The organism is Proteus sp. fly-1067, assembly GCF_040139345.1.
Taxonomy (GTDB): Bacteria; Pseudomonadota; Gammaproteobacteria; order Enterobacterales; family Enterobacteriaceae; genus Proteus; species Proteus vulgaris_B.
In genome coordinates this window covers 270,894-327,033 of sequence record NZ_JBEEUL010000003.1, presented here as the reverse complement: position 1 = coordinate 327,033, position 56,140 = coordinate 270,894, and the positions used below count along the sequence as shown (strand labels likewise).

General features: G+C 36.2%; 41 protein-coding genes and 2 pseudogenes. 4 read left to right on the top strand and 39 right to left on the bottom strand.

What is annotated here, in order from left to right:
- On the top strand, window positions 1-869 hold an 869-nt coding region (locus tag ABN217_RS07615; RefSeq protein WP_349459282.1), incomplete at its 5' end, for a phage tail fiber protein.
- Between the two features lie 39 nt (window positions 870-908).
- On the opposite strand, the gene ABN217_RS07610 is transcribed toward ABN217_RS07615, so the two are convergent.
- The 26 genes and pseudogenes from ABN217_RS07610 to ABN217_RS07485 all read right to left on the bottom strand — a co-directional run bounded on the left by ABN217_RS07610 (window position 909) and on the right by ABN217_RS07485 (window position 34,697).
- Entirely contained in the window at window positions 909-1,139 is a 231-nt protein-coding gene (locus ABN217_RS07610) for a DNA polymerase III subunit theta (RefSeq protein ID WP_349459281.1), read from the bottom strand.
- A 234-nt stretch (window positions 1,140-1,373) separates the two neighbouring features.
- Window positions 1,374-1,514: pseudogene (locus tag ABN217_RS07605) on the bottom strand (integrase); the annotation flags it as partial.
- A gap of 578 nt (window positions 1,515-2,092) precedes the next feature.
- On the bottom strand, window positions 2,093-2,401 hold the full coding sequence (locus ABN217_RS07600; RefSeq protein WP_072070819.1) for a helix-turn-helix domain-containing protein: 309 nt from the start codon (window positions 2,399-2,401) through the stop codon (window positions 2,093-2,095).
- Window positions 2,402-2,971: 570 nt separating this feature from the next.
- Complete coding sequence (locus ABN217_RS07595) at window positions 2,972-4,708, bottom strand: type VI secretion system baseplate subunit TssF (RefSeq protein ID WP_349439352.1); 1,737 nt, start codon at window positions 4,706-4,708, stop codon at window positions 2,972-2,974.
- Window positions 4,709-4,767: 59 nt separating this feature from the next.
- Window positions 4,768-6,099, bottom strand: coding sequence for a VasL domain-containing protein (locus ABN217_RS07590; RefSeq protein ID WP_196553910.1), 1,332 nt, complete (start codon window positions 6,097-6,099; stop codon window positions 4,768-4,770).
- A 39-nt stretch (window positions 6,100-6,138) separates the two neighbouring features.
- Window positions 6,139-9,690, bottom strand: a complete 3,552-nt coding sequence (gene tssM, locus ABN217_RS07585; RefSeq protein ID WP_349459280.1) for a type VI secretion system membrane subunit TssM — start codon at window positions 9,688-9,690, stop codon at window positions 6,139-6,141.
- A 2-nt stretch (window positions 9,691-9,692) separates the two neighbouring features.
- Complete coding sequence (gene tssA, locus ABN217_RS07580; RefSeq protein ID WP_340893582.1) at window positions 9,693-11,147, bottom strand: type VI secretion system protein TssA; 1,455 nt, start codon at window positions 11,145-11,147, stop codon at window positions 9,693-9,695.
- Between the two features lie 5 nt (window positions 11,148-11,152).
- Window positions 11,153-11,803, bottom strand: coding sequence for a type VI secretion system-associated protein VasI (gene vasI, locus ABN217_RS07575; protein ID WP_197268916.1), 651 nt, complete (start codon window positions 11,801-11,803; stop codon window positions 11,153-11,155).
- Window positions 11,800-12,597, bottom strand: coding sequence for a Fis family transcriptional regulator (locus ABN217_RS07570; protein WP_196553914.1), 798 nt, complete (start codon window positions 12,595-12,597; stop codon window positions 11,800-11,802). Before ABN217_RS07570 ends, vasI begins: the two co-directional genes overlap by 4 nt.
- Window positions 12,594-15,230: a type VI secretion system ATPase TssH gene (gene tssH, locus ABN217_RS07565; protein WP_349459279.1), complete on the bottom strand. Its 2,637-nt coding sequence runs from the start codon at window positions 15,228-15,230 to the stop codon at window positions 12,594-12,596. The genes ABN217_RS07570 and tssH overlap by 4 nt, the downstream gene beginning before the upstream one ends.
- Window positions 15,231-15,239: 9 nt before the next feature.
- Window positions 15,240-15,995 (bottom strand): type IVB secretion system protein IcmH/DotU, encoded by a 756-nt coding sequence (icmH, locus tag ABN217_RS07560; RefSeq protein WP_196553916.1) that lies wholly within the window; start codon window positions 15,993-15,995, stop codon window positions 15,240-15,242.
- A complete protein-coding gene (gene tssK, locus ABN217_RS07555; protein WP_196553917.1) occupies window positions 15,988-17,346 on the bottom strand; it encodes a type VI secretion system baseplate subunit TssK in 1,359 nt (452 codons plus the stop codon). Before tssK ends, icmH begins: the two co-directional genes overlap by 8 nt.
- Window positions 17,347-17,348: 2 nt before the next feature.
- Entirely contained in the window at window positions 17,349-17,903 is a 555-nt protein-coding gene (gene tssJ, locus ABN217_RS07550; RefSeq protein ID WP_196553918.1) for a type VI secretion system lipoprotein TssJ, read from the bottom strand.
- Window position 17,904: 1 nt separating this feature from the next.
- Window positions 17,905-19,146 (bottom strand): type VI secretion system-associated FHA domain protein TagH, encoded by a 1,242-nt coding sequence (gene tagH, locus ABN217_RS07545; RefSeq protein ID WP_196553919.1) that lies wholly within the window; start codon window positions 19,144-19,146, stop codon window positions 17,905-17,907.
- 5 nt (window positions 19,147-19,151) lie between these two features.
- Window positions 19,152-20,201, bottom strand: coding sequence for a type VI secretion system baseplate subunit TssG (gene tssG / locus ABN217_RS07540; RefSeq protein ID WP_196553920.1), 1,050 nt, complete (start codon window positions 20,199-20,201; stop codon window positions 19,152-19,154).
- Window positions 20,165-21,949 carry a type VI secretion system baseplate subunit TssF gene (gene tssF, locus ABN217_RS07535; RefSeq protein WP_349459278.1) on the bottom strand — a complete coding sequence of 595 codons (1,785 nt, stop codon included), beginning with the start codon at window positions 21,947-21,949 and terminating at the stop codon, window positions 20,165-20,167. The genes tssG (ABN217_RS07540) and tssF (ABN217_RS07535) overlap by 37 nt, the downstream gene beginning before the upstream one ends.
- Before the next feature lies 1 nt (window position 21,950).
- Window positions 21,951-22,388, bottom strand: a complete 438-nt coding sequence (tssE, locus tag ABN217_RS07530) for a type VI secretion system baseplate subunit TssE (protein WP_196553922.1) — start codon at window positions 22,386-22,388, stop codon at window positions 21,951-21,953.
- A gap of 5 nt (window positions 22,389-22,393) precedes the next feature.
- Complete coding sequence (gene tssC / locus ABN217_RS07525; RefSeq protein ID WP_196553923.1) at window positions 22,394-23,872, bottom strand: type VI secretion system contractile sheath large subunit; 1,479 nt, start codon at window positions 23,870-23,872, stop codon at window positions 22,394-22,396.
- Between the two features lie 20 nt (window positions 23,873-23,892).
- Window positions 23,893-24,390 (bottom strand): type VI secretion system contractile sheath small subunit, encoded by a 498-nt coding sequence (gene tssB / locus ABN217_RS07520; protein ID WP_349459277.1) that lies wholly within the window; start codon window positions 24,388-24,390, stop codon window positions 23,893-23,895.
- A 742-nt stretch (window positions 24,391-25,132) separates the two neighbouring features.
- Window positions 25,133-25,294 (bottom strand): annotated as a pseudogene (locus ABN217_RS20650) (hypothetical protein); the annotation flags it as partial.
- Window positions 25,295-25,368: 74 nt separating this feature from the next.
- A complete protein-coding gene (locus ABN217_RS07515; RefSeq protein WP_349459276.1) occupies window positions 25,369-25,725 on the bottom strand; it encodes an RHS domain-containing protein in 357 nt (118 codons plus the stop codon).
- Between the two features lie 267 nt (window positions 25,726-25,992).
- Window positions 25,993-26,373, bottom strand: coding sequence for a hypothetical protein (locus tag ABN217_RS07505; RefSeq protein WP_196553925.1), 381 nt, complete (start codon window positions 26,371-26,373; stop codon window positions 25,993-25,995).
- 16 nt (window positions 26,374-26,389) lie between these two features.
- Window positions 26,390-30,928 carry a DUF6531 domain-containing protein gene (locus ABN217_RS07500; RefSeq protein ID WP_349459275.1) on the bottom strand — a complete coding sequence of 1,513 codons (4,539 nt, stop codon included), beginning with the start codon at window positions 30,926-30,928 and terminating at the stop codon, window positions 26,390-26,392.
- Window positions 30,929-30,942: 14 nt separating this feature from the next.
- Window positions 30,943-31,947, bottom strand: a complete 1,005-nt coding sequence (locus ABN217_RS07495; RefSeq protein ID WP_196553927.1) for a DUF2169 family type VI secretion system accessory protein — start codon at window positions 31,945-31,947, stop codon at window positions 30,943-30,945.
- Window positions 31,948-31,956: 9 nt separating this feature from the next.
- Window positions 31,957-34,077, bottom strand: coding sequence for a type VI secretion system Vgr family protein (locus ABN217_RS07490; protein WP_349459283.1), 2,121 nt, complete (start codon window positions 34,075-34,077; stop codon window positions 31,957-31,959).
- A gap of 101 nt (window positions 34,078-34,178) precedes the next feature.
- Window positions 34,179-34,697, bottom strand: a complete 519-nt coding sequence (locus ABN217_RS07485; protein WP_196553929.1) for an Hcp family type VI secretion system effector — start codon at window positions 34,695-34,697, stop codon at window positions 34,179-34,181.
- A gap of 975 nt (window positions 34,698-35,672) precedes the next feature.
- On the opposite strand from ABN217_RS07485, the gene ABN217_RS07480 reads away from it, so the two are divergent.
- Window positions 35,673-37,088, top strand: a complete 1,416-nt coding sequence (locus tag ABN217_RS07480) for an NAD(P)/FAD-dependent oxidoreductase (RefSeq protein ID WP_115350733.1) — start codon at window positions 35,673-35,675, stop codon at window positions 37,086-37,088.
- 43 nt (window positions 37,089-37,131) lie between these two features.
- Here ABN217_RS07480 and ABN217_RS07475 read toward each other — a convergent pair whose 3' ends face one another.
- Window positions 37,132-38,286 carry a type I restriction endonuclease gene (locus tag ABN217_RS07475; protein WP_197268921.1) on the bottom strand — a complete coding sequence of 385 codons (1,155 nt, stop codon included), beginning with the start codon at window positions 38,284-38,286 and terminating at the stop codon, window positions 37,132-37,134.
- 522 nt (window positions 38,287-38,808) lie between these two features.
- Here ABN217_RS07475 and ABN217_RS07470 point away from each other — a divergent pair.
- Window positions 38,809-39,336, top strand: a complete 528-nt coding sequence (locus ABN217_RS07470) for a hypothetical protein (RefSeq protein WP_196553931.1) — start codon at window positions 38,809-38,811, stop codon at window positions 39,334-39,336.
- A gap of 451 nt (window positions 39,337-39,787) precedes the next feature.
- Window positions 39,788-40,081: a helix-turn-helix domain-containing protein gene (locus tag ABN217_RS07465; RefSeq protein ID WP_196553932.1), complete on the top strand. Its 294-nt coding sequence runs from the start codon at window positions 39,788-39,790 to the stop codon at window positions 40,079-40,081.
- Window positions 40,082-40,229: 148 nt separating this feature from the next.
- Here ABN217_RS07465 and ABN217_RS07460 read toward each other — a convergent pair whose 3' ends face one another.
- From ABN217_RS07460 to ABN217_RS07405, 12 genes are all read right to left on the bottom strand, one after another.
- Entirely contained in the window at window positions 40,230-40,967 is a 738-nt protein-coding gene (locus ABN217_RS07460; RefSeq protein WP_196553933.1) for an ankyrin repeat domain-containing protein, read from the bottom strand.
- Window positions 40,968-41,368: 401 nt separating this feature from the next.
- Window positions 41,369-42,007 (bottom strand): hypothetical protein, encoded by a 639-nt coding sequence (locus ABN217_RS07455; RefSeq protein WP_349459274.1) that lies wholly within the window; start codon window positions 42,005-42,007, stop codon window positions 41,369-41,371.
- A gap of 9 nt (window positions 42,008-42,016) precedes the next feature.
- A complete protein-coding gene (locus ABN217_RS07450) occupies window positions 42,017-43,393 on the bottom strand; it encodes a VasL domain-containing protein (protein WP_349459273.1) in 1,377 nt (458 codons plus the stop codon).
- A 90-nt stretch (window positions 43,394-43,483) separates the two neighbouring features.
- A complete protein-coding gene (tssE, locus tag ABN217_RS07445; protein ID WP_072070789.1) occupies window positions 43,484-43,912 on the bottom strand; it encodes a type VI secretion system baseplate subunit TssE in 429 nt (142 codons plus the stop codon).
- Window positions 43,913-43,914: 2 nt separating this feature from the next.
- Entirely contained in the window at window positions 43,915-44,478 is a 564-nt protein-coding gene (gene tssJ, locus ABN217_RS07440; protein WP_196553936.1) for a type VI secretion system lipoprotein TssJ, read from the bottom strand.
- Window positions 44,453-45,550 carry a type VI secretion system baseplate subunit TssG gene (tssG, locus tag ABN217_RS07435; RefSeq protein ID WP_115350728.1) on the bottom strand — a complete coding sequence of 366 codons (1,098 nt, stop codon included), beginning with the start codon at window positions 45,548-45,550 and terminating at the stop codon, window positions 44,453-44,455. Before tssG (ABN217_RS07435) ends, tssJ (ABN217_RS07440) begins: the two co-directional genes overlap by 26 nt.
- The gene (tssF, locus tag ABN217_RS07430) at window positions 45,514-47,277 is read right to left on the bottom strand and encodes a type VI secretion system baseplate subunit TssF (protein ID WP_349459272.1); all 1,764 of its coding nucleotides are present in this window, start codon (window positions 47,275-47,277) and stop codon (window positions 45,514-45,516) included. The genes tssG (ABN217_RS07435) and tssF (ABN217_RS07430) overlap by 37 nt, the downstream gene beginning before the upstream one ends.
- 32 nt (window positions 47,278-47,309) lie before the next feature.
- Window positions 47,310-48,932, bottom strand: coding sequence for a type VI secretion system protein TssA (tssA, locus tag ABN217_RS07425; protein WP_196553938.1), 1,623 nt, complete (start codon window positions 48,930-48,932; stop codon window positions 47,310-47,312).
- 45 nt (window positions 48,933-48,977) lie between these two features.
- Window positions 48,978-52,334 (bottom strand): ImcF-related family protein, encoded by a 3,357-nt coding sequence (locus ABN217_RS07420; RefSeq protein ID WP_349459271.1) that lies wholly within the window; start codon window positions 52,332-52,334, stop codon window positions 48,978-48,980.
- Window positions 52,321-53,454 (bottom strand): KPHS_23130 family T6SS system protein, encoded by a 1,134-nt coding sequence (locus ABN217_RS07415; protein WP_349459270.1) that lies wholly within the window; start codon window positions 53,452-53,454, stop codon window positions 52,321-52,323. Before ABN217_RS07415 ends, ABN217_RS07420 begins: the two co-directional genes overlap by 14 nt.
- Before the next feature lie 59 nt (window positions 53,455-53,513).
- Window positions 53,514-55,868, bottom strand: a complete 2,355-nt coding sequence (locus tag ABN217_RS07410) for a T6SS phospholipase effector Tle1-like catalytic domain-containing protein (protein ID WP_349459269.1) — start codon at window positions 55,866-55,868, stop codon at window positions 53,514-53,516.
- A partial coding sequence (locus ABN217_RS07405) for a DUF3304 domain-containing protein (RefSeq protein WP_349459268.1) occupies window positions 55,853-56,140 on the bottom strand: 288 nt, incomplete at its 5' end. The genes ABN217_RS07410 and ABN217_RS07405, both read right to left, overlap by 16 nt.

The following is a 56,140-nucleotide window of genomic DNA, read 5'->3' as shown; positions in this document are numbered from 1 at the left end:
CAGGGCAGACAAAAATTGAGATGCCAAATGGTGAAGTTATCACACTCGATAGCATTAAGAAGATGCAGGGGGATATTGGTAAAAAGTTGTCTCCTGGTGATTTTGGATTAGGGGTGGTTAATCCCAAAAATGGGAATGATGCAAATCAATTAAAGGAAAATGGGTTTTACGCTGGAGGTGGTTCGGCATCTGAAAATTTTTACAATGGTTATTGTGCGCTATTATCCCTGAGCAGAAATGCTGATTATAATAGCCAGATGCAGGTTACTCCTGAAGGGGAGATAGTATCTAGGGGAGGTTACAAAGGAAATTATTCAGCATGGCTCCCTGCGTACTCCCCAGTTAACACAACCACTGACCCTCAAGGCTTCATCAAAAAAGCCTCTCCAATTATCGACATCAATCCCGACGGCACATTCACCACTAATGACGAATCTGAGGGCGCTACGGTTACTCGAGTAGCTCAGGGTGAATATCTTATCGAGGGTGTATTAGGTTTTAACTCAGATGCAGGCTGGGGCGGTGTCGATGGCGGTATTGAAATTCCACTCGATGTTAATAAACAGCCGTTGATATGGGTTAACTCTAAAATTAACAAAGACGGCTCTATTCTCGTCAAAACGTATCACCGTACTCATCCTAATGCGCCAGAGTTTGCCCGTAATGATATTGACGGTTATAGCGATGGCTACCCGATTGATATCCCTGCCGGCCGTTTTATTTCCGTGCGTGTACAGATGCCAGAAGGCTCAATCTATAACGTGAGAATGCGTGAGATGGAAGAAGCACAGAAAGCGGAAGAGGAACGCAGACAAAAGGAAGAGGAAGAAAATCAGGACACCAATAGCACACCAGAAATTGATAACTGATTGATTATATAAGTCAGGCGATCCCATCGAGCATCGGCACTACTCTGTTTTCAAATACTGCACAGAATTAGCATCTGGAAGTTTCTTGCTTCTCTCACGATAAAACACTAAACGTTCATTAAAGTACGCTCTCAAATGTGCTGGTTGTTGTCGTTCAACTTCGGACGCAACAACTGGCATGTTGAGTCGTTCTTTATATGCGACACCACTTGCGGCTAAATCGACATTCACTTTGTCTTTTTCTTCTTGAGTTAGGTTTGCGAGATTCATAACAGATCCGGTTAGTTTTTGGAGAGTATAGCAGGGTGGGAGAATTGATGGGACGAATTTGGGACAAGCAACATGAAGTAGCATAAGGCAACTTCAAGTAACTTTAGGTAAGGTGGGACGTGTGAACGCTTGTTGAGACTGTATTTAGTTGATATTAAAGCATAATTCTACGCTCTTCTAAGCCGTAGGTCACAGGTTCGAATCCTGTAGGGCGTACCATTTAAAATCAACACCTTACGCTAATTTCAATCCAACTTGGTTTTTGCTTTGTGTCGTATTTGTGTCGTTATCATTAAAAACGCCATCGATTTTACGTGCATGTTCTGTCAGATTTTGTGCTAAATGAGCATACCTTCTTACCATTTCTATGCTTTCCTAGCTTCGTATCTCTTGTATAGATTAAATTAACATCTATTTAAGTAGGTAATATAACTATTTATTTAAAAATGTGGTGCTAATGGCATCGTCTCAAAATACACTACTTCTTCTTTTTAATGTAATAAAATCAATAGAGTAAATTGTAAAAATTAATTAGATCTATATTGCGTAATTAATACATCTGTTTTTTTACTTTTATTTATTACTGTTTTTGATGATTAAGATAAAGGGGATGATGTAAAAAACTATTAATTGTTACTGTGCTATTTTTATTTCTAGTTGGCTGGATGAGTATTTTAATATTGAAGAATTTGATAATTTATCATCAAAAGAAATAGCGGCTTATTTGGTGGGAGATTCCAATAAAAAATTATCTTTTATACCAGAAATTTTATTAAAACATTTAACTCCTAAAAAATTAACAATTTATTTTTTATTTTAACAACAAATCAATCGATTGATTGTGTAAGTGGATAATATTTTATTTAATATAACGAAAGTAAAAATTAAGGCTTTTATTTGTTAAAATAGCTTAGATGTTAAATCAGCTAATATTAGACAAATTTCTTTATTTTTTATTTAAGACTACGACGCTTTCTATTTCTTGAGACAACAATATCACTTGATGATAAGGCTGTTTGAGCCCATGTATTTATCATGGGAGACATTACTTCAGAATGAAGCAATAAGCTTTGTGGAGAAACTCCTAATATTAGGGCTATGGTAATTAATTGATCTACCGTTATTTTTATGTGGCCATTTTCTAAACGTGAATAGTGTTGCTGGCTTATTCCAATTTTTCGGCCCATTTCAACACCACTTATTTTTAATTGTTTTCTTTTCTGCTTAATTCGTTGACCTACCACAATACTAATTGTGTTCATATTTATTTCTCCTTTTTAAAAGATAGTATCGTAAAAATACCTAAAGATCGATATTAGCGATCAAAAATCAGTTATTGATAGCTAATAACTATTAATATTTGCTTATTAAAAGATTTAAACCGTTTTACCTAAATCAACTATTTAGATAAATTATGTCAGCATTTAATGGTTTTTTTGTTTGTTAATGGCGAAATAAGAGTGTTAAATAAGAATAATATGATTTAAGAAAATTTGGTATGAGAAGTGAAACTACTCTTTTATAGAGTTGTGGTGATGAGGTGGATCAATAAATATACGTATTTTGTGCCTATGCCTAATAAACCAGTTTTCAATGATTCGGATTTTTATTATAAAATTATATTTTTGATGTTTTTTATGTCCAACTATAAACTCTGTTAATTGGTTTTTTAAAACTATATTTATATTAAAGTAATAAGTTTTTTATAACATCATTGTTGAAATAAAGAGATGTATTAGTTTCAATAAAAAATAGATCTGATAATTTATTATATTCTTTGTTTACTTGGAAAATAAGATTAAAAAAAGAGCCCTATTGAAGGCTCTTTTTTATCACAATAACGACTTATAACCCTTTAATGGGGATGGTGATAAAAACCATTTTATTTTATCATCATTTTTAAATTTAACCTTCATTTCTAATAACATATTCTCTGACAAACAAAATGGAAAAAAATGATAAAGATGCGAAACGAAAATAAATGCATCTCCTTCATTTTCAAAACAATCAATATCAATGGTTAAGGTTAAAGATAGGCAACGGTGTGGCTTACCTTTTAAAATGTAATCATAAGTATAACTATTTAAATCAATACATCCTTCTAATGATTTTTTTATTTTTCTTGTGATCTGTTTATCTAGTTCTGCATAAATTAAATAGTCACTAAGCATATTTTTTATTGTTGAAATAGACATTAGCATAAATGCATTAGCACTATAATGTGATAATAAATGCCAATAACATTTATCGTCAACAATAGGAGGGAAACATTCTGATAATGGTGTGATATTTTTAATTAATAAATTATCAGGCATATTTTCACTATGCGCATTTAATACACCAATACGGTTATCCTTATATTTTTCAAAGCCAATATAGGTACAAGAAAAATGTAAACTAGGTGGTGAGATAAGTGCTTCACCTTTGTTATCATAAAAATGAATAATGTAAAATGTGCGTCCAGTAATATCTTTATCTATAGTTAATGAGTAAAAAAGAGAATTTTGATATTGAGGTAGTAGACGAGATGCTGAGGTTAACTCTGTTATTGAATAAAAATGACAATAAATACCTCGTTCTTTTTCATGAGGTTCAAGTGATAGCATGATTTCAGATAAATTTGAAAGGTAGTGGTTATCAGGGATTGGCAATAAATAAGATGACTTATTCTCTTGGAAATCAAGAATAACGGTATGTTCTTTCTCTTTATCAACGGTAGGAACGCAATTAAGTAAAAAACAGTTTTGACACTGTTCTTTTGTTAATGAAATTTGCTTATTTAAATAGATATTAATCGTAAATATAGTGCTTTTTTTCCAATCTAATTCCTTGAGAATATTTAGAATATCTAAGCTAATAAAGTGATGAACATGAGGAAGATACAATCCTTCAAGTAATTGTTGTGGTGCTTTTGGGGTATTTTCTGATTGCGAAAAAATAGGATAGTTTTTACCTATTTGAGTATTAAAGCAAAATGTTGCGTTATCACCATGATAATTTTTATCTGCGTGTTTTAATTCAATATAGTCAAAATGTTGAGTTAGTCCAAGCAATAAAATATCAGCAATATTTTTGATAGGACTAAGAAATAAATTAAGTGAGCAAGATTGTGTATGCTCAATATTACCAAGATATTTAAAAGTCAAAGAGATACAGCTTTTATTGGGTTGATGTGTCACTTTCTTCTTAATAAGAGAATAAGGCTCAATATATAAATCACGACAAGTTGAAAAACATGCATTATTATCACCTAATACACTACTATTTTTAGGAATAAAATAACTGTAATTAATCTCTTTTTCACAACTAATTTGAATAATTGATGTTGATGGTACACCTTTAATTGCTTGAGAGCCTAATCGTTGTAATAAAGGAAGTGTAATTTCAGGAAATGCATCATCAATTTTTTCTTGTAAATGAGCAGAAAGAAAAGCAAATCCCTCCATTAAATAACCTGTTTGTGGATCGTCTGGTTCTAAGACTTCTGCTAAGTGTGGTTTTTTTTGTGCGTAGGATTTTGCCAGTTTTTGTAGGTATTGCCTTTCTTTTAAATATTTAATTTCACTCATGTTAATGTAATATCTGCCTTTTAATAATAAATAATATCTATTGTGATTTTTTGTTATTTTTAATAAGAGTAAGGTTTTAATCCTAATTCTTCCGCTTCTTTTTGAAGGAAATAATATCGTGCTAATAACCCATTAACGTCTGCATCAAGATTATTAATTAATGCGGGTGAAATAATCTGCTCTTTATTTATTGTCTGTGAAAATTCATACAGCTTATTTTCAATTGGAATAGCTTTGTTATGACTTTTTTGTATTTCATAAACAGCTGTTTTTAAATAAGAAAGAGTGAAACTGCCTCGATTACGTTCTTGTTGAACAATTCTGTCAGAAAGTTGTTGGATTAATTTATTGGTATCAGACCAACTGCTGTCAATAGGTGCATTTTCTAATCGTGTAGTGAGGGTATTTTGCCATTGTCGTGTTGCGTAAGATTGATCAGCATTATTAGGCCAAAGCTTTTTAGCCACATCCAACATATGCTCCGATTTTCTTAGTGCAAATAGAGGAGACTGTTTTTCCATTAAAATAAGATTATTTGCGTATGAACTGATATTAGGTTGATATAACCACTGTGTAATAGCACCTTCAGGTTGAGCAGTAATTGCGGAGAGTTCTTTTTGCATTGGTAGATAAATAGCCACACTAATAGCAACAAAAATAGCACTGCTGCTTAATAATCCAATAAAAAAGCCTTTTTTTGCACTCATGGTTTTTTTCTCAATAGGCGGATCGTCATATAAAACAACTTCGGCGATAGGATTAGGTTTAGAAACGTTATTTTCTTTCAGTTCATCAGATGGGCTGATATAGACAATAGGGGGGATCTTAACCGTGGCATTATTATTTTTTTGTGTTGTACTTTTTGTTGTTTGCTCTAAGGTTTTTGCTGCATTTTGGAAAAACCAGAGTAAATTTTCTAGCTTTGGTAATTTAGGCCAATCTGTATGAGTAATTTGATCAATAATTAATTGTAGCGCTCTTTCTGAACGATAAATTAAACGTAAATCAGAAGGGGAAAAGGTTAATTGACGTAATAAAGTACCCGCTTTGGTATTAAACCAATTTAATACATCACATCGATGATTTGATTGGAAAGGCCAAAGATTATCCCATTGACTCACCACAATATTGGCGAGCAATTCACATCCTTCTGTAAAACCATTTAGCCCATTAAGATGAAGGCGAGCAAGCGTATAATAAACACCACTTTGCAAGTCGATACCGTGAGTTTTAAATAACGTTAATGAAAGAGACTCAATAAGTGTCCAACTGATCTCAGGCTGAGAAGGATGATTGAGTTTATTAAATTCCGCTTTTAATGCGATAAATTCAGGGATATCTAAAGGAGACCCCGCAATTTTTATCACAAATTTTTCTTTTGGCGTATTCATGAAATATCCTATCCCCCCATAAATATGAGGGGAAATCAGTTAATAAAGGGTTTCTGGTAATTTGAAGCGCGTAAATAATCCACCAAAGAAAGGATTATTAGATTCATCGATTGTGATCCGATATGTCATATCACCACCATCAAGAGTGAATTTCACATCGAAAGAATGTGGTTTTATGTTGGTAAGTCTGCCACCATTAATCAGTCGCATTTGTGCCCAAGGACCGCTAAATAAAATAGCGCGCGGTGATTTATCGCCAGAAATGGGTACTAAGGTGAGTTTGCTTTCAACATTTGAACGCATTGAATTGGGCCAAACCATATGTACGGTATGGCTTCTGCCGTGTGAATAATCAAGTAATTGACCATCAAGATTTAAAATACTACGACGCTTATTGCCTGTTAGTGATAGTGCTTCAATGGCAAATTGTGCTTCTAAATTGCCTTGTGCATTGAAGAATGTATTTCTAATTCGATTTGCTATTTCAAGTTGTTCTAATACATCCGGACGAATAAGTGACTGACCATCGCTATTTTCAATTAAGTTATTTTCAACAAAAAGGCGTAGATTTTGCTGGTAGAAGCTATCTAATGTACCGTTAGGTTTAAAAAAGCGTTCAAACTCACTTAAAGGTACATCTTGTGTAGTAGCTGTGTTAAACGGATAACGACCTATAATGTAGGTATGATATTGCTTAACGACGGTTTCATTCCACTCAACTTCCATATAGCGAATTGCTTCTTTTTGCACAACATTCCAAGCTTGATCCGCTAATTGACCTACCCAACGATTCATTGGTTCAGGCAATGTTTTAGCCGATTGAGATAATTCAAAGATAATGTCACGATTATTATCGTCAAGACGGGATGTCACCGCTTTTAATGCGGCTTTACCTGGTACAGGTGAATTATAAATACCTAATAAATAACGATGCAGTTCATTTAATTTTTGATTGAGGTTCTGTAAATTCTCACCATTATTGCTGACAAGAATTTCAGTTTGAGGTGCAAATTCTTTATCTAACCGTATGAGTAATTTGTATTTTAATTCATCCATTAATGCTTTTTGGTCAGCAATAGGCAGTGAACTATCTATTTTTGGTAATGTTGTGTTATCTCTTAATACTTGTAATGCTCGCCGTATTGGTTGCTCACCACTAATAATTTGTTCTAATGCATTAATCTCATCTTGTAGTGATTCAAACTCTCTTATTTCAAGGTTACTGATAGCGGCACGCCATTGAGCTGTATAATCATTAAGATATTGTTCCGTGATTTGGCGTTGGATCTCTTTTCGATCATTTTCACTATATCGAGTATTTATACTTAAATTCAAGACCCATGCATCTAAAAAGGTCAGATCCACTAGCTCATCATTATGTTGAGTAAAGTAGTTTGTTAACCCATACAGAGTAAGAAGCTGAGGCATTTGAAGTTTATCTTCATTTATGGCAGCAAAAATATTGTCAAAACTAGGGCCAACTTGATGACGTATATTTAATGGCGATGAAAGCATTTGGTTCGCTTTAAGGCGTAATGTTTGGTAAACACGTTGATAAAGAGGTAGACGGCTCAACTCTTTTTGCGCTGTATTAATAGATTGAGTAAAGGGCGCAAAAGCATTAATTGCCGTTGTTTCTCCAGCTTTACGTTGAGCTTGCCAATCGGTATGTTTTAATGCGTATTGCAAATGTGACATTAATTGAAATTGGATATCACGCTGGCCCGTAAATAAGTGACTCCAATAATTAGCCATAAAGTTTTCAACAATCTCATTATTGCGTCCACTTTTGTCTTCAAGCATGCGCATAATGCGTAATATCTCTAGTTTTTCTTCGCTTCCAGCTTTTGCTTTATTTAACTCAATAAGTAAAGAATTCATTATTGAAGGCAAATAATGTTCTGTTATTAATTGAAGATAAACATTTTCGACGTAAGGGCCGACATTCTTTCCTTGATATAACCCAAGATCAGAAAATAGGTTATTTTTCTCACGATAATTACCGTAAGCTAATGTGGCATCTAATAATGGATTTAATACAGCAAGTTGCTCTTTTCCTGCGGTATTTGTTGTTATTGTGGTATCCGACGCGCGAAAGGCTTTAACTTCATTAAGTACATTTTCACCAGATTGATAGTTCTTGCTGTAATAGTGGCTCCAGCCATTCCACAAAGCGATAATACCAACAAAACTGATAGCAGAAGCTAATAGAACTCTTCTACGATGCTTTTTAAGCCAAAATTGACTTTCAGCAGCCAGATTGGGCTCTGATAGCAAAACATCTTGAAAAAGTGATTGTGTAAAATAGCTGTGAGTCTCAGCAATTGGCCAAGTCGCTAAAGGTGCTGTTGGTAAATGATATTGCACCGATGCTGTTTGGCTAAAGATATTATCAACTTGCCCGACTTGTGTTGCAGATGTGAGATACACACCACGTAATTGAATATCCTGTTGCTTATCACTAGATGTTAGCGCATCAATTAGATTGATTACGTTACTTTTCAATCCTTGAATTTGTCTAATAAAGCTAAATAATTTAGTGCGTTGGCTTTCATCTACACGATTAATCATCATCTCAGGAAGGGCGCTATTCATTTGGCTTACCCATTGGTCCCAAAATGTATTTAGCTCTTTTTCCCAGCTATTTTTGTTATTTAATTGAAATGTCACACCCAAAATTTCATCACGTTGTTTCGTTTCTAATGATTGGAACATCGCATCAAATCCCTGTAATAAATCGAGTTTTGTAAATACGATATAAATAGGTAATTGACTATTAAATGTGATGCGAATTTCTTGTAACCGCATATGCAATGAGGCAATAAATTGGCTATTTTTCTCTTTGTCGTTTGTCAGAAGTTGTAATAAATCGATAGTAAGAATAATGCCATTCATTGGTTGACGTGTACGATGTTCATTTAACCAACCTAGTAACTCATTCCATAGTCGGTGATAAAGTTTTGGTTTTTCTAAAATGAGATTAGGCTGTGTAATTAACTTCCCTTCAGGTATTAATAATATCGCTTGATCGGCGAGTTGCATGTTTATATGTAAAGACAGTTTTTGCTGTTCGTTAACAATATTTTCAATAGGCGCAATATCTAAGGTATTTAGGCTATTTTTTAATAAGGTATTTTTGCCACTTTCGTCAGTACCTAAAACAAAATACCAAGGCTTTTGATAAAGCGCATTAGTGTGTCCATTTTGATGTTTAATAAACTGCGATTTCCAGTAATTTAAATAACGAGTTTGGTGTTCAATATCATTACGGACAGGATCAACAATGGCTAATTCTACTTCTAATTTCAGTCCTTCAAGTTTTTTTACCCGAAGCCATGTTGCAATTCCAATCCAACTGACAACCACTAAAATAGTGATAACAGTAGCTAACCAACGTGCGCTAAGTGAGCGTAATGGATAGCCACCTTTAAATTCATAGTTTGCTCCCCACCACCAGATCCAAATAACAAACAACGCAGGAATTAAAGCAACTAAAAGTAAAAATAGGGATTTAATTTTTGATTTATCAGAAAAGAAAATTTTTTTTATAAAATCTGCTATTTTTTTTCCAGAAAGAAATGACCAATTCATTATTATTCCCTATGAGAAAACGAGTTCTGTTGATGTTCCATTTTTGATGCCAATTGATTTAATAAATTGGGTTCCCACTCTGATAATGAATACCGAAGCGCATCATGATAAAGCTGATTAAAATAAACATTTGCGATGGAACTCATTTTTGATGCTTCAAAAAGTTGTGCAGAAAGTAACTGTAGATAAAACCGTTGACGGGGTTCAGTCGTTACTGAAATAGCGTTATCAATCATTAATAACGCGGCATTAAGACCTTCTTGTTCAAAGCAATCCATAATTTCTTGTTGCTCATTGTGTAGTGATAATGAAGGGCTTGCTTTATTGTTAGCTTGATTTTCTAAACTCCCCAGCCATTGATGAGTTTCTTCTGAAATAAAAGGAGTCATATCAGCGAAATAGAGATGATTAAGCTGAGGTAATCTTATTAAAAACAGTGAAAGCTCTTGAGCAATTGCTGATGAAACATCAATTAGCCCTAATAATTGTGCGGTTTGAGCAGCCATAAAATGCCCATCTAACCAATAAGGCGCTAGCGTTAAGCTTTGCTCAATATCATTGAGTAGTGAGATAGACGGCTGTGAGAGTTGCGCTTTGTAATCGGTCACTCTATCAATTGCTACTGCGGCTAAGGGGGTTTTGCCTTGCTTATCATTTATCGGAAGTGTTTGAATGTTGTGCCAGATAGCATATCGGCGTAGACGATAACCAACCGCATCATTAGGGGCTTGTTCACAAAGAATGCCAGCGACTTTTAATAGTGTCTGCTTCCATTGGCGATCATCACTTTGATTAATTTCAACGTGAGGTTGCTCTGTCTGTGAAGTTGCGCTTACTGGTGTTTGAGGTGTTTTTTTTATTTCATTAACTGGTTCTGCTTTTACACTTTCTTCAACCGTAATAGTCGATTCTTGTATATTTTCTATATGTTGATACGCTCGGCTTAATTCATCCACTTGTGTAGATAAATTAGTCTGACTGGAATGCCAAAATTGTGCTAAATAAGCAAATTCACCTAAGATCTCATCGCGCTGTTCGGGCGTGGCTTGCTGGCAAAAATTATTTTTTACGGTTTCAAAACGTTTAAGAATTTGTTGTGCTAAACGAAGTTTTAACCGAGAGTGACTAGGATAACTGGTATCCCAATAATGTTGCATATAGGTACTTGCAATTGTTGATGCAATCACAAGCTCTTCGGGAATACCTGCGTGTTGTAGCGTCCTTAAAAAATGTACAAGCAAGCGAAAATCTTTAGTTTGTGTGGCAAAGAGTTGTAATGCTCGACGCTGAATATCATCAATATCTAAAGTGCTGTGGCTGAGTGAGCCAAATTTTATCATTTCACTTTCGATATATTCCCAATCAGGGCTATTTTCATCAAGTTGGCTACTCACTTTGGCTTCATCCAAAGGTGCTAAAAGTTGTTCTCTCCATGTACAGAGCGTTTTTGTTGTCATTATTATCACCAATGACAGGCTGAACGCAGAGGTTTTATCTCTTCGTTAATGCCTGAAATATTAAAGGTTAGTTGCTCATCATTTGCTAATTTGATAGTTAATTTTGTGCTAGAGAGCAGTTGCTTGATTTCATCTATACCAGAAAGCCCGCGACTCGCCTCAAGCAGATAACCATCTTCCCGTAGAAACCATTCACTACTTAATTGGGTCTTATCTGTTATTAGTAGGATATTTCCTGCTGTTTGTTTTTTTGCTAGAGCAATTTGCATACGGGTGATGTTATCGATACAACTCAACATAAGAATGGGGCGAGGAGGCAAATATCCCATTGCTGGAATAGTCATAATAACGGGATAAGTGCCTTTATTATGAACAGTGACCATAAACCCAGCGGTGTGATTTTCACGTTTCATTTCATGCTCTACCGCTAAACGCCAAATATTGCCCATCGCACTTACATCAACAATAGAAACTGGTTTGTTCCCAATGTTAATTTGGTCATAGCAAGATAAACGAATAAGTTGAGATGTCTCTTCACGACACTCAAAGAGAGCTAGTTCAGTATGGTTGGTTTTATTTTCTTGCTCTTGTGCAAAAACGTGACTTATTGAAAAGAGAGCGAGAAAAATGAAATAAACTGGTCGTGAATAAGTCATTTAAGACACCCATATTTTTTTAATTTATATAAAAGTGATCGCTTTGAAATATTTAAGTTTTCAGCGATTAAATTGAGATCGTCATTGTTGTTTTCTTGTTGGTAACGCAGAATTGAGGCTTCATAACGTTCTGTGGCTAAAGTAAGATCGTTCACCTCAGCAAAAGAATGAATTGGAATTTGTGTTGGAGTTAAATTTGATACGGATAATGAAAGTAAGGTTTTATTTATTTTCTCTTCTTTTTCTTGTTGTAATTTCAATAAATATTGCAGATCGGCAATTTTCTGTTGTGATTGAGAAAATGCTAAAATACTTTTTAATTGATGATGAAATACATTGCAGTAAATAGAAAAAATACCTTGCTCATAAACCGTTTCATCGAGATTTTCCCCTAACATAATAATTAGCCCATAAGGTTTATTATTAAGATCAACAAAGGGAATACTAAACAGTCCGCAATGCACAGGTTGTTTGGCGATAAATTGCTGTAAAGCATGATCGCTAATATAACTGCCTTGTTTTAAATCATTCCAGAGAATAGGTTGTGGTTGTGATAGAAGCTGGATCAACGGGTGATCTGCTTCTGTAATATCGACATCCAAATGTTTTTTCTCTACTTTTTCACTAAGATCAATACTCCAGCTCTCTAAGCGGTTCTCTGATTTATTAATCATTGAAACAATGAGTGCGCTGAATGGACTACGAGGCATACTCAGCTCAAGAAATTGGCTGGTCAGTGAGTCCACATCTAAACAAGTTAAGAGAGAGAGCGCATTTTTCAGTCTGTGCTTCATAGTTCTACATTGACCTCTGCAATGAATTGGTTATCTTGTGTTGATAACCGTACCGTCCTGATGTCTTCATTTTTCGCACTGTGTTGCAATAGAAGAAGTGAAAGAGGGGGTAATAACGCACCATCAATAATGGATTCTAAAATTCTTGCACCATTTTCTGCTCGTGAAGCACGTTGTAATATTTCATCGGAAACGGTCTCTTCCAGCTTGATCTCTGCGTGAAAACGTTGTGTAAGCAATTGGGTCAAACGAGTTAGTTTGTGAGTAATAATTTCTTTGAGAATAACCTGCGTTAACGGTAAGAATGGGATCACTTCCATCCGCGCTAAAAGTGCGGGTTTAAAGAAGGTAGTTAATTCGGGATAGAGTGCATCATGTAATTCATCTGGTTTGTCAGCATTAGCCATAATGACGTGATCACCTAAATTAGATGTCAGGAAAAATGCAACGTTTTTACAGTCAATAACACGACCTTCACCGTCGGCTAATTCTCCTTTATCAAAGGCTTGATAAAAAAGATTTAAAACATCGGGGTGTGCTTTTTCTACTTCGTCCAGCAGGACAACGGAATAAGGCTTTTTGCGAATAGCTTCGGTTAATACTCCGCCTTCACCATAACCCACATAACCTGGTGGTGAACCAATAAGGCGAGAAACAGTATGTTTTTCTTGAAACTCTGACATGTTGATCGTGGTGAGATATTGTGTTCCACCAAACATCAACTGAGCAATTTGAATGACGGTTTCTGTTTTACCAACGCCACTTGGTCCTGCTAATAAGAATGCCCCCAATGGCCGGCCTGAACGGCGTAAATCGGCACGAGCTGTTAATAAATGCTTATGAAGATGTTTGATTGCAAGTGATTGACCTTTAATGCTTTGCTCAAGGTAGGCTGGTAGCTCTGTCACTACTTGTAATGCATCTTGTGATAAGCGATTAAGAGGTACGCCTGTCCATTCCGCAATCACGGCAGCAATTTGTTTTTTATCTACATGAGGAGAGATTAATAGAGAGTGTTGATGTAATTCATTTAACTCTTCATTTAGCGCGTTTAATCGAGATTTCAGCTCATCATTATTATTTTCAGTGCTGTCACTGTTTGCTTCTTCTTCAAATGGTTCAGCTAATGTTGATAGTAATGTTGAACGTAATTCGATAATTTCACGAACAATATTTTTCTGTTTTTCCCACGCTTGTTGCAAAATATCTATTTGTGGATCTATATCAACAGATTGTGTTTCTAATATCACTAAACGTTCTGAGTGATCTTTTAAACCTAATTGCTGTTCACGCATTAATACGTCAAATTCCATCTTGGTTTGGTGACGTTGTGTTTTTAAGGCTGATAATTGTTTAGGGGGTGTCGAAAGATTGATCGCTGCGCGAGCACATGCAGTATCAAGTACATCAATGGCTTTATCAGGAAGTTGGCGTCCTGAAAGATAGCGTTCACTTAATTGTGCTGATGCACAAAGTGCTTCATCATCAATAAAAACGTGATGTGCTTTTTCATAAATAGAGCGCAATCCACGCATAATAATAATGGCTTCGTCTGCGGTGGGTTCTTTGACTTGAACAAGTTGGAAACGGCGCGCTAATGCCGCATCTTTTTCAAAGTATTTTTTATACTCACTCCATGTGGTTGCGGCAATGGTACTTAATTCACCACGGGCTAATGCAGGTTTTAGCAAATTGGAGATATCTAAGCCTCCTTGCTGATTTCCAGCACCAATCAAGGTATGGGCTTCATCAATAAATAAGATAATAGGAGTAGGTGATTGTGCCACTTCTTGCATAATGCCTTTAAAGCGTTTTTCAAATTCACCTTTAACGGCGGCACCAGCTTGAAGAGCGCCTAAATCCAACGTTAATAACTCACATTCTTTGAGTTTTTCAGGAATTTCACCCGCGATAATACGTAAGGCTAACCCTTCAATTAAGGCACTTTTACCGACACCCGCTTCACCGACAACCACGGGGTTGTTTTTACGACGACGGCAGAGAATATCAATCATTAAGTCAATTTCATGATCACGACATAAAACCGGATCTAGCTGGTTATCTCTTGCTTGTTGCGTCATATTTTGTGTAAAACGCGCAAGCATAGAGTCCGATTGAACATGACTATTGGATGATTTATTAGCTTCTGCTATTGGTGCTTCTGCTGATGTCAGCGTCCACTCATCAAAGTTGAGTTTGAGTTGTTCTCGATTAATTTGCGATAGTAATTCCGCCACCACTTTTGAGAGATAACGATGGGGCATTTGTAATAAAGTGAGTAATAACGCGCCTGAACGTAATTCGTTATGACTAAGCTCTGCTGAAGCCAATAACCAACTATCTTTAAGCCATTCCACTAATAGTGGGGAAAAGCTTGGATAACTTTGTGTCACGCTTTGGTGCTGTACAGAGTTAAGATCTAAAAGCGCTGTTAATTCAGTTGGATTGATATCAACTTTATTAAAAATAGTGCGGATATCCGTTAGTGGTGTTTCCAGCAGTTGTTGTAAAAATTGGTCTACTGTAATTTCAAGTTGCTGGTGACTTACACAAAACGCAGCCACATTTTCTAAAGCGTGTTTAGCAATAGGGTGAAGTCTATTAACTAATGTTGAGAGATCAATCTGGATCATAAGGGCGTCCTAGCTAAGAAGTGTATTAAGCTGTTCCAAAATATTGAGAGTTTGATGTCTCAATCTAGAAGCATAAATTGCATAAATAATCGTGGCGAAGATCAGTGAGCCAATGGCGATATAACGAACACCAAAGCGTTGTCCTAAACGATATTGATGTGATTTAGTGCCATTTTCTTTGTATAAAACAACGGGTTGAGACTCACCTTTAAGTTGTTGGATCTGTTTTTGAAGTTGGCGAAGTAATTTATTAAAGTCATCTCCATAGCCATTGCTGACTTTATAGCGACCGCGATAACCAAGGCATAAACAGAGATAAATAAACTCTAATAAATCAAGGTAACGTTTAGGCTCACCTAATAAGCGTTCTATTAATACGAAAACCTTTTCACCACCCCATGATTCATTATGAAAATGAACTAACAGGGATTGTTTTACCCAATCGTTATCTTGATCCCAGCCTAACTCTAATGCTGCTTCATCAATAAATGTGCATAACACATAGCGGAATGAAACAATGGCGCCCGGCTCATAACCGTGAGTTTGAAGTTGTTGTTCAATGGCTTGAATGTCAGTGACCACTTGTTGAAAAAGCTTTTCTGATAGCGGAGTTGCTGACATTGATTTCATTCTGATCACCATACCCAGCAATGGTGTCGCAGCATCAATCATTGGATTGATGTTGTTACCGCGTAATGGTAATTGATATGATTTATGGCTCACTTTTTTTTCAGTAAGTTCTTGTATTAATGATAAATCACTCATGTTGAGTTCCACTTCTTATTGCCCAAAGTTGAATATCAAGTTCAGGGAATTGTCCTGATACGTGGAATGCAATATTTCCGTGTTTCTGTATATCAGCCCATGATTCACCTTGAGGATCTAAGCGGAAATAGGTATAGCCTGAGTGATATGGCAATTGACGAGGTGCAGTTGATAAAGCAATAAAACCAACACCAGGCATTTGAACACTGACTAAATCACGAATTTGATTCACTGATGTGACTTTTGCCTGTTGCGCGAATTGGCGACGCAATTGCTCTTGAGGTAACTGAGCGCGTACCGCAATAATAAATTCAGCACTTTGCAGAAGTTGTCTGTCATGAATTGTTGCAACACGAATACCATGTTCTTGTTTTTGCAATGGAATTGGCACCGCTCTTGGTGTGAGAACCACACTTAGCGCTTGTCGAATAGATTTAATTAGAGGTAAAAAGCCCGATGCCAAGTCATAGTGTCGATAAATCGGTAATTTATCAGGTAAACGAGAGCCATTAGTAAATGTTTGAATTTCGCCACTAAATTGCAATAGTTCCCTGAAAAGCTGTTCTGGATGAACCACTGTCTGTTTAGATAAATGTGAAAATTGAGGATAAGCGCGATTAAGTAGCTGTAACATCATAAATTCAGCCACATCGGCAATTCCTTGCTGACCGGGGGAGCCTATTCGTTCGGCTATTTGACGGCCTCGTTCAAATAATGCACCTTCAACTTCAGCTAAAAATTCCGATAAAATAGGGCAAATTCTTGAATTTAAGCAGGTAGGAATGAAGTTTTTATCGAGAATTAAACTACCATCAGCACTGATTTCTCTTATTTTACAAATCGGAAGCATTACATAAGCGTCTAACTCTGTTTTTCCTAATTTCAAGATAGGATTGAGTTTCGCAATATTAAGTTGGCTAATGTCTCCATTCTCAGTATGCAAATCACGTACTTGTGTTAACACATCGCTATAACGGGCTAACAAATGATTGCCATTATGGGAATGAGAAATTTCACTAACTGTGCTGTTTTGTAATGGCAATGCTAAATAGACAACATTGTCACTGCCTTCATGAAGTTGTGAAATATCAATAGGTGAAGGAAGATTATCTTGTTGTGGAATAGAAAATAGCGTGCCATCAGGCATAATGCCGGCGGCTTCTTTCAGTCCAATACGACCAAGACTTAATAATTCAGTATTTAGCGTTAGTTGGCCTAGGCCATAGTAATGAGCGTGATAGGTTTTTATCAGCGTTTCAATAATATAATCTTGATAACGTTGCTGTTGCTGAAAATGTTGAGGTTTAATAAACAACCCTTCATGCCATATCACTTTATTTTTTGTTGACACTGTTATTGTTCCTCTTCTTTTCTAAATTCAATTTCATTTTCTTTGATATGGACTAGTAGATTGTAATGACGACCAATTCCATTGATTTTCAATACTTTTTTCCATTGAGTAATATTGACATCAGAGTAATAAGCAATGATCCCGATATATTTATTTTTTTTATCTAATTCAATGAGATCGAGAGGCTTATATTGATCAGGCAAAAGAGTGTAATCTTGATGATCGATATAATTTCTTTTTAATAGCTTTTTCAGATCACAATCTTCTTCAATAATTTGGTCTTGATCTAAAGAGGCAAAGATCGAATCTTCATTCATATAAACAATTTGTAATTGAACAGGGGTTGCCTCTCCTTGATCGTTAGGATTAATTTCAGGCTCTGCTAATAATGTGAATGCAACGACTGATGGTTGTTCTTTTTCGGCTCCTACAGGCGTTGAAGGGTCCCACATGACTTTGCCTATTTTTGATATTGCTTCAATCGGGCCACTACACCCACTAAGTTGAGTGCTTGCAAAAATAAGAAAGAGACAAGCCATGAGTGTTTTTATCGACATATCACACCTCATCAAGCCCTTTTCTTAAGGCTCGGTCATAAGCGTGGGTATAAACCTCGTAAAACAGCTTTTCAAAACCTTTTTGGCGGGATGATGCCAACTCATTGTAATAATTGGTATACATATCCCAAGCCCAAGCACTGTCATTTGGATTGTTATCGTAACTACGACGATAATGAGAAAAGCGTTTTAATAAATGCTCTGGAGAAAATGCATCTAAAAGGGTAGCTAATGCAGCTGAAATCGCCTCTTGATTGGCATGATAATGTAGTTGCACATTATGTAAGCTTTCTGCGACAGCCGAAGGCGCAGATAAATGCACTGGACTACGATCATCCGTAAACATTAAGCGCATTACATTGTCATATTGGTTATTTAAACGAAGAGGGTTATCTTCGATTGGCCGCAGTTGTTTATCTTGTAAATTACCTTGCTGCTGTAATGCCAATAAGCCTTTAATTGCTGATTGTGTTGTTTTTCCTAATTCAATGAGAAAATCATTCGCTTGCTGAGAGTTTTGCAAGTTAAGGTGTACACCTAGCCCCTTCATTAATGGATTAATCGCAACATAATCAACGTCTGCATTTATCTCATTATCCTGATATGTCATTTCGGGTAAATCCATAAATTCTTGAACCATAAAAGCTCCCTGATTATCTGAATGAGGCGAAGAAAGCGAGTGGTGGTGTGAGTTAGAATAAGATGACTGAATAAGCTCAAGGCTTTCTCTTTCAAGGACTTTTAATGGATCATGCGTCATTGCACCTGAAACTGTTGGGGCTAAAGGCATATAATTTTCTGCTTTATGAGCAGAGGACGTGTTTTTTTGTAGTAAGGGATCTAACGGATTATCATCAGTCACAATCAAAGATTGTGGTGTCATTGCCATAAGATCCGATTTATCGTTTTGCGTTAAATTAATATTAACAGACAAGACTAATTGACCAATCTTGACTTGATCGCTTTGAGATAAACAAACAGCGCCAATATCTATGGGGATCAGAGCATTATTAATATAAATAGGTTCTGAAAGCGTTTTTAAACAAAACTGCTTATCTTGCCAAACAATAGCGCATTGTGTGGCAGCAATAGAAGATTGAGTATCTTGTATTACCCAGTGAGATTGTTGACTACTACCAATTGTGCCACCAAGTTGAGTAAATTGACTATTCGGCACATAGCCACTTTCAAGCAGCTCACTATTGATTAAGCGAAAAGAGATTGTGGGTAAATAATTATCCATAAATATTATTCCAAAATAGTCATTGTCATACTGGGATTGGCTTCAGGTTTTCCTAGAAAGCTTTGCCAACCTAATTGGTTGTGTTGTGCTCTGCCTAGGCAAACTCCATTCGTTTGTTTGTCCGCAATACGTAGGCGTAAATCCCACGCAAGTTGCTCGTGCATGATGTAAGAAACAAAAGTAATGAGTGACAAAAAATCTTTGCCATTGGGAAGAAACGACATATAGCGTTCAATGGATAATTCACTGATTTCAATAGTGCATTTTCCATTGCAATCATAGATATGAGAGCCAATATTAAAATTCTCACCTAAAACCATTTTAGGTCGAGATTTCTGTCCTGAATGACGAGTAACAATGCCTAAACGATTTTGTTGATCTTCTGGAATAGGTACTTTGCGTATTTCCCATCCGATTAATTCAACTTTCTCTAAATCAAAACAGTGAGAAATTAAGCTACAAATAACATCAGGAGAACGACTTGGGCTAGCAAGTAATCCGGCATAAGCAAGCATTTTGCTGTGGTTGATATTCATCATGCCACGATTGGTTTCACTACCTAACCCCACAAGTGAAAACATATAACGAGAAAATGCATCATGGCCACCATCTTCAAAGCAAATGTAATAGCGATATTTACGCCATATACGATGAAGTAATGTGACTAAGCGATGATTAAATAAATTAAGATAATCCGTTAATTGATTTGCTTGCTGTGCTTCCTCCCATGCGAAATGATCAAGGTAATAACCTGGTAATGGTGATTGGCTACCATGTAATCCTAAAAAGGAAACTTCTAAATCAAACAGACCTTGTTCATCTTGGCGCAAGGAAACAACATCTCGAGTTGGAAATGCCGTATTAGCGCTTGATCTAAACTGAATAAAGCTTTCATTATTGAATGCTGTTTTTTGAGTATGAAATTTATTAAGCAACTCAACTAATTGATAAAAACTGTATTCAGTAACAGATTTGCCCGCTTTTTTATTTAGCCAGCTTTGTATTTTATCAATATCTGTTATTTGAGTATTTGCTGGTTTATTTTCGCTGGCCAAAGATAAACTTCCTTATTATCTAAATTAATCACTTCCAACTCATGAAACATATTAACGCTGGTATAAAGAGTAAAAAATTGTGCTAATACAGAACAAAATAGATACATGGCGCCTTCTGAAATAAACGCATTTTGGTGTATTGATAATGTTGTTTTTACGCCTCGGACAGGCAAACCTTTATATAAGTATTCGATAGATTCTGTTTTTAAATCAGTGATTGCATCAAGGTACTTTTGGGACTGACGTGCAGATTGTTGATAAAAAGTCGCTTTAAAATCATATAACTGTAAAATTTGTTTAAGTGCCGTCAAACTTAATAAAGATTGATAATTAATGGATAAATTAGTCAATTCAGACCAATACAGCGTATTTCCTAATAAAGGATAAAGCGCTTTTGTTGGTTTAATAATATTGCTAGTAGATGAAATGCCAGAAATAGCGGTATGCTCATCAAACCTTATTGAATGGGACGACAATGAAGAGGTTAAAGTGCGATTAGTGCAATTCATTGAGACAGAAATACTCTCTTCACAGTCGAGTAAATTTTCTTCATTATTTCGTACAAAAGATAAGGTATGTTGATAACCATAATTAGATTTATGTTGTGCGATTTTTAAGCGATAATAGCCCGTTCTTTCTGGGTTCTCTTGATTATTTTGATGATGAAAGCTTTCAAAAGCAGTGTAACGAGTAATATAGGACTTCTGATTAGGAATATAGCGCCAACCTTGAATGGTATTTATTGAAAAAATATCATAGCAATCTTGTTTTTTATGGCTTTTATTCAGAACATATTCCGTTTCTTTTCCCGTTAAATTAATCGCCTCACTCTCAGATTTAAATAGATTAACTGCAGGTACGCAATTAATTTTGATGTTTTCTTCAGTGATAAGCATTGCTTCTGGAATATCATATTCAAATTGAATTGATAATGTAAAAGCATCTGATTTTAGGGCTGGAGGGAGATTGTCTAATCCCTTTATGGCTAGAGACAAAAATGCTTCAGGAAAACAAAAATACTCTTGTAATAAGCGATATCCTTCATAGCTATTTTTAGGATAAGGCAAAAGGGAGTCTTCGGCATGAAAGCCAATAGGCTCAACAGAAAAATGTTCTAATGTAATTTGATGTTTAACTGTGGTTATTTTTGCTTTTTTGATTTTGCTATTTAATAAATAAAATAATTGGGTCGTTGTATAAGAGAACCCATTAAGGTAAATACACAGTTTCTCTAAGCCAACTGCTGCTAGCGACTGTAATTGGTTTAGAGAAAAATGAATATCCAGCGTATCTTTATTTTGGGTAATATGTGTTATTTGTATTGGTAGAACCCATAAATTGCGACATTGTGTAAATTGGCATTGATGCCAATTATCATCATCATTTTGAGCCAAGTCATTTTGAACATATAATGGGTGGCTTATAAACGGTTGCCCTTTGGTTATTTTAATAGCGTATTCTTGAGATGGCTCTGTGCGATATTCCATAACCGTCATACTAGGAAATGGACGAGCGTAAGCAGGCCATAACATATTCACTAAACTGTTTGTTAGTTCAGGAAATTGTCTATCTATTTGTTCTCGCAAATTGCCTGATAAATAAGCAATACCATCTAAAAGGCGTGCTGCATCAGGATCACGCACTTTTTCAGATATTTGATTAATAAGTTGCGGTTTTTCAGTTGCAACATATAGTTCAAGCTTATCGAGATAGCTTAATTCATTATCAAAATAGTGATTTGAAGACATATTAAAATTGCGTCAATTGGTATCTACGGTTACTGTCTAATTGCACGTTAAATTCAATAAGCTGCTTTTGATTTTCTAATAAAATAAAAGCAGTAATACTAAATTGCAGTGACAATGGTTCTGCTTCATTTTCTATAAAATGAACAGTGACATTAGTTATTCTTGGTTCATAAGTGGTAATGCAATTCGCAATAATATTGGATAAATGAACCTTGAAATCGACTCCTGTTAATGTCGCATCATTTAAATCAGGAACGCCTAAAGTGGGAGTACTTTGGCAACCCAAAGGTCTACTATTTAAAACCTGATTCAAATTTTGTTTAATTGACATGAGTAACGCTTGGATTTTTGCGCGTTGGGAAGAGCCTACGCTCTTCCCTTGTATGCGCTCAAATAAACTGGAAGTGGGATTATCTTCCAAGTTATACAGAGCTGTCATCGCACTTATTCCTTATCTAAGCGACCAACAAGAGATAATTCAAAGTTTGCACCCATATATTTAAAATGAGGGCGAACTTGAATAGCCACTTGATACCAACCCGGATCACCATCAACATCCAAAACTTGGATTTGTGCTGAGCGAAGAGGGCGTCTACTACGAACGTCTGCTGGTGGATTTTCCTGATCTGCAATATATTGTTTTAGCCAGATATTAAGCTCCCGCTCAAGATCTTGACGCTCTTTCCATGAGCCAATTTGTTCGCGTTGTAGCACTTTAATATAGTGAGCTAAACGATTGATAATAAACATGTAAGGAAGTTGTGTTCCTAACTTATAGTTAGTTTCTGCTAATTTTCCTTCACGCGTATTAGGGTAGTTTTTCGGTTTTTGTACTGAGTTTGCAGAGAAGAAAGCGGCATTATCGCTGCCTTTACGCATAGTTAAGGTGATAAAACCTTCTTCTGCTAACTCAAATTCACGTCTATCAGTAACTAAAACTTCTGTTGGGATCTTAGTTTGTAATTCACCCATCGCTTCAAAGTTATGAACAGGTAAATCGCCTACGGTTCCGCCACTTTGAGGGCCAATAATATTTGGGCACCAGCGATATTTTGCAAAGCTGTCATTAATACAACTTGCTAATAAGAAAGCGGTATTGCCCCATAAATAATGCTCATGATCTTGCTTCACATCTTCAGAGTAATTAAATAATTTAATGGGATTCTCTGTCGGCGAATAAGGTAAGCGCACTAAAAAACGAGGTGCTGTTAAACCTAAATAACGAGCATCTTCAGACTCGCGTAATGAACGCCATTTCGTATGAGCAGGGCCTTCAAAAACAGATTTAAGATCTTTAATAGCAGGCAGTTCAGCATAGCTATTAATACCTAAGAAATTAGGTGAAACGGATGAAATAAAGGGAGCATGAGCCATCGCACCCACAGCACTAACATATTGCATTAATTTTAAGTCAGGTGTGGTGTTATTAAATGCATAGTTACCAATGACTGTCGCGACAGGTTCACCACCAAATTGGCCATAGCCAGAAGAGTAAACATGTTGATAAAAACCGGATTGAACAATTTCTGGTGAGAATTCAAAATCTTCTAATAGTTCTTCTTTCGTTGCATGTAAAATATTGATTTTAATGTTTTCACGGAAGTCAGTACGATCAACGAGTAATTTTAATGAACGCCATGATGACTCAATTTCTTGAAATTTTGGTGCATGTAAAATTTGGTCAACTTGGGCACTTAATTGAGAGTCCAGCTCAACGAGCATTTTATCAATTAAAAGCTTATTAATAGACTCTTCTTCTGACGGATTAGCAAAAATATTACTAATAAAAGCAGCAACGCCTTGTTTAGCAATATCATAGGCTTCCGTTTCTGGCGACATTCTTGATTGCGCCATAATTTCGTCAAGTAAAGAACCGCCAGATATTGCCACTTGTTCTTGTTGAGCTTCATTAACTAAAGACATAGGGTTATCCTCTGTAAACATTATTTTTGGCTAGCAATATCAAGTTCTTTCAATAATTGTTCGCGCGTCGCTTCATTTTCCAGAAGTTCTTGCAGACGTTTTCTAAAAGCGGGGATATTGCCAAGAGGGCCTTTTAACGCAACGAGCGCTTCTCTTAGTTCTAATAGTTTTTTTAGCTCAGGAACTTGGCGTGCAATATTATCAGGAGAAAAATCTTGTAGTGATTTAATCTCTAAATTGACATTAAGATCAGATTCACTTTTTTCATCTAAGGTATTTGGAACCGCAATATTTAGGTTAATACCTGTGCTTTCCATAACTGAATTAAAGTTGTTCTGATTAATAGAAATAGTTTTACGATCTTCAATAGGTGTTTCTTCCGCCTTTCCTTTTATATCACCCACAATAAGCATATTTAAAGGCAATTCGACTTCAGATTGAACACCACCATCATTTGGGATGTATTTGATATTAATACGTTCTTTGGGGGCAACACTACCAAGAGTATTTTTACTCATTTAAACTAAGCTCCTTATTTAGCTTAAGTTCTTAATTAAATACTCAGCGTCTTGATGAATAATTTAAATTAAGAAATACCTATCCTAGGCAATAATATAATTACCTTATATGAGTTTAATTTTCCTGGTAGAAATAAAATAATAACTAAAAATAAAATAATAAGTAATTTTTTCTAATATATACATTTAGTTTTATATAAAACCGTCCTTGAGTCAATAAGAAATATTTAATGTTTTTTACTTTTCATTACATTTAATTAGTATCGTATTTAATTTAAATATAATGATTTAACTTTATAAGTAAGTTTTTTCATCTATTTTACTCATATTATGCAACTTGATAGGAATAAATTAATTTATATTTAATTTAAATTATAAATATGAAAAATAGAAATTTCATTATGAATTATTTATTTCAGCTCTACATATCTTACTGATATATAGCAGTAATTTGGTTTATAATGTGGTAATTTGATTTTTTTATTTTTTTAAATTAATATTTTTTTGATGAAAAATAGAACGGTACTATAAATAATAATAATGTTACATAGCGTTATTGTTATAACCTAAAATTAAAAATAATATAAAAAACAGCATTAAGTTAAATTATTTAATAAAAACAAGAAGGAAATCTTATGTCAATTTGAATATGATTGATAAAAATTAAAATAATATATTATTTATCTATAGCTTATAGAGGGAATGTTATTTTACTTAAGGTAAGATAATTTATTCGTTATTATTATTCTTTATTTCGTTTATGGAATGCTTTCCACTCGATTTCATTATTGAAATTTGAACGATAGTGGCAAACGATAGACCCTGAACAGTTCCACGGATCGTAAGAGACACTGATATGCATTTGTTGACTTGCAATCGGGCGTTTTATTCCAGTCTCTAAGTGAAACCATTTTTTAGATCCTCAGTGACTTTTCCTTTCGGATTATTTTGTATTCCATTCATTAATTTTTCAGGTACTCATTGCCAAAAGCTTAACGTGCTAGTGTCATTATGAGATTGCCAAAACGCCATTTTCCCCCACGTATTTAACCCTCCTGCCCAGCTGACAATGCCTTTTTCGCTAAAGATTTCGCGTGGCGTGCCTTGATGGTCCGTGACGACATAATGCAGTTTTCCGCTTTGATAACGGGCTGTGGGAATAATTTCATTGGGTTGATAGAGCCACTGAATTTGTGAATCATAAGCGGGGGTGCCATCGGCATAAATCGGGGTTTCTTGCACCATCTGGTTGCCCGACCACAGGTAATCCACACGCTGAACGCGTTTATCTTTAAAGGGCGAGTTTAAAGGTGGCGCAGGGCGATTATCGACCACTTTGTGCTTACTAAGTCGTCGCCCAAAAGCATCATAGGTATAACGCCAACATTCTCCCTCGGGATTAAAACAGGCGATAAGTTGGTTAAGGGTATTCCATTGGTAATACCATTTTTTACGGTGAAGAATCAGAGCTATGAAGCAACATCACTAACAATGGCAAGATACGAGACTGATGGCAGAATATGCCAGCAGTTAAAAGGGAAATTGATCCATTTTTAAAGACAGTTCAGTCAGAAGATTTTAAGATCTTCTGACTATTCTTAATTACTTAATGAATACACTATCTCTAATTTTTCTAATTTCTGGAGTTAATTCAAAACAGTCTTCTAATGGCTCATCATCTAAAGACCAGTGTTCTATTAGTTGTAAATGAATCCGATTATTATCAGATAATAAAGTTAAAACTTTTATTATCAAATCATCATTCTTATTATTTTGAATCAATAAATCATTTACAATGTCAAGCATCAATTCCATTAATTCATTCTTTTCAAATGTATTATATTTATCATTCGAGTATGCTTGAATATATTTTTTTAGCCATTCTTTTGTACGATATGATTCTGATAATTCATAGCTCCAATCTTGAGTGTATTCATCCCCTACTGGTAATTCCAAGTCTATAGCTAATTGATTTATATTCATAAATAAGGGTCTCCGTTTAATTGGGATGAGATGAGTTGTATGGAAATGATGTTCTAATCGAGCCATCAGGCTTTACGACTACCCTGGCCATATCTGGTTTTATTTCCACTCCATTAGGTAAATAACCGCGACCATTTATATTATTGGGCAAAGGAACATCATGAACACCAGGTCCTTTTTTAGCAACATCAGAAATAAAATTAGCAGCCGCGTTATCATCTAAATATTGTCCTATCTGATGATTTTTAGCTCTGGCTCTATCCATAAGTTGCAGAGGTTTTAATTTTTGGCCATGATCAATAAATGTATGTCCATAAGTTGGTTTGCTTTTAGGGTTTCCCCATTTCAACTTATCACAATTCTCACCCGCCAACCCAAACGGATCCACCCACCCAGTCGGACAATGCACATACCCATACGGATTAAAACCCCCTAATAATCCTATTGGGTCTGGTGAAATATATTGCCCTGTGTCCTTATCATAGTAGCGAAAGCGATTGTAATACAAACCACTTTCTTTATCTTCATATTGTCCCGCAAAACGAAAATGACATTCGGTATATTCGGGGTCGTTATCGGCATGATCTTCATGAGATTGCCAAAACGCCATTTGTCCCCAGGTATTTAACCGTCCAGCCCAGCTAACAATGCCTTTTTCGCTAAAGATTTCGCGTGGCGTGCCTTGATGGTCAGTGACCACATAATGCAGTTTTCCGCATTGATAACGGGCTGTGGGAGTGATTTCATTGGGCTGGTAGAGCCACTGAATTTGCGAATCATAAGCAGGGGTGCCATCGGCATAAATCGGGGTTTCTTGCACCATCTGGTTGCCTGACCACAGATAATCCACACGCTGAACACGTTTATCTTTAAAGGGCGAGTTTAAAGGTGGCGTAGGGCGATTATCGACTACCTTGTGTTTACTGAGTCTTCTGCCAAAAGCATCATAGGTATAACGCCAGCATTCCCCCTCAGGATTAAAACAGGCGATAAGTTGGTTAAGGGTATTCCATTGGTAATACCACGTTTTCGCCCGAAAACCGTGCTGATAAACCACTTTTTGCGTTAATCGACCATTAATGTCGTAGTGATAGTCTTGATAACCTTTGGCTGTGATACGACGAGTGACACGTCCTTTTTGTTGCTGCTGCGCCAGTTGCAAAAAGGCACCGTGTGCATCCGATGGAATAAACTGGTGCTCGGTGATATTGAGATTGCTATCGTACTGAAACTTCTCGCTTTGGCGTTCAAACTGGTTGCTGTATTGCGTTTCAACAATTTGGTCGTTGATGTTATAGCGATATTGTGTACGGTTCCAGCGAGCATCGTCGATATTGACCAGATTAAAGGCTTTATCGTATTGATAACCTCGGTGAACATCGGTTGATATTGGCGGTTGAAGCGGATTATCGTGTAATGATTGTAAAAAGGACTCCGTTCCCCGTCCTGCACGTTGATGGGCTAATAATCCGGTGGCGGTGTAATGGCTCGAATTGGCAAAACCGGCTTGGCTTTGGCGTAAAAACTCTTGTCCCAGCGCGTTATAACTAAATTGTAATGGCGCATGTTGATTGACTTGCAGTGACGTCAGTTCATGGAGTTGGCCGAAAGCATAATTAAGTTCACGCTCACCAAAGCGGGTTTGGGTGAGGATATCGTGCTTTTCATCCCATTGATGCTGTATCTCTTGTCCGTTTATCCGTTCACAACATAAATGCCCTTGGTCGTTGTATTCAAATTCCACCACCGAATCAGGATTGGTGGCACGAATAAGTTGCAAACGTTCATTGTATTGATAAGTGGTGGTAGAAAGGCACTTATGCTCGATACCATCAGCCAGCCAAATGCTTTGTTCGGTAACTAATCCTGTCTCATCATAATGATAACGGAGTTCATGATTATCTGGATAACGAGTTGCAATACGTCGCCCTAAGCGGTCGTAACGGTATTGAATTTCACGTCCTGCAAAATCCACTTCACGAATGATTTGACCGGCTTTATCACGCTCATAAGAATAGACATCCCCTGTGGCGTTGATGACTTTTTTCAGTCGTGTGAGTGAGTCATATTCAAAGCGAATTTCTGTGCCATCAGGGCGTATTGTGGCAAGTAATAAATCAAAAGCACCATAGCGATAGCGCGTAGTTTTGCCTTCGCCATCGGTGACGGCGACAACACGGCGTTCGCTGTCATATTCAATATGTTGATGAATATCATCAGGCAGTAAAATATCGCTGAGACTGCCGTTAACACCATCATGCTCTTTGCTGTACTGATAGCGAGTGGTGTGGTTTAGTGCATTGGTGACTTGCAGTAATCGACCTAGCTCATCGCTTTGGTATTCGGTACTGTGTTGATAAGGGTTGGTGCTTTTTATTAATTGATTCGCTTGGTTATATTCATACTGCCACTGTGCACCATTCGGTTGAATAGCTTTAAGCAGTTCGCCATGTTGGCTGTATTCATAGGCTTGTTGGCGACCTTGTGGATCGGTCACTGTGGTTAAATTACCTTTGTCGTCGTAGGTCAGTTGCCATTTATCGCCAAAGGGGGAGATATATTCTATCAACTGACCTTGAGTATTATATTGATACTCAATGGAACGCTCATCGGGAAAGGTAATTTGTGCAATATTGCCATCATAATGATAGAGATAAGAAGTTGTTTGCCCTAATGCATTGGTTTCACTTATTTTTTGATTATTATGCCATTGTGTTTTGGTTTCACGCCCTAATGCATCAATTGCATGTGTAACAAGACCTGCATCATTATAATAATAATAAGATTGCTCCCCTTCATCGTTGAAATAGGTGGTCATCTTATGAACATCATCATAAATAAAACCACCACACCAATAACCGGATGGTGAGCTGTTTTTTATCGCTCTGCCATATTTGTCATATTCAAGGTAATAATCCGTTTGGTCTGTATCATGCCAACGAGACATAAAACCTTCGGCAGTATATTCATGCCATAAGTGATTCTGCTGATAAGCATTACATTCACTCAAATAACCTTGTTTATCATACTGACAACTGACTAAAGGCTGAGAGATAACCTTATTGGCTAAGGTAATATGATTTAATTGATGAGAATGATAGTCCAAGTAAAGCGCTGTAATACCATTACGTGATACAGAGATTAATTGATGTTGTTCGTTGTAAATAAAATCAATACGTTGATGATTATTATCTGTAATGGCAGAGAGACGTCGACAAGATCCATCGATATGGTTGAAATGATGTGTTAACTGGGTGCGATTGTCGAATAAACTAATGTTAGCTTTTATATCACCAGAGAGCAGAACATGAGGATAATAAGTATTACGGATATTGAGATGGTTATCTGTATAAGGATAGGTGATTTGCGCCCCTTCCTCATTGTGATAAATAATATTATCCGATTGAATTTCTAAGAATATTGACCAGTTATCTGTCCATTTGGGACCAAATAAGCCGGATGCCGTACCTGTTGAACGATAGGTTCGTTGTAATGAAATGGGCAACAACCCTGAAACGGAGAGCACTTCCCAAACTTGAATAAAATCGCCTGTGGCAACGTTAACAGGATCGGATTCACAGACCGCTTTACTGTTGCAGGATTTATTGGGCTTTATATTGGCGCTATTTTCACCTTGCGGTTTGGTTAATACCGTGACTTCTTTCGGCGGAGGTGGATCTTTTCTAATCAGTCGAGGTAATGCTTTAATGCCATTTTGTAGTAAGCCAGCTGCCGCTTTGGTGAGAAAAACGTATTCACCCACTTCTTCTATTAAGGCACCTGATTTTTGCGCTTGGTTGTCGTACTCAAGGCGTTCAAATTGGGGTAAATTTTCTTCTTTGCGCATTTCATGAGCAAGTGACGTCATTGTCTCAGCGTATTGTTGTTTCCCTTCTTCTGACATAAACCATGTCGTGGGGCCATAGGCTTGCGATCCCATTTGATAGGAGGCACTGACGGCATTGGCTTTGGCAACGGTTTCAACCAACCCAATTAAACCATTTAAAAAGCCTTTCCCTGCGCCTATGGTGGTATCGGGTAAGTTTTTTCCACCGATTAATTCTGCTTCATGCTCTGTATCGTCTATCAAGTGCTTCAGTTCTCGATAGGTCATCTGGTCTGGGCGTTTTTTTTCTGGTGGTGCTTCAGCAGAAATTTCCGCGGCGTCATTGGCTTTTTGTAGGGCTTTTTCTTCAGAATAGAGGCGACCCGGCACATTATTGTTGTTCATCATAACGTCAGAGCCATGAAAAGCCGCCGATTGCCCACAAAAACGCACTGTTGGTGAGCCACTAGTAATAACGCAGTTTCCACGTCCTAAACTGGTGCCTGAGACAATGCCAGAGCCTGCGTTGCCTTGTGTTCCTTTAATCACACTGCCTACTGTTAATGTTGGTACACCATTCACGCGTACCGTGGAAACATAAGTTTCTTCTGCACTGAGTTGTTGAAAACTGTCAAAGGGAACAACAACATTGCCCACTTGGCAAACATCAGGGCCTGTGGCAATAACGCAGTAATCGGCATTTTTATTCCCGACGATTTTTTTTGTCATGAGTAATATCCTTATTACAACTTATAAGCCTGAAGTTGTAGCGTGCTTTCCGTCGTCGAGATCAATTGGCGATAACGCCAAGTGAGATATAACTTTTGTTCATCAAGTGATACACATATTGTGTCTAGCGCTAATAACTCATAGGGCGCTTTTGAATGAGACAAATGAGGAATAGCGACAAAACCAATATGAGGCAAAGTAAGATCTACATGAGGTATTTCAGCAAAAAAACCGCTTAGTGAGAGGGTTTCATTGCCCACAAAAAAGCCTTGTTGATGCTGATCTTCTGGCGTACTCATCAAGAAATCAGACTTAAAATCATCAGGATAATAAGGCTTTATTTGATTGAGCCATTTGTCGTTATAGGTACCTGCAAATTGTGAGCGTTGTTGCCACCAACGGCTATATTGCCCATAGCCTGCAACATTCCACGGTTTATTCAGGTGGAATGCCTGTTCTGAAAAGGGAGAGTGAATTTGCGGAGCCGGGTATTGAAGCGCTTTATCAAGATAGCGACTCTCATACCAACCTAAACCAACGGGGTTTTTCTCATAAGCTTCTTGAAGGCTATTCTTGCCACCATAAGCATTCTCATAAATAAGCGGTAAGGCGGAAATAGGCTGTAGAGTACTTAATTGCCAATCATGGTGATGTTCCCAATAACGAGGACCACTGAGGATTAATTTTTTGTGTATTTGACCGATTGAGAGCTCGGTTTCCCACTGAGCTAAAGGCGTTTCATCTAATGTTCGGGCGGTACCCACAAGATAAATTTCAGCATTGGGCTTATAAGACACAAGATCTGTTTCGTGCAATAAACTGCTATTTTCAGGCGTTGTGCGGTAAACATCCGCCATAATGAGCGGTTTTTGCTCATCCGCAATGTCACATCTGCCCGTGAGAGGATCAAAATCACAAGTAACTTTTACCGCAATAGTTTGCCAATGCTCATCTTTATACCCCAGTTTTTCAAAGGAAAAATGAGGAAAAGGAGTCTGGTTAATCACGTGTGTTAGCATCCGAAACCCCTAGTTGATATCGACATCTTTGCCCGTGATCTGCACCGGACCTGAGGCTTCAAAACTAAATTCCGTACCATTAATAGTGATATGGCCTGCGCTATCCATTCTTAACACGCTGGCACCGCAACGCAGTTCAAGGGCATCGCCTGCATCAATCGCTAACGTATTACCCACACTGATTTTTTTATGTTGACCGACGGTTTCGGTGTTATTTTCCTTAATGGTTTCAGTGCGATTCCCTTTCACCACCATCTCTTGATTTTTATCGATAATTTCAGCGTGGCTATTGAGTACATGCGTACTGCGATTGTTGAGCACCACGGTATTCATATCCTTCTGCGCATGAATAAAAATCTCCTGCTTGCCACCGGCATCTTCAAAACGCAGTTCATTAAAGCCGTCACCCTTATGGGTTTTGGTTTTGATTGTGGTGCGAGTCATATTTTCAGGGAATTTTAGCGGTGGTGCGTTACGCCCGTTATAGGTGCAACCGGTGATAATCGGTCTATCAATATCGCCATTAAGATAAGAGACAATCACCTCTTGCCCGATACGCGGTACGGCAGAAAAACCATAACCATTGCCATTCCAACCCATCGCCACACGCACCCAACACGAGGCACTGTGATCGGGTTTGCCATAGCGATCCCAATGAAAATAGACCTTCACCGCACCCACTTCGTTGACGTAAATCTCTTCACCCGGAGGACCTACCACAGTGGCAACTTCATCGCCATCGGCAGTGGGTTTATAATGATGTGGAGGACGCCATTCTTGCGTACCGGGAATAAATTCGACGCTATTAGACAGTTGAGTCCCTTCGCCACCACCGTTATCCGCTAACGGCTGAACACCATGATGCGAAACTTGAATGACTTGCCAGTTGTCATTCATCATTAAATTAGGGTGGTTGCTTAGCGAGAAAATCTTGCCCGGCATTAAGGCAAAACAGTTGGTGCTGGCGCGTCCCACTCGACTGCCGTTGCGCAGTTGTTCAAAACGTATGGCGGTGAGAGGTGCTGCTTGTGCATCTTCTTGAAAGCGTCCATAGCTTTCAAACACGCTATGCTGACCGCCTTTTTCTAATTTGGCTTGATGGGCTAACGGGTAAGAAGGGCGGATAAAGTTATTGTCTTTTTGAATGGTTTCATCGACACAGAGATATTCACCGTATTGCCATGTGGTTGCTGTGCTGTCGGTAATATCGCTTTCCGCTTGCGGGTTATAGGTCAGGTGAATGCCCGCGGTCATCCCCATATGTTCATCGCTATAAAACAGTTGGTTCTCTTCAAACCAAAAGTTAATGCCTTCTTCAAAGGCTAAACGACACCAAAACGCATAGGCAGATTCCCGTTTTTGCGTGGTATAAGGGCGTTTTTGGTGTAAATCATCACGATAGAATTTGCTGTCTGCTTTGATATGTGCTTCTTCTAACAGCATTTTTAAAATCTCAGGCACTTTTTTATGCTGAAAAATACGGCTGTCTTGATTAAGGGTCATCACCCACATTTCAGGGCGAATATCAAAGTGATACCACGTTTTTACACCGTCAGTATTACCTTGCACAGCACCCGCTAATATTCCGCGCACGGTGCGGACTTCTTTACCGTTACGTTTAACGGTTAACGAGGACGCGACACCTAACAGCGACTGAAAATCGATAAAAGGCAAGGTAGTGACCGCGCTAATGGATAGCGAAAATAAACGTGATAACCCTTCGTTTAAATTAAATTCAGTGACTTGAAAAGTGCTTTCCGGTAAACCAGCAATTTGGCAGGTGAAGACCAAACCAGAAGGCGATACTGCGCCTAATAGAGAATCTAACAGTTGTGCATACGCTTTATTTTTCGCTAATCCTTCAGAGAAGGTGAGCCCTGGTACATCGTCATTATTTATTCCACTGGCAAAACCGCTGCCAGGAATAAGCGCTGAGGTTTGAGAGGCCATTGATGTGGCTTGCAAAAGCCCTTGTTGTGCAGTTTTTGCTGTGGTGAGGGCTTGCTGAGTGGAGGCCGAAAGTGTTGATGTTGCTTTAGCAATGGCTAATTCTTGCGCTTTATCGAGCGCTTTCTTCTTTAATCCACCAAGTTGAGAGGTTGAATTATTTTTTTTATCTTTCGCAAACATCATTCGCTCCAATATCCACTGAGCAAGCTACCGCTTGTTTTGTCCATTAAGAAAACGCAAAGAAACACCCACACACCTTGGTGTGCAGGTGAAAAAAAGGATTAACCTTCAAGAGGAGCGCGCCAGTCGTCAGAGCCAGACGTGCCTGCAACCGTGTGTTCCCAATCAATTTTTCGATAAGAAAGGGAGACTTCGATTAACTGTGTGAAGTCTGATTTTGCTGGATCTTGACAGTGAGGCATTTGGCAATCGATGTTGACGATAGTCGCATCGGTTAATGTGGTGGTGAAGAAATGCTCTTGTTTCCCTTCAACCGAAGTGCGATACCATTTTAATGTGGTTTTTGGCAGCATTTCGCCCGACGCTAAGGCGTTATACAGCAGAGGAACCGCTTTGTTTAACGCAACGGTAAAACGGAAAGGTTTATGGGCGCGTTGGCCAGAAGGCTGACCGGATTGTGGATCTGTCGGTACTGTCACTACGTGAGAGAATGCTTGCACCAGCATTTCATCTTCGTGCCCTTGAACATAAATATTACCGACGGATCCCGCGGTAAATGCACCCGCAGTGATGTTACCTTGAGTTTTCCCTTCGATAGAGATATAGCATGGAGTTGGCATGGCAAGTCCTTAATTTACAGTGAGTAATCGTTTCTCAACAAAATCATTTTGTTGAAGTCCTTTCGATAAAAATCAGCCAGTGCGCACTGCGATTTGATAAGAGTAGCTTAAGTAATTTTGGAAGGAAGTAAAGAAAGGGGCAGAGAGAAAGGGCGTTGTATCCTCGTAGGATAAGTGACTTAGCGTAAAATAATTGTTCACGCGATATTTACTGCTTTCGTTTATTATAATAAGTGTATTTACTTATACGATTCACTTTCGTAAATGTCCGAAATCTCGCTAAAGCCAGTCTGTTCTAATGTACATGGATTTTTAATATGTAACAAAATGTGTATTTTGTTTCAAATTGTAACGGTATTGATTTATAAAGAAAAAATTAAGCTACTTTGATAAAAATAATCAAAAAAAGATTTCTTGCACTATTGGTTTAAAAATGAACACTTAAAATTTGGTTATGTATAGAGATAAATATAATCTTAAGTGTGGTCATTTTAACTATCTCCTTATTTTCCTCTGAATCACCATCAAATAACTAGTCCATTGTTATGTTTCTTATTCTTATCTCCTTCTTATGTGCTCAATTTATTGTCTTAATAACATTAGTTATCTTGTGGATTATTTGTTAATCAATTTATTTGATTTAGCTTATCTATTTGCAATTTGAATGTGTCATAAGCCCACGCTTAACAAATTGGTCGTAGATCTTTAATAGTGAAAAATTTTATATTTCGACGAAGAAACCAAGAAAAAAACTAGCTGAATATCATTTCGTTTTACTTAATGCGCTTAAATAATCGATAAAAAACAAAATGATGATTAATCCCCTTCTTTGCATAAGTAAATTAAATAGTACGGATTTTTAAGAAAAAAACAGACGAAAAGATTTACAAATACTTTACTAATAGTTTACAAATGAAATAAGATAACGTTATTGTTTTAATGCTAATAATTCATTGAGTAAAAGGAACGAGTAAAATGGCGATATCTAGAAGAAAATTTATCATTGGTGGAACAGTCGTAGCTGTAGCGGCTGGTGCGGGTATTTTAACACCAATGTTAACTCGCGAAGGGCGCTTTGTTCCGGGTACACCAAGACATGGTTTTGTTGAAGGTACGGAAGGGGCTTTACCAAAACAAGCTGATGTTGTTGTTATTGGTGCGGGTATTCTCGGTATTATGACCGCCATTAATCTTGTAGAACGTGGCTTATCTGTTGTGATTGTAGAAAAAGGTAATATCGCCGGTGAGCAATCTTCACGATTCTACGGTCAAGCAATTAGCTATAAAATGCCTGATGAAACGTTCTTATTACACCATTTAGGCAAGCATCGCTGGCGTGAAATGAATGCGAAAGTCGGTGTTGATACCACTTATCGTACACAAGGCCGTGTAGAAGTTCCTCTTGATGAAGAAGATTTAGTAAACGTAAGAAAATGGATTGACGAGAGAAGTAAAAATGTTGGCTCAGATATTCCATTTAAAACCAAAATTATTGAAGGCGCTGAATTAAAACAGCGTCTTCGTGGTGCGACAACCGATTGGAAAATTGCAGGATTTGAAGAAGATTCAGGAAGTTTCGATCCTGAAGTGGCAACATTCGTTATGGCAGAATACGCCAAAAAAATGGGCGTTCGAATTTACACCCAATGTGCGGCTCGTGGCTTAGAAACACAAGCTGGTGTGATTTCTGACGTTGTAACAGAGAAAGGCGCAATCAAAACTTCTCAAGTTGTTGTTGCTGGTGGTGTTTGGTCTCGTCTATTTATGCAAAATCTTAATGTTGATGTTCCAACATTACCTGCATATCAGTCTCAACAGTTAATTAGTGGTTCACCAACGGCACCGGGTGGTAACGTCGCTTTACCGGGCGGTATTTTCTTCCGTGAGCAAGCTGATGGTACTTATGCAACTTCTCCTCGTGTTATTGTGGCACCAGTAGTGAAAGAATCTTTCACTTATGGTTATAAATATTTGCCATTATTAGCACTGCCTGATTTCCCAGTGCATATTTCTTTAAATGAACAATTAATCAATTCATTTATGCAATCAACGCATTGGAACTTAGATGAAGTTTCTCCGTTTGAGCAATTTAGAAATATGACAGCACTGCCGGATTTACCTGAGCTAAATGCATCATTAGAAAAATTAAAAGCAGAATTCCCAGCCTTTAAAGAATCGAAATTAATTGATCAATGGAGTGGTGCAATGGCTATCGCACCAGATGAGAACCCAATTATCTCAGAAGTTAAAGAGTACCCTGGCTTAGTGATTAATACAGCAACAGGTTGGGGTATGACAGAAAGCCCTGTATCAGCAGAATTAACAGCTGATTTATTACTTGGTAAAAAACCTGTTTTAGATCCAAAACCATTTAGTCTTTATAGATTTTAATTAAATAGAAATAAAAGAAAGCCCTCATTATAGAGGGCTTATGTTAGCTGGTTTTTTTTCTAAAATTATCATCATTTTTTACATATTCAAATGAATCTAAAATAATTCCTGTTATTCTTAATATATCTTCTGGCTCATTAATATTTATTCTATTATTAACCAATGATAATCCAGCTCTAGATATTTCATTTTCTAAAATATTAGTAATTTCAATTGGAACTATAATATAAGGATTGTTTTTATCATAAAACCTAACAATCCATCTATTTGTTTTACCTTGATATAATATACCAAAATATGATTCGGTATCTTTATACTGAATATCATCATTGCCAATAATCAGTTTTATTTTTTCAAATAACATTAATTCATTTTTTGTTGTAATAATATTAGGGTTGTTTGGATCGATGATATCTACAATTTCAGTCGTTTTAATATTGGCAGTATTATCTTCTTTAACTTCAGTTGGATCATCAAAAGTCATTGCTTTATTGGATAACCCAGATACAACCATCGCACTAACAGAGCGTTCGACTGCTTGCTTTACCAATGGTGTTATGGAGTCTATGAATCTTTGGTTTAATTGTCTTTCAACATTAGAGCGACTAGCAACATATCTTACAAATTCATTATCTACATCTCGTAAACTTGAGCTAATTGTTTTTGTAAAAGCCGATAAATAAACACTTTCTTCAGCTAAGGTTCTTAGTGCTTCCGGTTTAAATTTATCATGCCTAAATCTAAATAATTGACTGGCATCTGAATCACTTACCTCATCCATTCTTATTCTTAAGAAAGGGGTTGGGTCCATTACATTTTTCTGTTTTAAATCAGTAAAAAAACGCCATTCAAGTCCATTAGTTATCGCTGATATTGTCACTTCTGGTGTAGAGTTAAAATATCGTGACAACTGAGGACAATGGTTATCAAGTTTTTCTGAATATCCTTTTGCTTCAATAAACATGACGGGAACATCTTGGCAGAATAAGGCATAGTCAACTCGCTCATTCGCTTTAACTCCTGGAAAATCAGCACCATATTCTGCTTTAACTTTTTGAGGATCATAAGGATTAAAACCAAGGATATCTAAGAATGGCAATATTAGTGCTTGTTTAGTCGTTTCTTCTGTTGAGCAGTGTTGCCCTACATTCTTAACATGATCCATGTGATTTTTTAGCTTCAATTTAAAACTTTCCATTATCCTCACCTTTAATAATTAATGACTAAATTCCCAAACATAAAACTAAACACATCAACGGCTTTCATTACTATATATGTGTAAATATATTCAAAATATGCCCTATTAACATTTACTTTAAAAATTTTAATCTATAATTTAAAAGATCAATAGCGATGTGCTCACATTTACAGTAAATCAGGCGGGAAGTTTTATTTCGATTTTTAATATATTGATATGTATAGATATTTTTTAATCTTTAATAATGTGCATAGTAGTTTGAAAATAATAAACACAATATATAATTTTTATTTAGAATAAATAATAATAGTGTTTTTTTATTTTCATAATATCTTTTTTATAATCTATTTAAGACTATAAATATTATTTATCTTTTTAAATAGAATAAAACTAATTTTTTTATACGGAATTATATTAACATTAGGATAAAACTTGTGTTTTTTAATGATTAATTAGGATATATATTGATTCATTTGCTTTCGAGAACTTTGATCTCAACTTTATTAGGTAAAGGATAAAATAATGAAAAAAACGCTCTTAGCTAGCATGGTGTTGTTGGTTTCATCCAGTGTATTTGCGACTGAATCACAAGATACAAGTATGATTAAAGATGGTGTAAAAGGATTAACCTCCAGTATTACGACTATGAGTAAAGACGCTTTATCTGGCTTGAAAGATGGTGTTGATGAAGGCCGTAAATCAGGTAGTAGTATTGATGGTGCTATCATCATTTATGATAAAGAAAACTTAAATAAGTATACAACGATCAGATCACTTTCAGTAGGATCTACAGGTGAAAACAGCTACCTAGTTACGCTTGCGGTTAAAAATAATTCTGACTCTCTCATTCGCTTAACTAACTTAAGTGAGAAAAAAAATATTTATGCGATAGATGCTGACGACTTTGTTGCCTATTTAGATGGTATTCAAGAAGATGTCAATATCCCAAGTAAAACTGCAGTTAAATTACGTTTGGTATTTAAAGATACAGAAGGTGAACCTGTAAAAATACGCTTATATGAAAATGAAGTTGAATTAAATAAAAAATAACATTGTAGGCGATTTTATTTTAAAGTCGCCTATTAAATAAAATAAGCTAGCGTAATATTTTAAACCTTTCTAAATTTCTTTCGTTAGTTAAATTACTAATCTTATATCTCTCGCTTGTATATTATATAAATTAATTATTGTTTAATAATAAAATAGCAGATAGCTTCAATCACAACTATTGTGCCTTTCTTTTGATTACTCTATATCAAGTGTTTAATACTATAGTATTAATCTAAATTTGATTTATTTTAAAATAACATATAGAAATGTAAATTATTTTAAAGTTAAAATATCGGAATAACCTTATTAACAGAGTTCGTGAAAGTAAGTACTGTTACGAGTGTTCAATAAAAAATGGTTAAGTATTTTCAGTTTATGATTTGATCGTTTTTAAACTGTAATTCGGTGTTTTTTCGATATGATCATCTAATAAAAGAAGGAGAACAATGGGATGATTAACACCAAACTTGGAAATAGAATAAAAATGATAAGAAGACAATTGAAAATAACAGAGAATGAAATGTCTGAAAGGTTGGGAATAAGCATATTACATTATTCTCAATTAGAAGGAGGGCATTTAAAAATAACAGTAGATCAATTAATTACTATTTCTTTTGTACTGGGGGTTACACCTCAAAGCCTTATTTTAGAGGCTAAAAAAACAGATTTTATGATTTTTGAAGATAGAGAATCGATAACACAACCTAGTGAGATCGTAATATTTAGAAAGAAAAAAGTAGTTTAAAGAAATAGTATTATCATATTTTTATTGATATAAAATTAAGATGAATATATAAAACTGTATTTTTAGTTTTTTTATTAAATTTATACTTCTTAACATTTTATAAATAATAGCATAAATGCCATCTTATAATGAGATGGCATTTATGTATTTAATGGCAGGACGTTGTATTTGTTCTATGATTAATAGCACCATTTTTAATTAGTAGTTTCTGCATATCTTTAAGATCATTTTGGCAAGCATAGCTCAATGCACTTTGATCGTAAGAAAATAATGACTTATCCTGTGTTGTTGTGACAAGGTTAACATCAGCACCTTTAGAAAGAAGATATTTAACCGTATCAATGCGATTATTGCTTGCAGCAATCATAATAAAGGTTTCACCATCACTTTCTACTCTTTGATTATTGATCTCAATATCACTTCTCATTAAGGCGTGAATTTTTTTAACGACATTAACATTATTGCCTAATACGGCAGATTTAAAGACATTATAGACATCTCCTTTATCTGTAGCCCAAAGGTTAGCACCTTGAGAAATAAGATAATCCACCATTTCTTCATCACCAATAAATGCAGCCCAGCCTAGTGCTGTTTGGTTTAAGCTTCCTGTATCTTTTGCTTCAATATCTTGACCATTGGCAAGCATCTTTTTTACTTCATTTAAATCACCGTGTTTAACAGCATCAAACCATAGCGCATTTCTACCTGTACTTGGCGAAGTATAAAATACCCGATGTGGTAACCGTGATTTATTAGCTAATTCAACCATATCAGAATAATTTGATTTAAAAGATTGATATTCTGGTGGATTATTTTCATTAATAATCAATGCTTGTGCACTAAAAGAAACTAATGCTAATGAAATAACAAACATTTTCATATTCATTTAAACACCTTAAAATATAAATAATTAACAAAACTGATTTAAATTAGTTTATTAAAAATTAATATTTATTAGTGTTGTGATTTGAAACAAAATGTAAGTAAGGTGAGCTTTGTTAATACGTATTTGTAATGAAGATAAATCTTATTAATTGATTTGTTATTATATTGATTAAATATACGTGATTTTACTTGTTTTTTTGAATATAATAAGGATAATTCTTTTTTTATCTTTATATGATGGTTTTATTATGATGTATACTTATAATTTAATATCGTGATTCTATCATTTTCTTATTTTTTTATTTTTAATTTAAAGACTGTTTTGTAATAACTAGTTACTTTTTAATGGATATTGCTATCATTATAAAAAACAGTGTGATTATGATATTATTAATTCTTAAATTAATAATAGGTGGCTTTGTCAATTTTATAATCTTTTTCATCTATTATTATTTTTGATTTCAATATAGAGTGTTCGTTTTCAATTATTATATCTTCATTTTGGCTGTGTTTTTTTTCTGATTGAGAGTTAATAAGGGTTATTTTTAGTTTAAAAGTGTTCTTTTTGCTAAAAATATAAAGATCAACATAGGATAATTTATAATCAGGATAGCGAATATCTCTTTTACTATAATCAATTAATGGTAATTTATTTTCTCTATTGTTCATAAATAAATTTATTTTCGATTCTAGTACCTGATATTTGTCATTTTGATAATTAAGCTCTAATATAATCTTATATTCATCTTCATCAGGAAATATAAAGTCTATTGAGCCAATATTATTTTTAGATGAGAATATATCTTCTTGATTTAATGTGATATCTGCAACCGTTACTGTTCTCGGTTTATTATTATAATAAATAACAGGGTTTGATTGAGTATTTTGAGATGGGATTTTTCTTTCATCTTTGGATTCTAAGGTTATTTTAATTAAATCTATTGGACCAACAAAGATAAGTCCGCCATAAGGTGAACCCATAATACAGCCATTTAATAAATTAACAATGACAATAAGTATTAAATTTCTTATAACGTACATATTGTTTCCTTATTTAGACTGTAATAACGAATATCGATTTAATAGTTGTTTAAAATGATTGTCTATTCGTTGATACTCATAGTCTGGAATTGAATTTGGTGTTGGTTGTTTTTCAAGTAAGCGTAACTCTTCTTCTAAAGGTTTAGCTTGATTGAAATGCTGGCGAGCTTTAAAAATAATAGATTTTAATTCAGAGCCTGTAATATAGTTTTTAGGATTACCATCGAAGCTATCTAATCTTTTACTTAACCCATCCAGTTCGGTCATACCTTTAGACCATTGATTGAGTTGTTCATCTGTAGTGGCATTTATTTTTAGATTATTTTTCCAAAGCTGTGTAAATGATAAAAGTTCTGGATTGTCTTGATACTGCTCATTCAAATAACTGATAACTTCAAGCCCATAACTCTGGGCCCATGTGGGAGAAAGTAATGCGAGCTCATTTAAACGCTGTTGTATCACATTAATCTGCTCTGAATTGAGTGTCTGTGTTATATTTCTGCCACTTGCAGGTTGTTGTTCAATAAGAGAGCCTGCATGTGCATTAATGGTTGGAATATAAGGAAAAGCATCTGCTAGATTGTTACTTTTTAATTCAGATAACCAAAAATAAAATAAGATAATAAAAAATAAACTACTGGTTAATGTACCAATTAAAATACCTTTCCATAATTCTCGGTGGTTGTTTTTTTTTGCTGACGTCTGTAATGCAATCGATGGGGAGATGTAGGTTTTAGGTGGTATGGTATTTTTAGTTAAATGAGGGAGGGGTGATAATACTGATTTAGTACTTTGAGATTGATTGTTTTCCTCTGCATTAATAACAGGCGATAAATCAGGAGAATAAAAATTATTATCTAATGTATCTGCATTTTCTAGTTGTCTCGCTTGGGTGATAATTAAATTTTGTAAGTAATCAAACTGGACAAGATGTTTAATTTCTAATGTTTGAAGGTGATGATTAATGTTTTTTAATAATTCTTCAATTTGATAAAGAACAGGTAAGTCGGCATAAACAAATATTGTTCCTCGAATACCTGAAATTAATTGTTGGTTTAATACAGAAAGAATATTAACACGAGTATGTGTTTGCACAGGCCATACTGTTTGCCAATGTTGAGTTAATATCTTATGGGTTAGATAAAGGCCTTCATTTAAACCATCTAATCCAGACTGGTGCTGCCGAGACAAAACAAACCAAGCAACTGTTTGAAGATCAACCCCATTTTGATTAAATAAAGAAACACACAATTCATGGACATATTGCCAGTTAATATCAGGGCGTGCTGGATGAAAACGTTTATCAAGTTCTTCTTTAATATTAAGAAATTGATTAAATACACGAGGATCACCTCCAATAGGAAGTGAGTCTAAATAAGAGTTCATAGAAGCCTCAAGTTAATTTAAGGTCTAAATGTTATAAAATAAAGTAAAACAAAGAAAAATAGGCTAAGAATAAAATGAATAGAAATACGTTTATGATAAGTTAAATTGTTTTTTTAAATGATGGAGAAATATTCGTCCATCAGGAGAAAACTCTGTACCATAACGTATAAGTCCTCTTTCATGTAATTCAATATCTAAAGAATAACATAATTTTCCAAATTCATTCTCAGGTAATATACCTAGTGTTACTGATTTTATTCTAGGTTCATATTTGAGTAATGTTTTTGATAATATTGCCATTACTTTATGTGAGCTTCCTGGTAATCCTTGAATAAGTTTGCTCATATCAGGTAAGCCATAATCAGGTAAATGTTTTAATGTTCCTGCTCGTGAGTTTAATATTCGACGAATATTATCCATAACAGACAGAATAACTTGGTTTTCTTCGGAGATGGTATCAACTGGCAATCCGCCAGAAAAATACCCCGTTAGCATTTCATAAAGAGAGGGTTGTGGCATCGTTATTTTTTATCCAAAGGTTGTAATGTCAGTGTATTTTCAGCAAGCTCAATTTTTCGTGCTTTATTTGGATCGAGCTCATTTTTAGGAATAACAATTCGCCAGTTATTTTTAGTTTCATCAGGTGTGTGAAACATTACCGCTATTGCAACAAATTCTGTTTCTTTTTCCATTGGCATATCTAAAGAAATAGATTCTCCAGGACGAATACGTAAGTCTTTTTGTGCTAGCAATGAAGATTTTAAAATATCGTTATTTTGATTAAACAGTGATAGATAATCACTATCATTAAAGGTGTCAGCAGATTTTAGTTGGAATACTCTAACAATGACGGAAAGCGAAGAACCGTTATCGTCAGTATTAAGTGCTTCTCGTGCAGTAAAATCTAAATGTAGTACTTTAATTTGCTTATAGAAAATAGATTTAGTTAGAGAGACAGTACCATCGCTAATAGTTTGTGTTAGACCACATCCGGCAAGAGTAAAAACACCAATAAGTAATAGTGCTAGCCGGTAAGTATGGGGGAGAAATATTTGTGGTTTAGAATTGATAATTGCCATATTCATCACTTTTATAATGTTGAGTGCGGAGTGTTAGATATTGATAAAAACCAAGGCCGATGGTGATAAAAGAGTTAATTGGCGGTTTTTCAATAATGTTATGAGGTCGCATTACTGCTGTTCTACCCAGTTGCACACCTTGGCTTTTAGAGGTGCTCAGTGTTGCATCAGGTAATAAATCTCTTGGTAGTGTTAAACGCAACCGTGCATTAACGCGTGAACCTAAATAAACACGAAGCAATGCCATAAAATCTTGATAAATACTACCATCAGGTAGCCAGCCTTTTGCTTCATCTTTATTTTCAGTATGTAACTTTATTAATACTTGGCTATTTACATCTATCGCATAACTGCCCAAAACGGGTTTATTTTCTAATGTAATAGGAGATAAACACGACATTGCAGTGGGAGCTTCTAGTGCTATTCTTCGTGGATCATGAGGAATAATATTGACCTTTGTTGATGGCGCTAATAATTTTACTAATGCACTAATTCCTTCCGCTGTACGTGTAGGTAGGCGTAAGATTCCTAATAGCGCTAAAAAGCGAGATAGGGGGGATTGCACCTGATTAGCACAACCTGGAATACCTAAACCAATTAAACCATAGAGGTATTGTGATGTATTATCACAGCCTCCTTCATCGAAAGTCGCAGGATAAGAATATTTACGCCAAATCCGATAAAATTGTGTAGTCAGTCGATGATTAAAAATATCTAAAAAATCAGTTAGTGGATCTGTGCCATCTCGATATTGTGCAATATCATCGAGATAAGAAGTAGGAAGCGGTGAGGTGATACCATAAAGCCCCAGAAAGGTAGTACGTAAGCTTGGTACTGTACTTTTACGGTATCTATCAAGGGAGTCAATTCCTTTGATTTCAGTCACTGGAAAACCCATACCGCGATGAGGGCGAAAACGAATAGGGTCGTCTTTAGGATCGTGAGAACGTCCTAATTCATAGAACTTAGCATTAGATTTTTCAAGTAATTGGCAAAAGCGATAGAAATTTATATAAGGTAATTTTTCGCCTAAAGCTTCAATTAACGGGGTAGCTGTGGATTGTGGATCTCTTTCCATTGAATACGTTTTCCTGTTGGTAAGATAATCAGTGTTAATTGATTAAACAGATGAACATCGGCATAAAGTGCAAAAAAGCGATTAAGCATTTCACCAAATAAATACATATCCCCTTCACCATTAAAACCATTACTGTCTAATGTCACTTCAATATCAATGCCTCGTTGTAAAAAGCCTTTCTCAAAACGCTCAATTAAATGGTGTTCAACATGAATAATGGCATCGAGTTTTCGATGATTCATATCATCATCTCGCCAGTCATAGAGTGCGAGCGTACCCCGAAGCACTTCGGCATTGTCCATCATATTAAGAAAACTTGAACCAAGGTGGCTGAGCACTCGCCAATGAAAGCGATCTTCTGAAGGTGGATAAAGCGGTAAAGTGGGTTTACATAAATTACGTACAGTTAATGGAATTTGTAAGGTTTGTTCTGTTCTATCAAGCAATGTGCTTTGTAGTGCTTTACGAGGTAATTGCCCATTAGTTCCAGTGAGTTGTAATGAAAGTGTTTCTGTTTCGGTAGCCAAATCAAGATTTTGTTTTTCACCACCTAAAATAAGCCAAGTATCATGAAGTCCCGCTACCCCACGTTTAACTCGAGTATGGTAATAACGTTCAGGGGCATTATGGCGTAACATGCCACCACGATGACGAAAGCTAGTAAATGGCACATAAATAGATTCATTTGTCCGTTGAGAACCATGTACGCTATCAACACTATAAATTTCAGTATGCCCATCTTGAATACGACGCGGGCGTAATAAATATTCACTTTCTAGTCCATTAACAGTGAGGGGATCGGCTTCTATATTAAAAAGGTTAATGACAGGAACACAATGTAAACGGATATTTTCCTCACTTAATGTGAGCGAGTTATCCCATAAAGTATTTAGAACAATATCTAACTCAAATTTTGATGTTTCTTCAGGAAAATGGATATCACCTAATCCATTAAGCGACACAAACATAAATTTTTCACGAAAAGAAAAATATTCCAACAGCAATTGATAGCCACTAAAAGTGGTATCACCTTTAGGCCAAAGGGCATCCGTATTTTTAAATCCTCCCGGCGAAAAAGAGAGAGGCACGGCTATTCTGTCTTTTGATTGAGGGAGTTTTAAATAGGTTTTTGAAACTTGTTTGGTTAATGCTAAATGCAGTGCATTAGTTGTTGGAATATCACCCGATAAATAAAACGAAAGTTTATGAAGGTTAACTTCAGGCCAATTAATCATTTCACTACATGTAAATTTCAACCGAATAACTGAACGTCCATCTGGCTCGGCCGTTAAATTAACGGTTTCTATTCTTATTGGATTAAGTGTTAAATCTTGCGTTGTTCGATAGTGACAAATTGTTTTTTTCGGACCAATAGGACGAGAAAGTACCTCAAATTGAGCCGATATTTTATCTGTCATTTTCATTTTTTGAATATCTGGTGTTAATTCAATGATTGATAATGAAGGAATTGTTTGTAAATAATGAGGCCACAATAAACTAACAAGGCCTTCTGTTAATTCAGGTAAATCATCATCAATTTTTTGTCTTAATTGCCCCATTGAAAAAGCAAAGCCTTCAAATAAGCGTTCAACAAAAGGATCGGGTGTACCTACTTTATCTAAATCGAGCATTGCGGCTCTATCGGGATGTGCTTGTGCAAACTCTTTTGCTGCTTCTTTAAGATAGCACATTTCCGCATCAAAATAGCGAAGGGTTAAATCATCCATTAATTTGATACCTTGATTTGTTGAGTAAAATATTAAGAATATAAAATTGAAGAGCGTACAGGATCGATAGCCGTTAATTCACTGAGTAACAGTTCCATTTGTTGTTCAATGCGGTTTTTATCTGAAGTATTACGTTGAATTTTGGCTCTATAAAGGTGGAGTTGTCGTGCTTTTACTTCAAAAATATAGTTAGGCTCCCATTGTGTTAATGGCATCGAAAGTGCTTTTTTATCGAGTTCTCGTAATAAATTTAATGCCAGATCCTGGCGAGCAAATTGTTCTGCTACTCTTGCCATAACGAGGCTTAATAGCCATTTTTGTCTTGGTGTGTTGATATCAGGACGATGTTGTAGCCATTTTAAGGCAATCTCAATGCCTTCATTGTCTGCTTGAGTCATGGCTTCAGGCTCTAGTGCCAATATAGGCTCATCTTCGGATTGGTGAGATGATGAACACGATAAGCCCTGTATGGCATCAAAATTCTCTTCCATAACATGCTGTTTTATCCAACTTAAGGTTACTTCATCAGCAAAGGGAGTTCCATCTTCCCATGACAGTTTTTCTAAATCAGGGAGGCGAGTAAGAAATTGTTTTAAATCGTTTTTTATAACATCAGACCATGCATTCCAAGGAGCAGGAGATTTGCTGAGTGCTTGATATAAATACCATTGCACATCTAACCAAAAATGGTTAACACCTTCAGCAAAAAGCTTGTCAGCTTGTTCTGCAAGTTCTCCCCAACTTTGTTGTAAATAGAGGCGTTTAAGTTGGGCTCTTGCATCCGTTCTTGGGGGGGAAAGGCGAGTGCAACCTTGCTGATCTTGTGGTGGAAGTTGATGAAGCGTATCCCATCTCACTACTTTCATTAATCTATGTCCTGCTAACCAGCCACTAGGTTGATTTCGTAAGTAGTTAGCAAGCACTTTGGATTGATCTAATAATTCGCGACCTGATTGTATTGTTTCTATTGGCGTACTTTGTGATAAAGAAGAGGGCGTTGAAGACGAGTTATAAGAGGATTCATTTCTGCTGATATTTTGTGGTACTAATGAGCTTGTGCCACCAGACTGAGCAAGGCGTTTTTCGAGTGCTTGATGTAATCCAGCAAGTTGAGGTCGTTCAGCTTCATTCCATGTTGTAAGTTCTGTTTCAATTATCGCTAATAGCGCGATAATACGAGAAAATTCATTATGATCGACTTCGGGATAAAGCGATAAGCTATCTAAAACACGTTGTCCTGATAACCACTCTAAGGCTGATTTTCTACTGGTGGCTCGGCTAGGTAATAACGTGTCGTGATAGCGAGTGAGCAATCCAGCCAAAAGTCCCAACGAATCCGCAAATCCATGTTCACCTTCTTTGTGCAAGCGAGCCCAAATATAATAAGTTACAACGCGCACATCTTTACAGGCGTTGAGCAGTAAATTTTCAGCAAGTAAGCAAATTAGTTCAGTATCGGCACCAGAGAGTTTATTGACTTCTTCTTTCATGCGTTCAAAGTCATCTTCATAGCAGGGATCATCACCTACAGGTTGATTAGGCGTAATGGGTAATAGCCAACGATCCCATAAAGCGATTTGTTGTTGAGCAAGTTGTTGCACTTTGTTTGTATCATCAGCAAAGCATGATGAAATTAAGGTATCCAATAAGGACATAGTGAGCATATTTCCTTTTAAGATAGTCGGGAATGTGATTTTTATTTAATCCAAAAAGATCTTTTCGGGTAAAACAAAATTGCGTAGTTGCAATAGCGCGATGGGGCCATCGCCCATTTCTGTCCTTAAAGTGTAGTTGAGGGATTGCCCATTTAAGGTTTTCCAACTGACAGAGTAACTACTGGTGCTGCCGGCATAAGGGGCTATATTGGCATCTTCCAATAAACGAATAATGCCCCAGACGCCACGATAATCGCCATAAATACGTGTACCTGTATTGGTGGTGATCCAACTGAGTGATGCACCTGAGGCGACAGTATCCGCTGGCCAAACGAAGCGTTGCCATTGCGGTTGTTGGTTATCATAGATAAGGGACTGTTTATCTATCATTAAGTGGGTTTGCATTATATTGGGTGATGTACCCGGACGTAATTCAAAATAAAGGCGCGCTTCACCATTCGCAAAAACCACATCCCCTAAATAGCTTAATTTATCTAAGGCTTTTAAGAACTCTGGGTTAAAGGTTAAGCCTTGGGCATTGGTGGTATCGGGTACCCAGTGTGTACCTTCTTTATGTAAAACACCGTTAAGATGGGTTTCAAGGAAGCGTTGAATACGGCCATTATCAGGGCGTAGATATTGCGCCATTAAAGGTAATGAGATTTCACTTTGTGTATTTTTGAGGGGATAACGCCCCCCAAATGCCCTATTCCAATCATTCACAACGGCATTTCGCCATTGGGTATTGATACCTTGTGAGGTCGGCGCTAATAACTGTTGCCATGCTTGAGACATCGGCTGCACAAGTAGTGTTTGTCCAAAGCCACTCCACTCTTGCCCAAAGCTTGCTGCGATTAAGCTGCCATAATCTTGTGTTTCGGATAAATCGACCGTTTTCCCTTCAAAAACACTTCGGGCTAAGGCTTGAGACATCGCTTGGGGATCGGGCGCATTCACTACTTGCTGGAGTTTTAAGCGCACTCGCGTTACACGTGTGAGATAGGCTTGTAAGCTCAATGTATCGCTGTTTTGTGCGGAAGATTGCGGATCAGTAAAAGCCAGTATTGGTGCAAAAACAGGCTCAAGTGGCCCTGTGAATTCCGCCTTTTGACTAATAACTGGTTGCTGTTCTTTGTTTAATAGATCTTTGGCAGAATTCACAAAAGAGTCTGCTAGCTTTTCTTGCTGACGACCAGTTTTACCTTGATAAGAGAGTGTATTCATTAAGGCAATAATGGGGGATTGTCTGACATCACTCATTAATGTGAGTTGATCAATCGTATCGGAGAGGCTTTGTGTTTCTCGCCACTGTAAGCCATTGAGGAAGCTTAACCAACTGCCTGAAAAATCATTAAAATAGCGTTCAGTCAGGTTTTGTTGCAATTTTTCCGGTGAGATATCAATATCAGCCTCTTTTTGTGTGTCACTTAATACCCAATCTATTTCTTCTCGTCTTTCATAAACGGCTTTTTTAATCGCCGGCTCAATAGAGTCTTCCCACGCTTTACGGGTAAAAATACCGGGTATAGTTTCTGTTGAGCTTAATAAGAAACTGACATCGGTATCCCCCGTCATATCATCCAAGGTCATATCCGCAAAGTTGTGCTGTGCTTGTTGTAAGATGTTTTGGTAAAGCGCAGACTCGCCATTACGTTGACCAATTTGACGAATAAGAATAGTACGGCTTCCGGCAACTAAAGTGCGATTAGGCTTGATTTTCCACTCATCGTGATACGGTAACTGAGAAGCATAGAAAGTGAATAGTTCTGTGCCTAATGTTTGCCATTCACCGTCTTTTAATCCGTGATATTCAGGCCAGATATTCAATGCACTTTCAGTGAAGAAAGCCGGATCAATACGGGACGGATCACTCATCATCAAATAGGCTTTCAGTGTTTGATAAGCAGATTGAGCGCCTTCAATTCGTTCAGCACTTTCAGGAGGGAGCTGCATAAATGCGTGAAGATAATTTTCGAGACGTTGTTGGGTCGAATCACGTAATAATGGCAACATTGCTTGGCTATAAACCGGCCATAAATGACTGAGCAATTGATTGTTGCTACTTAAGCCAAAGCGTAACCAAAATGGCACCGCAGTCTGTTCTCTATAACTCAATAACCCCAAGGTTTGTTGTAAGCCATATTGTGCCTGCAAACGGGCAAATTCAGATTGATGATTGTCTGTTGCCAACTGCGCTTGTTGTTGGCTTTGGGTAATTAATTGGCGATTCATAAAGTAAGAGACCACCATACCAATACCCCACAGCGTCATGGCGGTTGCAACCGTATATTGCAAAATACGTTTTGAATTTAAACCTAACGGTGAAGCTTTTAGTGGTGGGGGGAGTTGTTTATTGGCTGAGAGTAACGCCTTCCAATGTGCGTTCGCTGTCCATTGATTGTTTAATGATGAAGATGGAGATGTACTTTGCGCAATAGGAGGGCTAAACAGTGCGCCAGCAAAAGGTAGCGGGCGATAACCCGATAGAAGTGGCTCTAAGTTATTAGCAAGTTTTTCACCGCCTTCATGCTGTAAAAAGCGGGCTAAAGCCAGTAAATAGGTGTGTGTTTGATTGTGTAATACAGCGAGTGTGCCTTGCTCAATAAGAGCAGGTAACAGCTTATTCATATCGTTTGAGAGTATTTCTGAAGTGGCATTTAATGGTGCAGAGTAAAGTACTGTTGGTGCCTCTTCCATGGTCATATCTCCATTATTACTGATATTCCAAAGCCAAATAGGCGCTTGCCAGCGTAATTGACGAAAGAGCTGGTGGAAATAACGGCTTGCGGTGTCTGTATTGGCTGGGGTTAAGTGATTAAATAAAGAATGACCCAACGGTTGTTGCGATAAGCTGTTCTCAGAGACCCAAATAACCGCATCAAGTGGGCGACGGCGACGCAGTTGTTTTAAATCTTGAATTAAACTTTCATCCATACTTTGATTGATATCGCCCCCATAGATAAGTAACGTGCCGTTGTTTTCTTGCCAGATGTCCGTTGTTAGATTGGGAGTAAGCTTTTCGACAGATGTTGAGGTGCCGATGAGGAGTATGCGTATTAAATTTTTTGAATTACGTTGACCATATTGTTTAAATATATCATCAATAAATGAATTATTTTGTTTGTTTATTTCGGGTAACGTTTTTGTATTATATAAGAAAGGTTTACTGAGTAATGGAATAACTTTTTTCCATCCATAAATAAAAAATGGAAAAGCTAATATTAAAGCTACCCAACTGGAAAAAGCAAAAAATACAATTTCTTTAGGTAAATAACCTGTTTTTAATATGTCATTACCAAAAAGATAATAAAGTATAGACAATGTAAAAAGGGATATTGTAAGAATAACAGCATAAATAATAAATAAATCCCGAGTTGAAGAAAGCTTATCATTGATTTTCATCTTTGAGAATAACCCCTGCTATATATTGATTATTATAATACCCAGAAATCCATCCACAGCTATTAATATCATTATCCATACAGTGTAGAACAGCAAATGAAATAGCAATAAATGGTGATGAGTAAGTACTATCACCGAAGTAATCTTGTACGATATTATCGGCAGAATAGAGCGGTGTTGATAAAAAAGCATAAGATGCTTGAGTATTAATCGATATATTTATCTCTGGTAATTTCTCCATCCCTGAATATTTAATAATTTGAGAGGTTAATTCATTATTGCTTTCATTATTTGATATTTCACAACGATGTAAATGATAGGCTTCTTTATCAGGAAATATTGTCCATAAAAAACCAGTTTCACTTAATTTACCTTCACTGATATCATCAAAAATATTAGAACCGCCAACAAGGTTGTAATGCTCAGGTTTATAATAAAGATAGTAGTTATCAATAATGATATCTAAAGAATTTATCGAATTAATAAATATGGTTTTTAATGGTGGCGATATATGATTTTCTTTTAGGTGTTCAATAAATTTATTTAGACTACGTTGACTTCCTTTCCAATAAATATTATCGATTTTAATATTGTCTATGTTGTTTTCTTCTCCATTTATAAAATGATCTGCCAGTAATTTAGCCATCATTTCTTCTCTATTTTTTTTATTTCCGATAAGTGCAGAGCAAGGAATGCGCTCTTGACCATCTTCTATTATAGGAAGTGGTGAAACAGGTCTAATTTTTAAAACTTGATGCCATTTATGTTGATTCTCACCAAGAGAGCCGATAATAATTGCGTCTTTTATGGGGATTGAAGCACTATGGTATAACCACCATTTTTTATTATCATCATCGAATTGTTTTTTAAATAAGTTATTGTTGTGATTATTTAATGTTTTTAAAAAAAGATAAATTAAAAATAAAAATGATGAAACAAAAATGGGAATGAAAATGCTGGATATTAAAATAAAATATTTATTTTCTACTTTACTGTTTGATGAAATAACATTGGTAAAAAATAAAGATAAACCAATAAGGATAAGCATCCATTTTAATAACTTTTTCCAATTTATTGGTTTATCTTGTGAAAATTCAGGGTAACGCGGAGGGTATCTCACGAAAAATCTCCTGATTTTTTAAAGACCGAATTTAAATAAATAGGATTGTTAATAATAATTTAAGCAATCTGTAAGATTTTTTTTGTATCAATAACTTGAGTCAAACTATTAATAACACCTTGTGTTTGCTCAATAACTGATTGGGCTACAGCAATTGATTGTACAGGCCCTGCATTTTTAGTCGGTTTAACATCCTCTGGATTAATAGGTAATGCTAATCCAGTTACCGCATTTACCACTTCATATTCCATTGACATAACGCCTAATGTGCCGGCAAAAGCACCTAATGCATTTTTAATATTCTTTTGTTTAACTACATACGCCATACCGCCAATAAATGTGGCAACACCAATGATTTTTCCGGCAATTGCAACAGGGGATAAAAATTTATTAGTTTCGCTACCTGCATAGATCATTCTATAACTAAAATAACTTGCCCAAGGTTCTCTAGATTGTAATGCATCATGCATAAACCAAGCTCGAGAATCATGAAATTGATTATCAAATAAATCTCTTGTTAATAATTCATCAGGATCAGGCGTATTGTTTTCTTTAAATAGAGGAAATCCATCACCTTTTTTATAAATATCATCACCACTTTTTTTCATATAAAAATATTCAGCTTTTTCATCATCAGTATTTAATAAGCACATTATATTATTTAATAAATTATCGACAGAAAACTGTTTCCAATTTCGGACTTCTCTTCGCCCATTATAATAGTCAGCTTTAAACTCTTCAGCTGCTTCTCTTAATTGTGTTTTACCCAGCATGGGTTCATAAATACGAGGTCCCACAAGATCTCCTGGTGATATGGTGTCTGTACCATTTTTTATTTTTTCTTTTTGTTGTTCTTCTTTCTTATCTTTGTATTCATTCCATTGTTTTCTGTCTGCCTTTATCTTTTCAGTGCCATGCTGTACAGCATTTTTATAAAAATCTTGATTAAAAAGATTCATATCGGCATATCTATCAATACGCCAAGCCGTCATCCATGCCATTTGTTTTTCGACGACTTTTTCTAATGTTGTATTTGCACGGCAAGCATTGAAGCTTCCTGAGAAATTAGTAGTAGCCACTGGTGGTAACCCCAATGTAATTTTTCGCCAAGCATTAAAACGTTGAATTAGAATTGGGTTGATTTCAAAAAGTTCATAGCTCTCTCTCGTAATGTTATTACACATTACTTTCCCACTACTATTTTTAGGTGAAGTACCAGTAATATTTAATGGTGCTCCTGTAAGAAATGCTGAAAGATAAAGATCATGTAAGACGATTTGTGAAACTAACATGGATGGGTCTTCAAATGCCTTGCCCTGATCACCGACCAAATACCCCCCGCCAATATCAGAGTGAACACCGGGGTAAACCACTTCTTCAATATCAGGTATTTTAGGATAATAACCATGTTTATTATCTTTATTATCCCAAACACAAGGACGTCTTATTGTGTCTAATGGAAAACAAAAACGTTGTTCATGGGCAGAAACAAAATGGCGACAACATTTAATAAAAGCAGGGAATTTTTTTTCATCAGGGAGTTGTTGGGTACCATTTGCCCAATCCATATGACCCGAAAAGAAAGGTGCCAAATGCACTATACCCACAGAGGGTACGGTATCTAAAATACCGATAAATTCGACTTTTACATCAATACCACATAATTTTTGAACAGGTTTATCGGCTCCTTCTGGGGTATCAAATAATTGTGTTACCCAATTAACAAACGTTCTTGCTTCCGCCGCACCACGAGAGAAACCATAAACATAAAGTTTAATCGTTAATGTGTTAGGTTTAAGTTGTAATCCTTCAATAATCTCTTTTTTATTAACTAAAGAGTGGATAACGGCACGGCGACGCCCTTTACCGCTAATAGGAAGATATGTTGAGGTTGCCATATCTTTTAAGTGAGTACGTAATTCAGACGTTACTAATTCCTTTTGATTTGAAGCAATAATTAATGTATTTGCTAACATTAATAATGCCCAATTAATACGATTTTCTCCGCCAGTTGCAAATATTAAGCCCATATTAGTGAAGTTATATTCTGCTATTTCAGGAAAGGCGGTACCAACTCCAGGCATATAGTATTTAAAATACTCTCTTTCTTTTTTAGCTTTATCTTCAGAGTCTTCGTTAGTAGCTTCAAATAAACGGGTAATATTAGTAGCAGTTTTAGGCTCAGCCGCCATATCCGCTTTGCAGTTATTGTTGGTGCCATCGAAAAAGAAACTAATATGTAAATTACGACAGCAGTTATTTTTTACGCCAGCAAGGCTGGAATTATGATTTCGTTTCTCTTCTTCTCGTATTTTATAATTATTCTCTATTTGTTGTTGCGTTAGTTCTAGTCGCCCATCATCTGGGAAATGATTAGGCACCCAAACTGGTTCTGCTTTTATTTCTTCGAACATACAGCGGGCTCCTTCAAATTATGAGGTTCATTAATTGGGTATTCAGGATGGCCATATCCTTTGCAAGACGTGGTGATTTTGACTTCGTCGCAAGGCAAAAAATGGACTTTAACGCTACAAGGTTCGTCATATTGCGGGATCGGCACCCAAGCTTCGTGGGTTGAGGTATTATCACGGAGTTGTTGCTCCCAGCGATTATAGGCTTCGACTTGACTAAATTTAGGTGCTGGTGGAAATTTTGTGGTATCGACCTTTTTCCATTGAATATGCAC

Bases quoted from the DNA above. Each gene is read 5' to 3' on its own strand.
- ABN217_RS07485 (WP_196553929.1), bottom strand. From the start codon at position 34,697: ATGCCAACTCCATGCTATATCTCTATCGAAGGGAAAACTCAAGGTAAC.
- ABN217_RS07480 (WP_115350733.1), top strand. From the start codon at position 35,673: ATGGCGATATCTAGAAGAAAATTTATCATTGGTGGAACAGTCGTAGCT.
- tssA (WP_340893582.1), bottom strand. From the start codon at position 11,147: ATGACAACAAAAACGCTCTGTACATGGAGAGAACAACTTTTAGCACCT.
- ABN217_RS07590 (WP_196553910.1), bottom strand. From the start codon at position 6,099: ATGAATACGCCAAAAGAAAAATTTGTGATAAAAATTGCGGGGTCTCCT.
- tssH (WP_349459279.1), bottom strand. From the start codon at position 15,230: ATGATCCAGATTGATCTCTCAACATTAGTTAATAGACTTCACCCTATT.
- icmH (WP_196553916.1), bottom strand. From the start codon at position 15,995: ATGAGTGATTTATCATTAATACAAGAACTTACTGAAAAAAAAGTGAGC.
- ABN217_RS07450 (WP_349459273.1), bottom strand. From the start codon at position 43,393: ATGAACTCTTATTTAGACTCACTTCCTATTGGAGGTGATCCTCGTGTA.
- tagH (WP_196553919.1), bottom strand. From the start codon at position 19,146: ATGGATAATTATTTACCCACAATCTCTTTTCGCTTAATCAATAGTGAG.
- ABN217_RS07505 (WP_196553925.1), bottom strand. From the start codon at position 26,373: ATGAATATAAATCAATTAGCTATAGACTTGGAATTACCAGTAGGGGAT.
- ABN217_RS07475 (WP_197268921.1), bottom strand. From the start codon at position 38,286: ATGGAAAGTTTTAAATTGAAGCTAAAAAATCACATGGATCATGTTAAG.
- ABN217_RS07500 (WP_349459275.1), bottom strand. From the start codon at position 30,928: ATGACAAAAAAAATCGTCGGGAATAAAAATGCCGATTACTGCGTTATT.
- tssE (WP_196553922.1), bottom strand. From the start codon at position 22,388: ATGACAGCTCTGTATAACTTGGAAGATAATCCCACTTCCAGTTTATTT.
- tssJ (WP_196553936.1), bottom strand. From the start codon at position 44,478: ATGAATATGGCAATTATCAATTCTAAACCACAAATATTTCTCCCCCAT.
- ABN217_RS07455 (WP_349459274.1), bottom strand. From the start codon at position 42,007: ATGTACGTTATAAGAAATTTAATACTTATTGTCATTGTTAATTTATTA.
- ABN217_RS07495 (WP_196553927.1), bottom strand. From the start codon at position 31,947: ATGCTAACACACGTGATTAACCAGACTCCTTTTCCTCATTTTTCCTTT.
- ABN217_RS07470 (WP_196553931.1), top strand. From the start codon at position 38,809: ATGAAAAAAACGCTCTTAGCTAGCATGGTGTTGTTGGTTTCATCCAGT.
- tssB (WP_349459277.1), bottom strand. From the start codon at position 24,390: ATGAGTAAAAATACTCTTGGTAGTGTTGCCCCCAAAGAACGTATTAAT.
- ABN217_RS07420 (WP_349459271.1), bottom strand. From the start codon at position 52,334: ATGAAAATCAATGATAAGCTTTCTTCAACTCGGGATTTATTTATTATT.
- ABN217_RS07490 (WP_349459283.1), bottom strand. From the start codon at position 34,077: ATGTTTGCGAAAGATAAAAAAAATAATTCAACCTCTCAACTTGGTGGA.
- ABN217_RS07610 (WP_349459281.1), bottom strand. From the start codon at position 1,139: ATGAATCTCGCAAACCTAACTCAAGAAGAAAAAGACAAAGTGAATGTC.
- tssC (WP_196553923.1), bottom strand. From the start codon at position 23,872: ATGTCTTTAGTTAATGAAGCTCAACAAGAACAAGTGGCAATATCTGGC.
- vasI (WP_197268916.1), bottom strand. From the start codon at position 11,803: ATGACTTATTCACGACCAGTTTATTTCATTTTTCTCGCTCTCTTTTCA.
- ABN217_RS07570 (WP_196553914.1), bottom strand. From the start codon at position 12,597: ATGAAGCACAGACTGAAAAATGCGCTCTCTCTCTTAACTTGTTTAGAT.
- ABN217_RS07600 (WP_072070819.1), bottom strand. From the start codon at position 2,401: ATGAACACAATTAGTATTGTGGTAGGTCAACGAATTAAGCAGAAAAGA.
- ABN217_RS07465 (WP_196553932.1), top strand. From the start codon at position 39,788: ATGATTAACACCAAACTTGGAAATAGAATAAAAATGATAAGAAGACAA.
- tssJ (WP_196553918.1), bottom strand. From the start codon at position 17,903: ATGTCGATAAAAACACTCATGGCTTGTCTCTTTCTTATTTTTGCAAGC.
- tssF (WP_349459278.1), bottom strand. From the start codon at position 21,949: ATGTCTTCAAATCACTATTTTGATAATGAATTAAGCTATCTCGATAAG.
- tssF (WP_349459272.1), bottom strand. From the start codon at position 47,277: ATGGATGATTTAACCCTTCGCTATTTTGATGCGGAAATGTGCTATCTT.
- ABN217_RS07595 (WP_349439352.1), bottom strand. From the start codon at position 4,708: ATGAGTGAAATTAAATATTTAAAAGAAAGGCAATACCTACAAAAACTG.
- ABN217_RS07410 (WP_349459269.1), bottom strand. From the start codon at position 55,868: ATGTTCGAAGAAATAAAAGCAGAACCAGTTTGGGTGCCTAATCATTTC.
- ABN217_RS07460 (WP_196553933.1), bottom strand. From the start codon at position 40,967: ATGAATATGAAAATGTTTGTTATTTCATTAGCATTAGTTTCTTTTAGT.
- tssG (WP_115350728.1), bottom strand. From the start codon at position 45,550: ATGGAAAGAGATCCACAATCCACAGCTACCCCGTTAATTGAAGCTTTA.
- tssE (WP_072070789.1), bottom strand. From the start codon at position 43,912: ATGCCACAACCCTCTCTTTATGAAATGCTAACGGGGTATTTTTCTGGC.
- tssA (WP_196553938.1), bottom strand. From the start codon at position 48,932: ATGTCCTTATTGGATACCTTAATTTCATCATGCTTTGCTGATGATACA.
- tssM (WP_349459280.1), bottom strand. From the start codon at position 9,690: ATGAATTGGTCATTTCTTTCTGGAAAAAAAATAGCAGATTTTATAAAA.